Origin of the sequence: Elioraea sp. (genome assembly GCF_022842375.1) — a bacterium.
GTDB lineage: Bacteria > Pseudomonadota > Alphaproteobacteria > Acetobacterales > Acetobacteraceae > Elioraea_A.
Genome location: NZ_JALHPR010000026.1, coordinates 1 through 55,333, shown reverse-complemented (window position 1 = coordinate 55,333; position 55,333 = coordinate 1). Strand labels below are relative to the sequence as shown.

General features: G+C 69.4%; 54 protein-coding genes, 3 tRNA genes and 1 pseudogene. 32 read left to right on the top strand and 26 right to left on the bottom strand.

Annotation, left to right across the window (positions count from 1 at the left end):
* Positions 1-39: 39 nt before the first annotated feature.
* Positions 40-933 (top strand): helix-turn-helix domain-containing protein, encoded by an 894-nt coding sequence (locus Q0C38_RS18455; RefSeq protein ID WP_291298594.1) that lies wholly within the window; start codon positions 40-42, stop codon positions 931-933.
* A gap of 4 nt (positions 934-937) precedes the next feature.
* Here the strand turns inward: Q0C38_RS18455 and Q0C38_RS18450 are convergent, their stop codons facing one another.
* The gene (locus Q0C38_RS18450; protein WP_291298593.1) at positions 938-2,572 is read right to left on the bottom strand and encodes an MFS transporter; all 1,635 of its coding nucleotides are present in this window, start codon (positions 2,570-2,572) and stop codon (positions 938-940) included.
* 54 nt (positions 2,573-2,626) lie between these two features.
* Entirely contained in the window at positions 2,627-3,187 is a 561-nt protein-coding gene (locus Q0C38_RS18445; protein WP_291298592.1) for a YceI family protein, read from the bottom strand.
* Between the two features lie 419 nt (positions 3,188-3,606).
* Here Q0C38_RS18445 and Q0C38_RS18440 point away from each other — a divergent pair, with 419 nt between their 5' ends.
* The 5 genes from Q0C38_RS18440 (at position 3,607) to Q0C38_RS18420 (ending at position 6,923) form a co-directional block, all read left to right on the top strand.
* The gene (locus Q0C38_RS18440; RefSeq protein ID WP_291298591.1) at positions 3,607-3,768 is read left to right on the top strand and encodes a light-harvesting protein; all 162 of its coding nucleotides are present in this window, start codon (positions 3,607-3,609) and stop codon (positions 3,766-3,768) included.
* 10 nt (positions 3,769-3,778) lie between these two features.
* Positions 3,779-4,153: a light-harvesting protein gene (locus Q0C38_RS18435; RefSeq protein WP_291298590.1), complete on the top strand. Its 375-nt coding sequence runs from the start codon at positions 3,779-3,781 to the stop codon at positions 4,151-4,153.
* Between the two features lie 302 nt (positions 4,154-4,455).
* Entirely contained in the window at positions 4,456-5,907 is a 1,452-nt protein-coding gene (locus tag Q0C38_RS18430; protein ID WP_291298589.1) for a PucC family protein, read from the top strand.
* A gap of 8 nt (positions 5,908-5,915) precedes the next feature.
* Positions 5,916-6,542 carry a hypothetical protein gene (locus Q0C38_RS18425; protein ID WP_291298588.1) on the top strand — a complete coding sequence of 209 codons (627 nt, stop codon included), beginning with the start codon at positions 5,916-5,918 and terminating at the stop codon, positions 6,540-6,542.
* 117 nt (positions 6,543-6,659) lie between these two features.
* Positions 6,660-6,923, top strand: coding sequence for a hypothetical protein (locus tag Q0C38_RS18420; RefSeq protein WP_291298587.1), 264 nt, complete (start codon positions 6,660-6,662; stop codon positions 6,921-6,923).
* A gap of 41 nt (positions 6,924-6,964) precedes the next feature.
* Here Q0C38_RS18420 and Q0C38_RS18415 read toward each other — a convergent pair whose 3' ends face one another.
* The 3 genes from Q0C38_RS18415 to Q0C38_RS18405 all read right to left on the bottom strand — a co-directional run bounded on the left by Q0C38_RS18415 (position 6,965) and on the right by Q0C38_RS18405 (position 9,884).
* A complete protein-coding gene (locus tag Q0C38_RS18415) occupies positions 6,965-7,750 on the bottom strand; it encodes an endonuclease/exonuclease/phosphatase family protein (protein WP_291298586.1) in 786 nt (261 codons plus the stop codon).
* 225 nt (positions 7,751-7,975) lie between these two features.
* Positions 7,976-9,394, bottom strand: a complete 1,419-nt coding sequence (gene glnA, locus Q0C38_RS18410) for a type I glutamate--ammonia ligase (RefSeq protein WP_291298585.1) — start codon at positions 9,392-9,394, stop codon at positions 7,976-7,978.
* A gap of 151 nt (positions 9,395-9,545) precedes the next feature.
* Positions 9,546-9,884, bottom strand: coding sequence for a P-II family nitrogen regulator (locus Q0C38_RS18405; protein ID WP_291298584.1), 339 nt, complete (start codon positions 9,882-9,884; stop codon positions 9,546-9,548).
* A gap of 266 nt (positions 9,885-10,150) precedes the next feature.
* Here Q0C38_RS18405 and Q0C38_RS18400 point away from each other — a divergent pair, with 266 nt between their 5' ends.
* The 3 genes from Q0C38_RS18400 (at position 10,151) to Q0C38_RS18390 (ending at position 12,354) form a co-directional block, all read left to right on the top strand.
* Complete coding sequence (locus Q0C38_RS18400; protein WP_291298583.1) at positions 10,151-11,350, top strand: aminotransferase; 1,200 nt, start codon at positions 10,151-10,153, stop codon at positions 11,348-11,350.
* 32 nt (positions 11,351-11,382) lie between these two features.
* Positions 11,383-11,458 (top strand) — tRNA-His (locus tag Q0C38_RS18395).
* A 110-nt stretch (positions 11,459-11,568) separates the two neighbouring features.
* Positions 11,569-12,354 carry an SDR family oxidoreductase gene (locus Q0C38_RS18390; protein WP_291298582.1) on the top strand — a complete coding sequence of 262 codons (786 nt, stop codon included), beginning with the start codon at positions 11,569-11,571 and terminating at the stop codon, positions 12,352-12,354.
* On the opposite strand, the gene Q0C38_RS18385 is transcribed toward Q0C38_RS18390, so the two are convergent.
* The gene (locus tag Q0C38_RS18385) at positions 12,351-12,863 is read right to left on the bottom strand and encodes a hypothetical protein (protein WP_291298581.1); all 513 of its coding nucleotides are present in this window, start codon (positions 12,861-12,863) and stop codon (positions 12,351-12,353) included. The genes Q0C38_RS18390 and Q0C38_RS18385 overlap by 4 nt on opposite strands.
* A gap of 54 nt (positions 12,864-12,917) precedes the next feature.
* Here Q0C38_RS18385 and Q0C38_RS18380 point away from each other — a divergent pair, with 54 nt between their 5' ends.
* A complete protein-coding gene (locus Q0C38_RS18380) occupies positions 12,918-13,721 on the top strand; it encodes an aspartate dehydrogenase (RefSeq protein ID WP_291298580.1) in 804 nt (267 codons plus the stop codon).
* 21 nt (positions 13,722-13,742) lie between these two features.
* Here Q0C38_RS18380 and Q0C38_RS18375 read toward each other — a convergent pair whose 3' ends face one another.
* Positions 13,743-15,449 carry a calcium-binding protein gene (locus Q0C38_RS18375; protein WP_291298579.1) on the bottom strand — a complete coding sequence of 569 codons (1,707 nt, stop codon included), beginning with the start codon at positions 15,447-15,449 and terminating at the stop codon, positions 13,743-13,745.
* 101 nt (positions 15,450-15,550) lie between these two features.
* On the bottom strand, positions 15,551-16,504 hold the full coding sequence (locus Q0C38_RS18370; RefSeq protein ID WP_291298578.1) for a calcium/sodium antiporter: 954 nt from the start codon (positions 16,502-16,504) through the stop codon (positions 15,551-15,553).
* A 150-nt stretch (positions 16,505-16,654) separates the two neighbouring features.
* Here Q0C38_RS18370 and Q0C38_RS18365 point away from each other — a divergent pair, with 150 nt between their 5' ends.
* Complete coding sequence (locus Q0C38_RS18365) at positions 16,655-17,296, top strand: MarC family protein (protein WP_291298577.1); 642 nt, start codon at positions 16,655-16,657, stop codon at positions 17,294-17,296.
* Positions 17,297-17,299: 3 nt separating this feature from the next.
* Here Q0C38_RS18365 and Q0C38_RS18360 read toward each other — a convergent pair whose 3' ends face one another.
* From Q0C38_RS18360 to Q0C38_RS18350, 3 genes are read right to left on the bottom strand one after another with little or no spacing between them, the layout of a single operon-like run.
* Positions 17,300-17,968, bottom strand: coding sequence for a DsbA family oxidoreductase (locus tag Q0C38_RS18360; protein WP_291298576.1), 669 nt, complete (start codon positions 17,966-17,968; stop codon positions 17,300-17,302).
* Between the two features lie 3 nt (positions 17,969-17,971).
* Positions 17,972-19,150 carry a M20 aminoacylase family protein gene (locus Q0C38_RS18355; protein ID WP_291298575.1) on the bottom strand — a complete coding sequence of 393 codons (1,179 nt, stop codon included), beginning with the start codon at positions 19,148-19,150 and terminating at the stop codon, positions 17,972-17,974.
* Positions 19,151-19,193: 43 nt separating this feature from the next.
* Complete coding sequence (locus tag Q0C38_RS18350; RefSeq protein ID WP_291298574.1) at positions 19,194-20,918, bottom strand: dihydroxy-acid dehydratase; 1,725 nt, start codon at positions 20,916-20,918, stop codon at positions 19,194-19,196.
* 259 nt (positions 20,919-21,177) lie between these two features.
* Here Q0C38_RS18350 and Q0C38_RS18345 point away from each other — a divergent pair, with 259 nt between their 5' ends.
* From Q0C38_RS18345 to Q0C38_RS18305, 9 genes are all read left to right on the top strand, one after another.
* The gene (locus Q0C38_RS18345; protein ID WP_291298573.1) at positions 21,178-21,873 is read left to right on the top strand and encodes a YSC84-related protein; all 696 of its coding nucleotides are present in this window, start codon (positions 21,178-21,180) and stop codon (positions 21,871-21,873) included.
* Positions 21,874-22,007: 134 nt separating this feature from the next.
* On the top strand, positions 22,008-22,469 hold the full coding sequence (gene rplM / locus Q0C38_RS18340) for a 50S ribosomal protein L13 (RefSeq protein WP_291298572.1): 462 nt from the start codon (positions 22,008-22,010) through the stop codon (positions 22,467-22,469).
* A gap of 2 nt (positions 22,470-22,471) precedes the next feature.
* Positions 22,472-22,975 (top strand): 30S ribosomal protein S9, encoded by a 504-nt coding sequence (gene rpsI / locus Q0C38_RS18335; protein ID WP_291298571.1) that lies wholly within the window; start codon positions 22,472-22,474, stop codon positions 22,973-22,975.
* 128 nt (positions 22,976-23,103) lie between these two features.
* A complete protein-coding gene (gene argC, locus Q0C38_RS18330; RefSeq protein WP_291298570.1) occupies positions 23,104-24,048 on the top strand; it encodes an N-acetyl-gamma-glutamyl-phosphate reductase in 945 nt (314 codons plus the stop codon).
* A gap of 25 nt (positions 24,049-24,073) precedes the next feature.
* Positions 24,074-24,631, top strand: a complete 558-nt coding sequence (locus Q0C38_RS18325) for a gamma carbonic anhydrase family protein (RefSeq protein ID WP_291298569.1) — start codon at positions 24,074-24,076, stop codon at positions 24,629-24,631.
* Positions 24,628-25,173 carry a hypothetical protein gene (locus tag Q0C38_RS18320; protein ID WP_291298568.1) on the top strand — a complete coding sequence of 182 codons (546 nt, stop codon included), beginning with the start codon at positions 24,628-24,630 and terminating at the stop codon, positions 25,171-25,173. The genes Q0C38_RS18325 and Q0C38_RS18320 overlap by 4 nt, the downstream gene beginning before the upstream one ends.
* A gap of 64 nt (positions 25,174-25,237) precedes the next feature.
* A tRNA-Pro gene (locus Q0C38_RS18315) sits at positions 25,238-25,314 on the top strand.
* Positions 25,315-25,351: 37 nt separating this feature from the next.
* The gene (locus Q0C38_RS18310; protein WP_291298567.1) at positions 25,352-25,660 is read left to right on the top strand and encodes an ETC complex I subunit; all 309 of its coding nucleotides are present in this window, start codon (positions 25,352-25,354) and stop codon (positions 25,658-25,660) included.
* A gap of 22 nt (positions 25,661-25,682) precedes the next feature.
* Positions 25,683-25,758, top strand: a tRNA-Arg gene (locus Q0C38_RS18305).
* A gap of 909 nt (positions 25,759-26,667) precedes the next feature.
* On the opposite strand, the gene Q0C38_RS18300 is transcribed toward Q0C38_RS18305, so the two are convergent.
* The 10 genes from Q0C38_RS18300 to Q0C38_RS18255 all read right to left on the bottom strand — a co-directional run bounded on the left by Q0C38_RS18300 (position 26,668) and on the right by Q0C38_RS18255 (position 38,167).
* Positions 26,668-27,465, bottom strand: a complete 798-nt coding sequence (locus tag Q0C38_RS18300; RefSeq protein ID WP_291298566.1) for a potassium channel family protein — start codon at positions 27,463-27,465, stop codon at positions 26,668-26,670.
* A 10-nt stretch (positions 27,466-27,475) separates the two neighbouring features.
* Complete coding sequence (locus tag Q0C38_RS18295; RefSeq protein ID WP_291298565.1) at positions 27,476-28,651, bottom strand: iron-containing alcohol dehydrogenase; 1,176 nt, start codon at positions 28,649-28,651, stop codon at positions 27,476-27,478.
* A gap of 51 nt (positions 28,652-28,702) precedes the next feature.
* Positions 28,703-29,773: an ABC transporter ATP-binding protein gene (locus tag Q0C38_RS18290; protein ID WP_291298564.1), complete on the bottom strand. Its 1,071-nt coding sequence runs from the start codon at positions 29,771-29,773 to the stop codon at positions 28,703-28,705.
* Entirely contained in the window at positions 29,770-30,753 is a 984-nt protein-coding gene (locus Q0C38_RS18285; RefSeq protein WP_291298563.1) for an ABC transporter ATP-binding protein, read from the bottom strand. Before Q0C38_RS18285 ends, Q0C38_RS18290 begins: the two co-directional genes overlap by 4 nt.
* Before the next feature lie 4 nt (positions 30,754-30,757).
* On the bottom strand, positions 30,758-32,212 hold the full coding sequence (locus tag Q0C38_RS18280; RefSeq protein WP_291298562.1) for an amidohydrolase family protein: 1,455 nt from the start codon (positions 32,210-32,212) through the stop codon (positions 30,758-30,760).
* Between the two features lie 14 nt (positions 32,213-32,226).
* Complete coding sequence (locus tag Q0C38_RS18275) at positions 32,227-33,807, bottom strand: ABC transporter substrate-binding protein (protein WP_291298561.1); 1,581 nt, start codon at positions 33,805-33,807, stop codon at positions 32,227-32,229.
* Between the two features lie 82 nt (positions 33,808-33,889).
* On the bottom strand, positions 33,890-34,765 hold the full coding sequence (locus Q0C38_RS18270) for an ABC transporter permease (protein WP_291298560.1): 876 nt from the start codon (positions 34,763-34,765) through the stop codon (positions 33,890-33,892).
* Positions 34,762-35,703 (bottom strand): ABC transporter permease, encoded by a 942-nt coding sequence (locus Q0C38_RS18265; RefSeq protein ID WP_291298559.1) that lies wholly within the window; start codon positions 35,701-35,703, stop codon positions 34,762-34,764. Before Q0C38_RS18265 ends, Q0C38_RS18270 begins: the two co-directional genes overlap by 4 nt.
* A gap of 6 nt (positions 35,704-35,709) precedes the next feature.
* Positions 35,710-37,374 (bottom strand): amidohydrolase, encoded by a 1,665-nt coding sequence (locus Q0C38_RS18260; RefSeq protein WP_291298558.1) that lies wholly within the window; start codon positions 37,372-37,374, stop codon positions 35,710-35,712.
* Position 37,375: 1 nt separating this feature from the next.
* A complete protein-coding gene (locus Q0C38_RS18255) occupies positions 37,376-38,167 on the bottom strand; it encodes a class II aldolase/adducin family protein (RefSeq protein WP_291298557.1) in 792 nt (263 codons plus the stop codon).
* A 94-nt stretch (positions 38,168-38,261) separates the two neighbouring features.
* On the opposite strand from Q0C38_RS18255, the gene Q0C38_RS18250 reads away from it, so the two are divergent.
* Positions 38,262-39,428 (top strand): YbfB/YjiJ family MFS transporter, encoded by a 1,167-nt coding sequence (locus Q0C38_RS18250; protein WP_291298556.1) that lies wholly within the window; start codon positions 38,262-38,264, stop codon positions 39,426-39,428.
* A gap of 10 nt (positions 39,429-39,438) precedes the next feature.
* Here the strand turns inward: Q0C38_RS18250 and Q0C38_RS18245 are convergent, their stop codons facing one another.
* Genes Q0C38_RS18245 through Q0C38_RS18235 form a run of 3 tightly spaced genes read right to left on the bottom strand, consistent with a single transcriptional unit; the run spans position 39,439 to position 41,793 of the window.
* Entirely contained in the window at positions 39,439-40,374 is a 936-nt protein-coding gene (locus tag Q0C38_RS18245; protein ID WP_291298555.1) for a glyoxylate/hydroxypyruvate reductase A, read from the bottom strand.
* Complete coding sequence (locus Q0C38_RS18240; protein ID WP_291298554.1) at positions 40,371-41,042, bottom strand: DUF1194 domain-containing protein; 672 nt, start codon at positions 41,040-41,042, stop codon at positions 40,371-40,373. The genes Q0C38_RS18245 and Q0C38_RS18240 overlap by 4 nt, the downstream gene beginning before the upstream one ends.
* Before the next feature lie 4 nt (positions 41,043-41,046).
* Complete coding sequence (locus Q0C38_RS18235; RefSeq protein ID WP_291298553.1) at positions 41,047-41,793, bottom strand: SDR family oxidoreductase; 747 nt, start codon at positions 41,791-41,793, stop codon at positions 41,047-41,049.
* A 227-nt stretch (positions 41,794-42,020) separates the two neighbouring features.
* On the opposite strand from Q0C38_RS18235, the gene Q0C38_RS18230 reads away from it, so the two are divergent.
* From Q0C38_RS18230 to Q0C38_RS18220, 3 genes are read left to right on the top strand one after another with little or no spacing between them, the layout of a single operon-like run.
* Entirely contained in the window at positions 42,021-42,866 is an 846-nt protein-coding gene (locus Q0C38_RS18230; protein WP_291298552.1) for a hypothetical protein, read from the top strand.
* Positions 42,863-43,786: a hypothetical protein gene (locus Q0C38_RS18225; protein WP_291298551.1), complete on the top strand. Its 924-nt coding sequence runs from the start codon at positions 42,863-42,865 to the stop codon at positions 43,784-43,786. The genes Q0C38_RS18230 and Q0C38_RS18225 overlap by 4 nt, the downstream gene beginning before the upstream one ends.
* Positions 43,783-45,429 (top strand): hypothetical protein, encoded by a 1,647-nt coding sequence (locus tag Q0C38_RS18220; RefSeq protein ID WP_291298550.1) that lies wholly within the window; start codon positions 43,783-43,785, stop codon positions 45,427-45,429. The genes Q0C38_RS18225 and Q0C38_RS18220 overlap by 4 nt, the downstream gene beginning before the upstream one ends.
* Before the next feature lie 2 nt (positions 45,430-45,431).
* Here Q0C38_RS18220 and trpE read toward each other — a convergent pair whose 3' ends face one another.
* Both trpE and Q0C38_RS18210 read right to left on the bottom strand, forming a co-directional pair.
* The gene (gene trpE / locus Q0C38_RS18215) at positions 45,432-46,940 is read right to left on the bottom strand and encodes an anthranilate synthase component I (RefSeq protein WP_291298549.1); all 1,509 of its coding nucleotides are present in this window, start codon (positions 46,938-46,940) and stop codon (positions 45,432-45,434) included.
* On the bottom strand, positions 46,937-48,829 hold the full coding sequence (locus Q0C38_RS18210; protein WP_291298548.1) for a peptidylprolyl isomerase: 1,893 nt from the start codon (positions 48,827-48,829) through the stop codon (positions 46,937-46,939). Before Q0C38_RS18210 ends, trpE begins: the two co-directional genes overlap by 4 nt.
* A 144-nt stretch (positions 48,830-48,973) precedes the next feature.
* Here Q0C38_RS18210 and tpiA point away from each other — a divergent pair, with 144 nt between their 5' ends.
* The 8 genes and pseudogenes from tpiA to Q0C38_RS18165 form a co-directional block, all read left to right on the top strand.
* A complete protein-coding gene (gene tpiA / locus Q0C38_RS18205; protein WP_291298547.1) occupies positions 48,974-49,726 on the top strand; it encodes a triose-phosphate isomerase in 753 nt (250 codons plus the stop codon).
* An 88-nt stretch (positions 49,727-49,814) separates the two neighbouring features.
* On the top strand, positions 49,815-50,147 hold the full coding sequence (secG, locus tag Q0C38_RS18200; protein WP_291298546.1) for a preprotein translocase subunit SecG: 333 nt from the start codon (positions 49,815-49,817) through the stop codon (positions 50,145-50,147).
* Positions 50,148-50,220: 73 nt separating this feature from the next.
* On the top strand, positions 50,221-51,864 hold the full coding sequence (locus Q0C38_RS18195) for a CTP synthase (RefSeq protein ID WP_291298545.1): 1,644 nt from the start codon (positions 50,221-50,223) through the stop codon (positions 51,862-51,864).
* Positions 51,864-52,328 carry an SAM-dependent methyltransferase gene (locus tag Q0C38_RS18190; protein WP_291298544.1) on the top strand — a complete coding sequence of 155 codons (465 nt, stop codon included), beginning with the start codon at positions 51,864-51,866 and terminating at the stop codon, positions 52,326-52,328. Before Q0C38_RS18195 ends, Q0C38_RS18190 begins: the two co-directional genes overlap by 1 nt.
* Positions 52,325-53,140, top strand: a complete 816-nt coding sequence (kdsA, locus tag Q0C38_RS18185; RefSeq protein WP_291298543.1) for a 3-deoxy-8-phosphooctulonate synthase — start codon at positions 52,325-52,327, stop codon at positions 53,138-53,140. The genes Q0C38_RS18190 and kdsA overlap by 4 nt, the downstream gene beginning before the upstream one ends.
* 1,011 nt (positions 53,141-54,151) lie before the next feature.
* Positions 54,152-54,250, top strand: a pseudogene (locus Q0C38_RS23335) (PEP-CTERM sorting domain-containing protein); the annotation flags it as partial.
* A gap of 163 nt (positions 54,251-54,413) precedes the next feature.
* Positions 54,414-54,647 carry a hypothetical protein gene (locus Q0C38_RS18170; RefSeq protein ID WP_291298541.1) on the top strand — a complete coding sequence of 78 codons (234 nt, stop codon included), beginning with the start codon at positions 54,414-54,416 and terminating at the stop codon, positions 54,645-54,647.
* A gap of 93 nt (positions 54,648-54,740) precedes the next feature.
* On the top strand, positions 54,741-55,333 hold a 593-nt coding region (locus Q0C38_RS18165; protein WP_291298540.1), incomplete at its 3' end, for a PEP-CTERM sorting domain-containing protein.

The following is a 55,333-nucleotide window of genomic DNA, read 5'->3' as shown; positions in this document are numbered from 1 at the left end:
GGGATCAGCCGTCACGTCCCCGTCACATCGGATGAATGCATGCCCGACACCCTTCCGCGTCTCCATGCCGGCCGCGGCGTACCGCTGATCACGCCCGCGCGGCTGATCGCTGCCCTCGACGGCGCCGCGCCGAAGCTGAAGCAGGCGCGCCCCTGGCCGCCGGTGCACCGCTTCCTGGTCGGCCCGACCGAGATCGCGACACCGGCGATGACCGACCACGTGATCGTGCTGCACCTCTCGGGCGACGACGAGATCGAAACCGACATCGGCGGGCGGATGCGCGGCTACCGGCTGACGCCGGGCCAGGTGGGCATCATGCCGGCGATGCAGCCGAGCACGTGGCGGCTCAACGGCCAGGCGGGCTTCCTGCATCTCTACCTGCCGCAGTCGACGCTGGCGGGCTATGCCCAGGAAGCCGGCGTCGCCGACAGGCTCCGGCCAGGCTTCGGCCTCGACGATCCCTTCCTCGCCGCCCTGCTGGCGCGCATCGGCAACGCCTCGCTGCACCGCGTGCCGCTCGACAGGCTGCTTTGCGAAAGCATCGAGCGGGTGACCGCGCTGCACCTGCTCTCGACCTACGGCGAAAGCCGGATCGATGCCGGAACGGCGACGATGCCGCCACGGCGGTTGCGCGCCGTCCGCGCCTGGGTCGAGGAGAAGCTGGCGGAGGAGATGACGCTCGACGATCTCGCCGCCGCGGCGGGGATGAGCCGGTTCCACTTCGCCCGTGCCTTCCGTGCGGCGACCGGCGTATCGCCCTGGCGCTACGTGACGGAGCGGCGCATCGCCCGGGCACGCGACCTGCTGCTTGGCAGTGACATGCCGGTGGGCAGCGTCGCCGCCGCCGTCGGCTTTGCCACCGCGAGCCATTTCGCGCAGGCGTTCCGTGCCCTCACGGGCGAGGCGCCGACCGCGTTTCGCAAGCGGCGGTGACGCCTCAGCGCATCGCCGTGGGGCCGAGATAGAGATGCGTCTCGGGCGGCGCATCGCCGTGGTGGAGGCCCGCCACGCGGTCGAACAGCGCAGCCTCGGCGGCAGTGATGCGGGCTGCGTGGCGGGGATAGTCGCCCCAGCGCTCGAGCGCGAACATCTCGACCCAGATCCCTTCCGCCTGCATGTCCTCGAGCACCTGCCACGCGAAGGCGCCGTCGCGGCGGCGGCAGCGGCCGACTTCCTCCATCAGCCGGAGGAAACTCCGCGTCTTCTCCTTCGGCACGGCGTAGCGGATCGTCACCACCACCGGCCCACGCTCGGCGCTCGCTGTGGTGGCGGCACGCGGCAGCGGCACGGCAAGCCCGGGGCCGGGTAGCGCCGATGCGGCATCGGCCGTCGGAAGCCTGATCCTGAGCCCGACCAGTGCGGCGACGGCACCGCCCGCCGCCGCTGCCGACATCGAGGGCGCGATGCCCCAGACCTCGCCGGCCCATCCCCAGATCAGCGTGCCGCCCGCGAGCGCGCCGAAGAACGCCACCTGGTAGAGCGAGAGCGCCCGCGCCCTCACCCAGGAGGGCAGCGAGAGTTGCGCCGCCACCTGCAGCGTGGCGATCGAGGTGATCCAGACGATGCCATAGGCGAACATTCCGCCGGCGGCGACCAGCGGGTGCCGGCCGAGCCCGAGTGCCAGGATGCCGGCCGATGCCAGCAGCCCGCCGGAGGCGACCACCCAGTCAGGCCGCATCAATGCGCGGATGCGCGGCATGACGAGGCCGCCCAGCACGGCGCCGACGCCCATGGCGCCGAGCAGGAGGCCGTACGTCTCCGGTCCGCTCGCCAGCCGCTCGCGCACGATCAGGGGCAGCAGTGCCCAGGGGGCGGAGGCGAAGGTGAACAGCAGGGCGGCGCGGATCATCAGCCGCTGGAACGGCGGCGTTGCCCCGACATAGCGGATGCCCGCGCGCACGGCGGAGAGGAAGCGCTCGCGCGAGGGAACCGAGGCAGGGTCGCGCTTCCAGGTGGCGAAGGCGCCGATCAGCGGCAGGTAGCTCACGGCATTGACCGCGAAACAGGCCCAGGCGCCGACTGTCGCCAGCACCACGCCGCCGATCGCGGGCCCGATGGCACGCGCGCCGTTGAAGGCCATGCCATGCAGGGCCACGGCCTGGGGCAGCTCCTCGCGGCTGACGAGTTCCGATGTCGTTGCCGCCCAGGCCGGCATGCTCATCGCGTTGCCCACCCCGATCAGGAAGGTGAAGGCGAGCAGCGTCCACGGCCCCGTCAGCCCGGCGACGGTGAGGCCGGCGAGGATCACGGCAGCGACGGCCTGGACCGCGATGGAGGCGATGAGGAACAGGCGGCGGTCGATGATGTCGGCGAGCGCTCCCGCCGGCAGCGCGAACAGGAACACGGGCAGCAGCATCGCCGCCTGCACGGCGGCGACCATCGCCGGCTCGGGTGCGAGGTCGGTCATCAGCCAGCCGGCACCCGTGTTCTGCAGCCAGGTGCCGAGGCCAGCGCAGAGATTGCCGATCCACACCGCACGGAACACGGGCCTGCGCAGCGGCGCGAAGGCCGAGGGCGCAGGGGGTTTGGCTGTGGTTGCTTTGGGAGGGGTGGTGGAAGGTGCGTCGGTCACGGCGAACGATCATGCGCGAGCGACGGGGCAGGCGCCACCGTCGCGTTGGCGGGTTCAGCGTGGCAGGGGGGCGTTGACGGTGATCGTGATCGTGTCGCCGGCGAGAACGGGGCGCGCGGTGATGCCGAAGGCGCGGCGGCTGATCATGGCCTCTGCCGTGACGCGTCCGTCGCGCTCGGTGATGGTCAGCGTCACGGGGCGCGTGACGCCCTTGATGGTGAGCATGCCCTGCAGCATCGCGCCGTCCTCGCCCGGGATTGCGGCGGCGGCGAACAGGATCAGCGGGAAATGGTCGACATCGAGAAAATGCTGCGCCTTCACATCAGCCTCGATCGGGCCTGCATCGAGGTTGAGGCTGTCAGCGCTGATGCGCGCCTCGGCATGGGCCGCGGCCCTGTCGCCCGGGTCGTAGACGAGCCTGCCCTCGAACCTGCCGAAGCTGCCAGCGATGGGGAACACGCCGAAGGCATAGGCGGTGAAGGTTATGGCGCAGCAGGTGGGCGTGACGTCGAGCGCAAGCGGGCGCGGCGCGGGGGCAGCGCGCGGGGGGGCCGCGTTCGGCACTGCGCCCGCGGCAAGGGGAACGAGGAGGAGGAGGGCGAGAAGGCGTCGCATCGGAAGCCTCGTTGTTGCCCGGGAACACAGGTTCGCACGGATGAGCCTGCCATGGCGACGCACCCTTGCGTGACCTGATCGGTGGCGCCGCATCACTTCCATAGGGGCCACCCTGGCTGGGCGGTGCGCCGAACTCTCGATCATCCGCCTGCCGTCGGGCTGGGACGGCGGTGCCGTCCTGCCCGAAATCATTACGAAAACGGATAGAGCGACATGGCGGATCGATTGACTCGTTACTGTAAAGACCGTATGACACTTGAACTGTCAGAGCTTTGTGACAGTCTGCCAGTGCGCCCTTCCGATCGCTCCGGGCGCAACGCTTGGCTGGAGCCGACGCGCCGATCCCGCCTGACCAGTCTGACCCAAAAACTCACGCGGGATCCCGCAGTTAAACTTTGTAAGAGGAAGGAGGAAGAACAGTGAGTGACCTCGATGATCCCAACAGGGTTTGGCCGACAGGCCTTACGATCAAAGAGTCTGAAGCGCTGCATAAACATGTGATCGATGGCTCGCGCGTTTTCTTCGTTATCGCGCTCTTCGCCCACATGCTCGCCTACATCTATTCTCCCTGGCTGAAGTAGGGGGCACGTCATGAACAACGGACGTATCTGGTGCGTGGTGAAGCCGACCGTCGGCCTGCCGCTGTTTCTTGGCGGGGTGGCGGTGATCTCACTCACCGTGCACGGCTCGGTAATGACCAATACCACGTGGATGGCCGATTTCTTCCAGGGCAGCAAGGCGCGCCGCGCCGACGCCGCTCCGGTCCCGGCACACCTGGCCGCTGCCCATGTCAACGACTCGAACGTCACGGTCAGCGTGATGCCGGTCGCCGGCCTGCCGGGTGATACCACTGCCTTCGTCGTGACGATCACGCCGAAGGCGGGTGGATCAGCCCAGACGGTGATGCTGCACCGGCCTGAGGTGACGGATGACGGCACGGGCAGCAGCGCGGCACCGCCACGCTGAGGCTTGGCTGCGGTGGCGTCTGCGGCCTCGGGAACGCGCCTCGCCTGCGGGGCGTGTGAACGGCCGGGGCCACCGGATCCTGCGACACGATCAGGGATCGCGCATCCGCACGATACCCTGGTTGTGGAGCAGTGTCGGATGCGCCTGGTGTGCCGTGCTTGCCGGGACGTGAACGCGGGACGTGAACGCGGGGCGCGCGAGGCGGGGAAGTCTGCTCGACATCCCCGTTCGCGTGGCACGCCCCCAGGATCAGCGATGTCGCATCGTGACGTGCCTTCGGGACATGCCTTCGGGACCGGCCCATGGCCATGAATCGCCTCAGCCAGAAAGCGATGCGCGCCTGGGTCACGGCAGGGCCGCGCTTCCTGCCGTTCGCCGATGCCGCCTCGGCCGACCTGCCGCTGTCGCGGCTGCTGCGCCTTTCCCTCATCCAGGTCTCGGTCGGCACGTCGCTGGTGCTGCTGGTCGGCACGCTCAACCGCGTCATGATCGTCGAGCTCGGGCTCTCCGCGACCATCGTCGCCGCGATGATCGCGTTGCCTGTGCTGTTCGCACCCTTCCGCGCGCTCATCGGCTATCGCTCCGACACCCACACCTGCGTGCTCGGATGGCGGCGCGTGCCCTTCCTGTTCCGCGGCGCGATGCTGCAGTTCGGCGGGCTCGCCATCATGCCGTTCGCGCTGCTCGTGCTGGCAGGCGAAGGTCACTCGGACCGTGCGCCGGCGTGGATCGGCCAGGCCTCGGCGGCACTCGCCTTCCTGCTCGTCGGCGCGGGGCTGCACACGACGCAGACCGTCGGCCTCGCACTTGCGACCGATCTCGCGAGGCCGGAGCAGCGGCCGAACGTGGTCGGGCTGATGTACGTGATGCTGCTCGTCGGCATGATCGGCGCCGCTCTCGTATTCGGGTTCGCGCTCGAACCCTTCTCCCCCGGGCGGCTGATCCAGGTGATCCAGGGAACCGCCGTCGTCACCCTCGTGCTCAACGCCATCGCGCTCTGGAAGCAGGAGGCGCGACGGTCGCGCACGGTGGCAGCGGCGACCGAGGGCGACCCAGGTTTCCGTGCGGCGATCGGCCTCTACATGCAGGGCCCGCATGCGCTGGCGCGCCTCGCCGCGGTCGGCCTCGGCACGATGGCGTTCGGCATGCAGGACGTGCTGCTCGAGCCCTATGGCGGCGAGGTGCTGGGCATGACCGTCAGCGAGACCACCAGGCTGACGGCGAGCCTTGCCGGCGGCAGCCTCGCCGGCTTCGCGCTCGCCTCGCGGATGCTCAGCCGGGGTGCCGAGCCGTTCCGCATGGCGATGGCGGGTGCGATCATCGGCGCGGTGGCCTTCTGCGGTGTGCTCGCCGCGGCACCGGCGGGCTCGACGCTGCTGTTCGTCGGCGGGGTGATGGCGGTTGGCTTCGGCGCCGGGCTGTTCGGCCACGGCACGCTGACGGCGACGATGAACCATGCGCCGAAGGAACAGGCGGGGCTTGCCCTTGGCGCCTGGGGGGCGGTGCAGGCCTCCGCCGCCGGGCTCGGGGTGGCGATCGGCGCGCCGATCCGTGACATCGGCGGCGCGCTGCCCTCGCTTGCCGCCTCGCTTGGCCCGGCTGCGGGCTACACGCTCGTATTCATCCTCGAGATCACGCTTCTGCTTGCGGCGATCGCAACGATGGTGCCATTGCTTTCGCGCAGCCGCGCACGCATGCCGGGAGCGGACGGTTCCGGCTACGAACAAGACGGTTTCGATCTCAAGACGAGGTAGGAGGTGCCATGACCCAGACGATCTGCCGTGTCTACGCAACGCGCCGGAAGGCCGAGGCGGCCGCCGACAAGCTCAGGCTGAACGGCTATGGCACCGTCGATGTGTTCGGCGATGCCGAGGGCGCGCCGATCGGTGCCGATGGCCACGTCACCGCCATGATGCGCGCTGGCGTGCCGCGGCACCTCGCCGGCGAGTACGCTAGGCTGATCGGCTCCGGCAACACCGTGGTCGGGGTCTATGCCCCGTTCGGCCGTGGGTACCTGGCCGAGCAGCTCCTGAAGGAGCACGGTCCGCTCGACCTCGATCCGCCCCGGCGCGAGACGATGTTCGACGATGCGACCCCGATGTCGAACATCCTTGGCATCAAGCCGCTCTCGGAGGGCAAGCTGCCGTTCGAGGAGCTGACGGGGGTGCGGTCGCTCGCCAGCGGCTGGACGCTCTCGGGCATGTTCGGCCTGGGCTTCGGCCGCGCGAAGCCGGCGCCGTTCTCCTCGATGTTCGGCCTCCCGACACTGACGAAGGGGGCGACGCCCCTCACCTCGATGACGGGGATGAAGACGCTGGTGGACAACCCGACGCCGCTGTCCTCGGCCGTTGGCATGCCGGTTCTCAGGCAGGGCACGTTCCTGACCTGATCGGGACCGGTCGGGCCGGAAACCTTTGGGGAAGGGGGGCGATCCCCCTTCCCGGAAGGGCTTGGAGTGCTGGCGCCGCCCGCCTTATGATTGCGCTTCCATGGCAGGGAGTGTGCGATGAGTGGCGAGACATTCGTTCTGCTCAATCTCCTTCTGGTGAAGGGGCCGATCCTCGGGCTTGCGCTGTGGGAGCTCTGGAAGCTCCGCCACTACCCGAAGCCGCCGGAGCGGCAGGAGAGCGTTCCGTCCCCGCTCGCGCCGATGGGCGGCGACCGCAAGGACCTGCCGTCCAAGCCGCTGCCCGACTGCCTCGTGCCACGGCCCCTGGCGCTGCCCGCGCGGCGGCGCGAGGAGCGGGTGCGGGAACTCGAGCCGGTCTGATCACGCGGGCGGGCGCCGTGACCCGGCGCCGCCGCGCGGCCTCACTGTTCCTTGGTCGAGAAGATCTGGAACAGGACGGGGAAGTGATCCGACGACAGGATGTTTGCCGGCATCCGTTTGCCGATATGGTTGGAAAACCGCCTTTCCTCGACGCCTGAGCGATTCGCCTGGACCACGTAGTCGTAGTGGTTGTTCGCGATCTCCTGCCCCGTCCCGGTGACACGGCGCGTCGTGGAAACGGACTTGTCGTAGCGCACGGTCCAGTCGCTGCGGATCATCTTGTCGGGTGTGCAGTTGAAGTCCCCGACAAGCATCCACTGCTCGCCCTTGTGGAGCGTCGTGTTCAGGAAGTCGGCCATGTCCTTGCCGGGCGTGGCCGCACCCCCGTGCGCGTCATTGTGGAACGAGTAGATGTAGGCATCGGCGTAGTTGATGCCGATGGCCGGCCGGGCAGCATTCTCAAGCGCGATGTAGCAATCGGTGGTGAGGTTGGCCGCGCCGACGCGGATGACAGCCAGGCTGCAGCGCAGGTTGTCGGGCGCATTGCCTGGATGATGCGTCCTCGCCCAGCGCGTCCAGAAGATGTGCATCCCTCCGGTCCGGTTCGTGAAGGGCAGGTATTTGTAGGAATGGTCGTGGTTTTCCGTGGCCGGGTAGAGCAGCGGGGAGTTGCCGAACTCCTGGCAGCAGACGACGTTGACCTTGGTGGCGATGCCGTTCGTGACATCGAGCCACGAGCGAAGCGTGGTGAGCTTGTCGCCGAACGAGTTCCAGGTCAGCACGTACTTCGTGTTGTCCTTTTCGACGAACGTATCCGCGTTGGCCACCCTCTTCCTCCCTCGCGCTCCGGTAGAAAACACTCGGCGCGAAGGTGCCATGGTGCGGCTGATCGGTGCGTGACACGCGTCATACGCCGCGACACGCGCGGGCGCTCACGAGCACCGGAAATGCAGAAGGCCCGCACGGTGGCGGGCCTTCGCATTTCGGACGAGGCCGGGGGAGGCGCCGGTCCGCCAACGAGCGGACCGGCCCTCGACCCTGCCGCGGCGCGGCTAGACGGAGTAGTACATCTCGAACTCGACCGGGTGCGGGGTGTGCTCGAACTTGTACACCTCGGTCCACTTCAGATCGATGTAGGACGCGATCTGGTCCTTGTTGAACACATCGCCCTTCAGCAGGAAGTCGTGGTCGGCCTCGAGCGCGCCGAGCGCCTCGCGGAGCGATCCGCAGACGGTCGGGATGCCCTTCAGCTCCTCGGGCGGCAGGTCGTAGAGGTCCTTGTCCATCGCCTCACCCGGGTGGATGCGGTTCTGGATGCCGTCGAGGCCCGCCATGAGCATGGCGGCGAAGGCGAGGTAGGGGTTCGCCGTCGGGTCGGGGAAGCGGACCTCGACGCGCTTGGCCTTCGGGTTCGTCGCATACGGGATGCGGCATGAGGCCGAGCGGTTGCGCGCCGAGTAGGCGAGCAGCACGGGAGCCTCGAACCCGGGGATCAGGCGCTTGTAGCTGTTGGTCGAGGGGTTGGTGAACGCGTTCAGCGCCTTGGCGTGCTTGATGATGCCGCCGATGTAGTAGAGCGCGCTCTCCGAGAGGTCGGCGTAGCCGTTGCCGGCGAAGAGCGGCTTGCCCTTCTTCCAGATCGACTGGTGCACGTGCATGCCGGAGCCGTTGTCGCCATAGACGGGCTTGGGCATGAACGTCGCGGACTTGCCGTAGCTGTGCGCGACGTTGTGGATCACGTACTTGTAGATCTGCATGTGGTCGGCCTGCCGCACGAGCGGGCCGAACTTGGTGCCGAGCTCATGCTGGCTCTGCGCCACCTCGTGGTGATGCTTCTCGATCGCCAGGCCCATCTCGCCCATGGTCGAGAGCATCTCGGCGCGGAGGTCGCTCTCGCTGTCGACGGGCGGGACGGGGAAGTAGCCGCCCTTCACGCCGGGGCGGTGGCCCATGTTGCCCTCTGGGTAGTCCTTCAGGCTGGCCTGCGGCCCCTCGATGCTGTCGAGCTGGTAGATGCCGTAGGTGCCGCCCGTGCCGAACTTCACGTTGTCGAAGATGAAGAACTCGGCTTCCGGGCCGAAGAACGCCGTGTCGCCGATGCCGGTGGAGGCGAGGTAGGCCTCCGCCTTCTTGGCGGTCGAGCGCGGGTCACGCACATAGGCCTGGCCGGTCGAGGGCTCGACGATGTCGCAGAACAGGATCATCGACGGCTTTGCCGCGAACGGGTCCATCACCGCGGTGGTGGGGTCGGGCATCAGGATCATGTCGCTCTCGTTGATCGCCTTCCAGCCGGCGATGGAGGAGCCGTCGAACATGATGCCGTCGGTGAACACGTCCTCGTCGATCGTGGAGACGTGCTGGGCGGTGTGCTGCCACTTCCCGCGCGGGTCGGTGAAGCGGAGATCGACATACTCGACCGAATGCTCCTTGAGCATGTCGAGCACCTTCTTCACGTCGGGCTTCGGAGCCATGGTTCCCCTTCCTGTCCTGTCAGGTTCGTTTCGGTTGCGGTGGTCTGCCCCTCCCGGTGGGGCTGGGCGAAGGCGTGGCCGTGGTGATCGCCGCTGGCCTTGCGGGCCCGCCCGGCGTGGAGCGGCGGGCGGAGAAGTGGTGATGCGCGCGCTAGATCGCATCCTCCCCACGCTCGCCGGTGCGGATGCGGATCGCTTCCTCGACAGTCGAGATGAAGATCTTGCCGTCACCGATGCGGCCGGTGCGGGCGGCGGTCATGATCGCCTCCACGGCCCGGTCGACCAGCGCGTCGTCGCATACCACCTCGATCTTCACCTTCGGCAGGAAGTCGACGACGTATTCGGCGCCGCGGTACAGCTCGGTGTGGCCCTTCTGGCGGCCGAAGCCCTTGGCCTCGACGACGGTGATGCCCTGCAGCCCCACTTCGTGGAGCGCTTCCTTCACCTCGTCGAGCTTGAACGGCTTGATGATGGCTTCGATCTTCTTCATTTGCGCGTCACGTCCGGGATGTTCCTCACCTGCCGCAGTGCCATTGACGCCGCCATGCGGCCCCCGGTCCTTACGGCGCGCGGACCTTGCACGGGTTGTGCCATGGCTTCAAGCCCGCGACGGCGGTTCGCCAGGCATGGGATCAGGGGGTGCCGCCGCGCCCCGGGCGGCGCGAACGCAGGCATCTGCACGAATTTGCGGCAGCGTTGCGCGATCGCGCTGCGCTGGCCATAGTCGTGGCCGCAGATGGGGAAACAGGGTTGGTCATGAAGGCGCCGAACACGCTGCTCGCCAACACGGGCACGACGATCTTCACGGTGATGAGCGCGCTTGCCACCCAGCACGGCGCGGTCAATCTCGGCCAGGGGTTCCCCGACCAGGACGGGCCTGGCGACGTGCTGAAGGCGGCCGCCGACGCGCTGCTCGACGGGCGGAACCAGTACCCGCCGCTGACCGGCGTGCCAGAGCTCCGCGCGGCCGTTGCTGCCGCCAACCGCCGCTTCTGGGGCATCGATGCCGAGCCTGCGGAGGTCGTCGTCACCTCCGGGGCGACGGAGGCGATCACCGCCTCGCTGATGGCCATCCTCGACCCGGGCGACGAGGTGGTGCTGATCGAGCCGCTGTACGACACGTATCTTCCCGTCGTGAAAATGCTGGGCGCGGTGCCGAAGCTGGTGCGCCTCGAGCCGCCGAAATGGGAGCTGCCGCGCGCGGCCCTGGCTGCCGCCTTCGGGCCGCGCACCAAGGCGATCCTGCTGAACACGCCGCAGAACCCCTGCTCGAAGGTGTTCACCGCCGCAGAGCTCGCCTTCATCGCCGACCTCGTCCAGAAGCACGACGCCTATGCCGTGTGCGACGAGGTGTACGAGCACCTGACCTTCGACGGCTGGCGCCACATCCCGCTGATGAGCCTGCCGGACATGCGCGAGCGGTGCATGCGCATCGGCTCGGCCGGCAAGACGTTCAGCCTGACGGGCTGGAAGGTGGGCTACGTCACCGCTGCCGCGCCGCTGGCGCAGCTCGTCGCCAAGGCGCACCAGCTTCTCACATTCACCACCCCGCCCAACCTGCAGCGCGGGGTGGCGGTGGGGCTCGCCAAGCCGGATGCGTACTTCGCCGGGCTGGCCGAGGGGCTCCAGGCCAAGCGCGACAGGCTCTCGGCCGGCCTCTCGCGGCTCGGCTTCGGGGTGCTGGAGGCGCGGGGGAGCTACTTCGTGTCCGCCGATTTCCGCCCGCTCGGGTTCCTGGGCGATGACGTCGCCTTCTGCCGCTGGCTGACCGAGACGGCGAAGGTGACGGCGATCCCCGTCAGCGCCTTCTATGCGGATGCGGCGACGGCACCCCGGCACTATGCGCGGTTCGCCTTCTGCAAGAACGACGCGACGCTCGACCTCGCACTTGGCCGGATGGAGGCCGCGTTCGCGTCACGCGGGGCCGAGGCGCAGGGGAGGGCGTTGACGGCCTGAGGCTCGGCGGCGTAATCAGCCCCCCTTCGGTGGCGGCCTTAGCTCAGTTGGTAGAGCGCCAGGTTGTGGTCTTGGATGTCGCGGGTTCGAGTCCCGTAGGTCGCCCCACCTTTCCCTCCGGTCGCTGATTGATGCTGCCCTGGCTGGGACGGCCCCGTTTGCAGGGCAGGCCGTGACGTGTCCAAATCGGGCGGCAGACCGGGAGGGACAGGACACGCATGCACATCTCACTGAATGGCCGCCGTGCTCTGATCACGGGCGCGTCCGACGGTCTCGGCCTTGCCATGGCGCGCCGCTTCGCCGGCTCGGGCGCCGCCGTCGCCATGCTCGCGCGCACGGCAGCGAAGCTGGAGGACGCCGCCGCCCTGGTGCGCGCGGAGGCACCCGGCGTGACTATCGCCGCCATCCCGTGCGACGTGTCGAAGGCCGATGACGTAGCAGCGGGCTTCGCCGCCGCCGAAGCGGCGCTGGGGGGCATCGACATCCTCGTCAACAACGCCGGCACCTCGGTGCGTGGCCGGTTCGAAACGGTCACGGACCAGATGTGGCAGGACGATCTCGACCTGAAGCTGTTCGCCGCCATCCGCCTCTGTCGCCTGGCCTTTCCCGGCATGCGCGCGCGGCGCTGGGGGCGGGTGATCAACGTGCTGAACATCGGCGCCAAGGCACCGCCGGCGGAGGGCTCTCCCACCGCCGTCTCGCGGGCCGCCGGCATGGCGCTGACCAAGGTGCTCGCCAACGAGGGAGCGGCCGACAACATCCTCGTCAATGCGCTGCTCGTCGGCATGATCGAGAGCGGGCAGTGGACGCGGCGGCACGCGGCCGACCAGCGGAATGTCACGTGGGAGGAGTGGAAGGCCGAGCAGGGTGCGCGCATCCCCTTGGGGCGCATCGGGCGGGCGGAGGAGTTCGCCGCGACCGCCTGCTTCCTCTGCTCGGAGGAGGGCGGCTACGTGACCGGCACGGCCATCAATGTCGATGGCGGGCGCAGCCCGGTCGTCTAGCCCTTCAGCAGGCTCACGGTCAGGCTGATGATGTAGGTCTGCACGCGCTTGCCATGGTCGGTCATCACCGCGTTCTGGGCGCACGCCGCACCACGCTCCGGCTCGTTGCGCGCCTCGACGATGCCGAGATGCGCGAGCCTGCGCATGCCGACGCGATACTCCGCGTCCAGCGCGCCACAGTAGATCGCCGTCTGGTCCATGTCGAGGAACACGCGGAGAAGCTCGCCGTCGAGCTCGCGTAGCGTCTGCACCACCTCGTCGGTCGCGGCCGGCAGCGAGGCGGGGTCAGCCTTCAGCGGCAGCGCGCCCGCCATCACCACGCGTGGGGCGTTTGCCTGCGCGGGCATGCCCGGCACCAGCTCCCACACCGAGCGCACGGGGCCGTGGGCGAGCATCAGGACGAAGATCGCCACCACCGGCCAGCGCAGGGACTTGACGAGATCGATGAACGCGACCACGCGGTCGGGCGGGTGGATGGTGGCCAGCTGTGCTTGCACGTGGGGTGACATGGTTCGCCTCAGGCTGCTGACTGGCCATGCTGCATACGGGAAAAGGGTTAAGGGATGTTGACGGTCGGGATCGCGGGGCTGGGTGCCATCGGGCTGAAGCTCGCGCAGGAGCTGGACAAGGGCGTCGAGGGCCTCAGGCTGGTTGCCGTCGCCTCGCGCGATGCGGAGAAGGCGCGGGGCGCCGTCGCAGGCTTCCGCACGCCGCCCAAGGTGGTGGACCTCGCCGGCCTCGCGGCCGAGGCTGACGTGGTGGTCGAAGCCGCGCCGGCCGCCGTGTTCGAGGCGATCGTCGGCCCAGCGGTCGCGGCCGGCAGGATCGCGATCGTCTCATCCGTCGGTGCGCTGCTGCCGCGCATGCACCTGGTCGATGCCGCGCGCGCATCCGGCGGGCGCATCATCGTGCCGACGGGAGCGCTGCTCGGCCTCGATGCCGTCCGCGCCGCCGCCGAGGGGAATGTCGAGAGCGTCACCCTCGTCACGCGCAAGCCGCCGCGCGGGCTGGCCGGGGCTCCCTATCTCGACCAGCACCACATCGACGTCACCACCATCACGACGCCGACGAAGATCTTCGACGGCACCGCGCGCGAGGGCGCGGCCGGGTTCCCCGCCAACGTGAACGTCGCGGCAGCACTCGCACTTGCCGGCATCGGCCCCGATCGCACGCGGCTCGAGATCTGGGCCGACCCGACGGTGACGCGCAACACCCACACCGTGAAGGTGGAAGCCGATACGGTGCGGCTGACGATGACGATCGAGAACGTTCCGTCAGCGGAAAATCCGCGCACGGGCAGGATCACGCCGCTGTCGCTGCTCGCCTGCCTGCGCGGGCTGACGGCAACCTTGAAGGTGGGGAGCTAGGCGCTCCCCACACGTCCGGCCTCAGCAGAACAGGTAGTTTGCCGGGTCGGTCATCTCGGCATCGTTGAGGTCGTCGAACTGGGCGACCTCCTCGAAGCCGAAGCGCGTGCCGGCCCCGTCGCGATCGACCTCGAGGAAACGCGTCAGGAAGGTGGGCCCTGGCGAGGTGATGCGGATGAACTCAGCGAGCGTCTCCTCGCCGAAGCGCCCGTTCACGAGCGCGCGGATGTCGATCAGGTCGATGCCGGCCTCGAAGTCGGTCACCCGGTCCGTCTCGCCGTCGAAGGCCGCGAAGACGAACACGTCGCGGCCAGCACCGCCGGTGAGCGTATTGGTGCCCGTGCCGCCGGCGAGAACATCGTCACCCTCGCCACCGTCGAGGAAATCGTCCCCGGCATCGGCGTGCAGCACATCGTTGCCCTCGGCGCCGAACAGCACGTCATCGCCGGCGCCGCCGCGCAGCACATCCTTGCCTGCCCCACCGTCGAGCACATCATCGCCGCCATCGCCGGTGAGCCAGTCGCGGCCGCTGCCGCCGAGAAGCACGTCGTCACCGGCACCGCCGAGCAGCACCAGGCCGCCATTGCCGCCGACCACGGTATCGTCGCCGCGCCCGGCCACCAGCAGGTCGGCGCGCCCCGAGGCCAGCACGTCGTCGCCACGCGTTGCGTCGGGCGAACGGATGAAGCTCTGCGCCTTCAGTGCGGCGGGAGAGCCGAGGTCGGACAGGATCAGGCTGCGCTGCCCGAAGCTCACCAGCACATCGTCGCCGTCAACCAGTTTCGCCCGCGCGAGGGCTGTGGCGAGCTCGCGCGCAGAGAGGGCGAGGTCGGACACGTCGATGCGGTCGCCGGCGCGAAGGTCCTCGATCCGGTCGACACCGCGTCCGGCGGAGATTACGAACACGTCCGCCCCCGCGCCGCCGAGATAGGTGTTGTCGCCGCCACGGCCGACCAGCACGTCGCGCCCCGCACCGCCCAGGAGCATGTCGTTCCCGGCACCGCCGTCGAGCACGTCATCACCCATGCCGCCATCGAGCAGGTCATTGCCGCCGCGGCCGAGCAGCACGTCGCGGCCTGCCCCGCCGAGGAAGGTCTCGGCGGCATCCGTTCCGGCGAGGCGGTCGTCGCCGCCGCCGAGCGTCACGGTGGTGAAGGCGAAGCGGTCCACCTCCTGCGCATAGGCGATCACGCCGCGCTCGCCCGCCACGCCAGTGATGGCGGCGTTGGGGCGGCCCATCGCGATGGTCGTGTCGAAGGAGGAGAGGTCGAGCGTGGTGAAGGCGCTGGTGCCGCCAAAGGGCGCGAAGAACACCGAGATCAGGTCATCGGTGTAGTTGTCGGGGTCGGTCAGCACGCCGAAGAACACTGCGAGGTCCAGCGTCGGACCCGGGATGGGCGTGTCGCGGAAGCCGATCACCGGTGCACCGTCCGACAGCCGCGTCACCTCGGCACTCTCGAGGCTGATGTTCAGGCCGAAGCCGGGCACGCCGCCGAGCGCGAGGAAGAAGGCGGGAATGGGCCCTGGCGCACCAGGCAGTTGCACCGGCTGCGCCAGCGCCGCTGACGCCGCGGCGAAGTCACCGCCGAAGGCGAAGCGGTAGCCATCGAGGACGAAGGTGAGCGACGTCGCGTCGGCCGAGAAGCCGAGCGTGAAGGGGTTCACCGTCGACGGATCGGGGAAGGCGGGGAACGCGGCAAGCCCTGGTCCAATGAACAACGTCGCCATGCGTCTCTCCTGGAATCGCGATGCGGGAGGCTAGCAGCACCTCGACGGCGCGTTCCAGCAATCGGCCCGTGAATCATGTGCTGCGGTGCGCGCAGCAGCGATCAGGCCAGCATCACCAGCCGCCCGACATAGGCACCGTAGCCTGCCAGCATCGCGATCCCGAGGCCGCGGCCGACGCGGCCTGTGATCATTGCCGGCACCAGGAGCAGCGTCGCGGCCGCCATCACCCACATCTCGGTCGCCGCGATCTCGGACGGGATCGCGGTCGGCGCGATCAGGCTCGACACGCCCAGGATGCCGAGGATGTTGTAGATGTTCGAGCCGAGGATGTTGCCGAGCGCGATATCCGAGTGGCGGCGGATGGCCGCGACCACGCTCGTCACCAGTTCCGGCAGCGACGTGCCGATGGCGACCAGCGTGAGCCCGATCACCACCTCGGAAATGCCGAAGCCGCGGGCGATGTTCACCGCAGCACCAATCATCAGGTTGCCGCCGACCACGAGGAGCCCAATGCCGCCCGCCACCATCGCCGCGCCGAGGATGGGGTTGAGCGGAACGGCCTGCACTTCCTCGGCCTCGGCTGCGTGTAATTCACCCGAGGCGGTGCCGCCACCGCGCTCCTGCCGGTAGGTGATCACCGCGGTCGCGACGAGAAGTGCCAGGCAGACCACGCCGTGCCACCAGACGAGCCTGTCGGTGGTGAGCGCGATGGCGATGAAGACGACGGCGGCGCCAAGTGCGAAGCCGGCGTCGCGGCGGATCGCCTCCGGCTTCACCACGATCGGCGATATCACCGCGGCGACGGCGAGGATGAGCAGGATGTTGGCGATGTTCGAGCCGACGATGTTGCCGACCGCGATGCCGTCGAGCCCGGCCAGCGCCGCCTCGACCGAGACGACGAGCTCAGGCGTCGAGGTGCCCCAGGCAACGACGGTAACGCCGACGAGCAGCGGCGACACGCCGAGCCGCCGCGCGAGGCCGACGCCGCCGCGCACCAGGCCCTCCGCGCCAAGAACCAGCAGGGCGAGGCCTGCCGCAAGCCAGACGAGATCCATGCCGAACCCTTTGAAAAAGGCCAGCAAGGGTCCGACATCGCGGGAGGGGTCCCGCCAGAGGGGCCCGAACCCCGGGCCGGACGGAGGTGGCCCGCCGCCTGCGACAATTCAAGGCGTCACCGATTCGAGGCTGCGCCCGGGCCTGCCGCCGTGCCACGCTCGGCCATGCTCGATGCCTTCCTCTACGCGCTCGTCGCCCTGCTCGTGATCTTCGACCCGCCAGGCACGGCGGCGATCTTCATCGCCATCACCCCGCGCGACACCGACGCCGAGCGGCGCGAGCAGGCGGTGCGCGCGGTGGGCATCTCGTTCGTGGTGCTGGCCGGCTTCGCGATCGGCGGGGAATGGCTGATGCGGGCGATGGGGGTGACGCTGCCGGCCTTCCAGGTAGCGGGTGGCATCCTGCTGTTCCTGCTGGCCACCGACATGGTGATGGTGCGCGACAGCGGCCTCCGCCGCACGACCGAGCGCGAAACGGCCGAAGCCGAGGCACAGGAGAGCGACATCACGGTTTTCCCGCTCGCCATCCCGCTGATCGCGGGGCCGGGGGCCATGACGACGATGGTGCTGTTGCGCGGCCAGGCGGGGGACGATTGGGGGCTGCTCGCAGCGCTGGCCGCAGCGCTCGGGGTGGCGCTCGCCGTCACGCTCGTCTCGCTGCTCGCGGCCAAACAGCTGGTGAGGATGCTGGGCGAGACGGGAACGAACGTGATCGGCCGCGTGCTCGGCGTCGTCGTCGCAGCACTCGCCGCGCAGATCACGCTCGACGGCGTGCGCGCGATCCTGGCCTGAACGCTACTCCGCCGCCTCGAGGATGGCCGGGTGGCGCGCGGCGGTGCGCAGCGCCTCGGCGATGGTCTCGGGCGCCTGCGCGCCGCTGAAGATGACGTGGCGGTTCAGCACGAAGGTCGGTACGCCAGAGATGCCCGACCGGCTCGCGGCGGCCGCTTCGGCGCGCACGGCATCGACCGCCTCGTCGGAGGCAAGCCGTGCGGCCACGGCCTCGCGGTCCATCCCCTCGGCGGCGGCGATGTCCGCCAGCACGACGATGTCGCCGATGTCGCGGCCCTGTTGGAAATAGGCGCGGAACACGCCCTCCATCACCGGATACTGAAGCCCGGCTTCCGCCGCGAAGCGTGATAGCCGGTGCGCGTTCGTGGTGTTCGGCGTGCGGGCGATGGCATCGAGGTGGAAGGTGAGGCCCGACGAGGCCGCCGCCTCCGTCACCTGCGCGTCGAGCTGGCGCGAGCGTTCGATGCTGCCGAATTTCGCGGTGCGGTACGCCGTGCGCTCGACCCCCTCGTCGGGCATGTCGGGGTTCAGCATGAAGGGGAAGAAGGTTAGCGTGAAGGCGAGGTCAGGATCGCTCTCCCGCAGCATCGCCAGCGCCTGGTCGAGCCTGGTCTTGCCGATCCAGCACCAGGGGCAGATCGCGTCGGAGACGACGGTGAGGGCCAGCGTCATTGTTCACCCCTTCCGTGGCAGGAGCTGTTCGGCGAGCGTTGCAAACCAGCTGGCGCCGATCGGCAGGATCTCGTCATTGAAATCGTACTTGGGATGATGCACGGCGGCATCGTCCTCGCCGCGCCCGCCGCCCAGCATCAGGTAGGCACCGGGCTTCTTCTGCAGCATGAAGGCGAAATCCTCGCCGCCCATCGTCGGGCGCGGCATCTCGGCCACCCGCGCGTCGCCCTGGACGGCGATGGCCGCAGCCCGGGCTAGCGCCGTGCTCTCCGGCTCGTTCACCGTGGCCGGGTAGGCGCGGCGAAACTCCACCTTCGCGGTGGCACCAAAGGCGCGGGCGATGCCCTCCGCCGTGTCGATCGTCCGCCGCTCGAGCAGGTCGCCGGCCTCCTTCGTGAACCACCGCGCCGTGCCGCGCAGCCGCACCGTCTCGGGGATCACGTTGTAGGCGAAGCCGCCCTCGATCCAGGTGATGGAGATGACGCCGCTGTCCACCGGATCGAGGTTGCGCGCGACGATGCCCTGAAGTGCTGTGATGATGTGCGCGCCGACGAGAACCGCATCGATGCCAAGGTTGGGCATCGCGCCATGCGCGCCGATGCCGGTGATGGTGATGTCGATGCCGCCCACCGCCGCCATCACCGGGCCGTTGCGCCAGATGAACGTTCCGGCAGGCGCCTTCGGCCAGTTGTGGATGCCGAACACGCGATCGGCCGGGAAGCGCTCGAACAGGCCTTCCTTGATCATCACCTCCGCCCCGCCGCCGAACTCCTCGGCCGGCTGGAAGAAGAGATAGACGGTGCCGGCGAAGTTGCGCGTCTCGGCGAGGTAGCGTGCCGCACCGAGCAGCATCGTGGTGTGCCCGTCATGCCCGCAGGCATGCATCACGCCGGGGGTTTGCGAGGCCCAGGGCTTGCCCGTCTCTTCATGGATCGGCAGTGCATCCATGTCGGCGCGCAAGCCGATCGCGCCGGCCCCCGGCTGGGTGCCGCGGATGACGCCGACGACGCCGGTGGTGGCGATGCCGGTATGGATCTCATCGACGCCGAACGCCTTCAGCTTCTCGGCTACCAGCGCTGCCGTGCGGCTTTCCTGGAAGGCGAGCTCGGGGTGGCGGTGGATGTCCTGCCGCCACTCCGTCATGTCTGGGTGGAACTCGGCGATGCGGTTGTGCACGGGCATCTGGGGGAAGGCCTTTCTCGTCTGTCGTTGATCGAGCCGACGCTCACTGTCCCTCAGGACGGAGGAAAGCGAAATCCACGCCTTCGGGAGCCTGCAGCACCTCGCGCTGCCAGAGCTTGTCCCAGCCCCTCAGCGCGGGCGCGGGCGGCACCCAGGCAGCGCGGCGGCGGGCGAGCTCGTCCTCGGCCACCAGCAGGTCGATCCGTCGCTCCTTCACCGAAAGCCGGATGCGGTCACCGGTGCGGACCAGCGCCAGCGGCCCGCCCTCGGCGCTTTCTGGCGCGACATGCAGAACGATCGTGCCGAAGGCGGTGCCCGACATCCGGGCATCGGAGATCCGCACCATGTCCTTGAGCCCGGCGCGGGCGAGCTTCTTCGGGATGGGGAGATATCCCGCCTCGGGCATGCCGTAGCCGCCCTTCGGACCGGCGTTCTGCAGCACCAGCATGTCATCGGCGGTCACGTCGAGGTCGCCGCTGTCGATGCGCTCGGCCATGTCGGGGAGGGAGGAGAACACCACCGCGCGCGCCTCCTTCTCGAACAGCGTCGCATCGGCGGCCGAGCGCTTCAGGATCGCCCCGTTGGGCGCCAGCGAGCCGAACAGCGCCACGAGCCCGCCGACGGGCGAGATGGGGTCGGACGCCGGGCGGATCACGCTGTGGTCGACGAACGCGTCCTCCTCGCGGTCCAGCCGCTCGCGGAGCGTCTCGCCGGTCACGGTCGGCACGTCGAGGTGCAGCAGGGGGCGAAGCTGGCGCAGCACCGCGCCCATCGCCCCGGCTGCGTGGAAATCCTCCATGTAGCCCTGGCCGGTGGGCTTCAGGTCGACCAGCACGGGGGTCTCGTCCGACAACACGTTGAGGCGGTGGAGGTCGAGCGTGATGCCAGCCCTGCCGGCAATGGCGGCGAGGTGGACAATGGCGTTGGTCGAGCCCCCGAGGGCCAGTAGAACGCGAAGCGCGTTCTCGACGCTCTCGGGTGTGACGAGCTCCCGCGGGCGGACGATGCTCTTCTCGGTCGCGAGCCTGACGGCGAGAGCACCCGAGGCTTCCGCCGCGCGCATGCGATCGGCGTGCACGGCCGGGATCGCGGCGGTGCCGGGCAGCGTGAAGCCGAGCACCTCGGCGATGCAGGCCATGGTCGACGCCGTTCCCATCACCCCGCACGAGCCCGCCGTGGTGGCAAGGTTGCCCTCGACGCGCTCGATCCGAGCGGCATCGACGTCACCGGCCCGGAAGCGCGCCCAGAAGCGGCGGCAATCGGTGCAGGCCGACAGGCGCTCGCCCTCGAAGCGCATCGCCATCATCGGCCCGCCGACGACGAGCACGCAGGGCACGTTGGCCGAGACCGCCGCCATGAGCTGCGCCGGCACCGTCTTGTCGCAGCCGCCGAGCAGCACGACCGCGTCCAAAGGCTGGGCGCGCATCATCTCCTCGGTGTCGATGGCCGCGAGGTTGCGGTAGTACATCGAGCAGGGGCTGAGCGAGGGTTCGCAGACGCTGACGGTCGGGAACTGCAGCGGCAGCCCGCCCGAGGCGAGGATGCCGCGCTCCGCCGACCGGACGAGGTCGGGGAAATGCCGGTGGCAGTTGTTCAGCCCCGAGCCCGTGTCGCAGATGCCCACGGTGGGGCGGGTGAGCGCCTCGCGCGACCAGCCCATCGACAGCATGAAGGTGCGGCGGAGATAGAGGGCGAAGTCACGGTCGCCGTAGTTCGATGTGTTGCGGGCCAAGCCTTTCGGATCGTGGCCTTTCGGATCGTCTGTCATGCGTTTCCCCCTCGGTCGGCGACAAGCTATGCGGCATCGGCGCGGCTGTCTCTAGAGCCGTTTCACCGTGGCCGTGCCGCCGCTCTTCCGGCGCTGCTGCCCGACTCTTGACGCATGCGTGTGGCCGCGGCCGAGGGCGATCCGCGCGAGCCGCTGGCGCCCTTGCCATGGGGGCGGGAACGTGTGCCCTGGTTGCTCACTGTCCGGCTCCATGTCCAACTCAACGTCCGGCTCCCTGTCCGGCAACGCGAGGTTTCCCATGCTCTCCCGCCGTCTCATGCTGATCGTGCCGTTCTCGGCCCTGCTGCCTGCGTCCGCGTCGGCCGACGATGCGCGATCGGTGATTGCGGGGGCCGAGGCACTGGCGACGCGGTTCCGGGGCAATCCGCAATGGGGCGGCATCTGGAACCTCATCGGCGCGTGCCAGGCGGTGCTGCTAGCGCCGCGCATCCGCGGCGGCGGCCTGATCGTCGCGGGGCAGAGCGGCGACGGCCTCGTTCTGGCCAGGCACGGCGCGGTCTGGAGCGATCCCGTCGGCGTCGCGATGTCGGAACTGTCCGTCGGCTTCCAGGCGGGCGCGCGGGAGGTGGGCATTGCGGTGTGCATCCTGTCGAAACCGGCACTCGCGCGCCTCGTCCAGGGCGGGATCTCCGGCGGCGGCAGCGGCGGCTTCTCGCTCGGCAGCCTCGGTGTCGGGGCGCAGGCGGGCGGCAGCAGCGGGCAGGGCATCGAGACGCTGGCCGTGTCGGTGAGCGAGGGCGGGCTCTACGCCGGCAGCGGACTTGGCGGGATGAAGGTCTCCGCCTCGGCCGCGCTCAACGCCGCCCTGCACGGCGCGACGCAGCGGCCGGAGGCAGCACTCGATGTCCCGGGCGGGAGGGTTGCCGGTGCGGCCTCGTTGCGCGAGGTGCTCGCCGGGGCGACGCGGGCGAGCTTCGGCTTCACCCCCCGATAGACGCCGCCCCGAGTATACGGTATCGGGATACCACCACGCGCAAACCTGCGTTTTCGCTTGACCCAGCGGGGGTGCCGCCGTATCCGTGCGCCCTCGCGGCCGGGGCAGTCCCGGCGCATCTGGATCGGAATACGATGAAGACCGTCTCGATCAAGCCTGCTGAGGTGCAGAAGAACTGGTGGGTCATCGACGCGAACGGCCTCGTGCTTGGCCGCCTCGCCTCGCTGGTCGCCAACCGCCTCCGCGGCAAGCACAAGCCCACCTTCACGCCCCATGTCGATTGCGGCGACCATGTCGTGATCGTCAACGCTGAGAAGGTGAAGGTCACCGGCAACAAGGCCGACCAGTCGGTGTTCTACTGGCACACCGGCTACCCGGGCGGCATCAAGGGCCGGACGCAGGGGCAGATCCTCACCGGCAAGCACCCGGAGCGGGTGATCGAGAAGGCGGTCGAGCGCATGATCACGCGCGGGCCCCTCGGCCGGCAGCAGATGCGCAACCTGCATGTCTATGCCGGCCCCGCCCACCCGCATGACGGCCAGGCCCCCAAGGCGCTCGACGTCGCCTCCATGAACCGCAAGAACAGGGTGGCCTGAGCATGGCAACCGAGCCAACTCGTACTGACAGCGTCAAGTCGCTCGCCGACCTGAAGGACCTCGCCGGCGTTCCAGGTGCCGCCGAGGACGCAGCGAAGCGCGAGCCGAAGCGTGATGCGCTGGGCCGCTCCTACGCCACCGGACGGCGCAAGGACGCGGTCGCCCGCGTGTGGGTGAAGCCCGGCAAGGGCAAGATCGAGGTGAACGGCAAGACGGCGGAGGAGTATTTCGCCCGTCCCGTTCTGCGCATGCTGATCGCCCAGCCCTTCCTGGTGACCGACCGCTACAACCAGTTCGACGTGTTCTGCACCGTCGTCGGCGGCGGGCTCTCGGGCCAGGCCGGCGCGCTGCGCCATGGCCTGTCGCGGGCCCTGGTGAACTATGAGCCTGATCTCCGCCGCATCCTGAAGGCGGCAGGGTTCCTCACGCGCGACCCGCGCGTGGTCGAGCGCAAGAAGTACGGCCGCGCCAAGGCGCGTCGCAGCTTCCAGTTCTCGAAGCGCTGATCGGTCTCCCCCTGGGCCGATCCACGGCGCAGGGCAGGATTGTTTCGGGGGGCGGGGCCGCAAGGTCCCGCCCTCTTGCTTTTCCAGGGCGCCCGCACGGAAAGTGGGCAGGAAGCGAGGAGGTTCGCATGGTCCAGCAGAAGGTGTTCATCGACGGCGAGGCCGGCACGACGGGGCTCCTGATCCGCGAGCGCCTGGAGAACCGCGCCGACATCACGCTGATCCAGATCGCACCCGACCGCCGCAAGGACCCCACCGCGCGCGGCGAGGCCCTGGCGGCAGCCGATGTCGCCGTCCTCTGCCTGCCCGACGATGCCGCGAGGGAAGCCGTGGCACTGGCTGACCAGCTGCCGGGCGGCGGCCCGCGCATCCTCGATGCCTCGACCGCGTATCGCACCGCAAGTGGCTGGACATACGGCTTTCCAGAGCTTTCAGCCGAGCAGGCGAATGCCGTGCGCGGCGCGCGACGCGTCTCCAACCCCGGCTGCTATCCGACCGGTGCGATCGCGCTGCTGCGCCCACTGGTCGATGCGGGCATCATCCCGGCCGACCACCCGATCACCATCAACGCCGTCTCGGGCTTCTCCGGCGGCGGCAAGAGCATGATCGCAGCCTACGAGGCCGGCACGGCACCCGCGTTCGAGCTGTACGCGCTGGGGCTCGAGCACAAGCACCTGCCCGAGCTCGTCGCCCATGCCGGTCTGACGCGGCAGCCGATCTTCATCCCCTCGGTCGGCAACTTCCGGCAGGGCATGCTCGTCAGCATCCCGCTGCATCTCGACACGCTGCCAGGCACCCCCACGGTGGCCGATATCGAGGCAGCACTCGCCGCGCGCTACGAGGGCAGTGGCTGGGTGAAGGTGGTTCCGACCGCGGGACAGACCAAGCTCGAACCCGAGGCGCTGAACGGCTCGAACATGCTCGAGCTCCGCGTGTTCGGCCATCCGGCCAAGCGCCAGGCGCTCCTCGTCGCCCGCCTCGACAATCTCGGCAAGGGCGCGTCAGGGGCCGCGGTGCAGAACCTCGCGCTGATGCTCGGCCTCGACCAGGGCCAGGCAGCCCGCGCCGCCTGATCAACGAAATTCCCGGAGAGACACGATGCAGGGCCCCCTCTACCCCTTCCAGGGGAAGATGCCGAAGGTTCACCCCACCGCCTTCATCGCGCCGACGGCCGCAATCATCGGCGACGTGGAGATCGGCGAGGGGGCAAATATCTGGTTCCACTGCGTCATCCGCGGCGACGTGAACCATGTGCGCATCGGCGCGCGCACCAACATCCAGGACGGTTCGATCCTGCACGTGAACCGCGCGACGCATGCCTGCATCATCGGCGATGACGTCACGGTCGGGCACATGGCGATCATCCATGCCTGCACGCTGAAGGACCGCGCCTTCGTCGGCATGGGGGCCATCGTGCTCGACGGGGCGACGATCGAGGAAACCGGCATGCTGGCCGCCGGTGCGGTTCTCACCCCGAACAAGGTGATCAAGGCGGGTGAGCTCTGGGCCGGCGCGCCGGCGACGTTCATGCGCCAGCTCGGCGAGAAGGACGCGTTCTTCCAGAAGACCGCGCCGCACTACGCAGAACTCGGCGCCGAGTACCGCACCGAGTATGCCGCGCTGCGCGGTGCCGCGATGCGCGGGGCGGCGGAGTGAGGCGACGGCTCCTGCTGGTCGGCGCGCTCGGGCTCGCTGCGTGTGACGGAGGGATGCCGGTGGAGAACGTGACGCTGCCGCTGGGCGCGCTGCGCGGGGCGGGCGATGCGCTGTGGCAGGCGACCGAGCTTGCCTCTCACGCGCTGGCGATCCGCCCCGCGGCACTTGCCGGCAACCCGGCCGAGGCGGCGCTCGCGGTGCTCTACTACGAGTACGCGGCAGCGGAATCGGGCAATGGCAGGCTGTCGGACCAGAACCCGGCACGGCTGATGCGCGAGGGCCGGCCCCATCTCCGCGCCGCGGCAGGCATCATCGGCGAGGCGACGCCGCAGGCGGTGATCGATGCGCTCTGGGCGGTGTCGGAGGCGCTCAGGCGCGGCGACGACGCGGCGGCGCGGGCCGCCTTCGCGGGCCCTGTCTTCCGCCAGCCGCCCGAGGTGCCGCGCGACGCGTTGTCGCGCCTTGCCGTGCCGCAGCAGGCGGTGCGGGGCCTGCGCGAGCTTCGCGCGCTTCTGGAGCGCGAGCGCGGGCCCATGCGGTAGGCTGAGCCACCGCTTGCCTCACGCGGGGCCCGCCCCTAGGGTGCGGCGCACTCAGCTTGTGCGGCGGGGCGTAGCGCAGCCTGGTAGCGCGACTGGTTTGGGACCAGTAGGTCGTCGGTTCGAATCCGGCCGCCCCGACCATGCCGATCCCGTCATCGAGGCGTTCGGAGCAATGATCATGCGCGCACGGATCCTGAGGCCTTCGAAATCGGCGATGCAGTCCGGCCGCGCACGGACGCGGGACTGGATCCTGGTGTTCGCCCAGACGGAGGCGCGCACGGCTGACAGCCTGATGGGCTGGATCGGCTCCGGCGACACGGTGGCGAACCAGGTGCGGCTGCGTTTCCCGACCCTCGAGGCGGCGGAGGCCTATGCGAAGGCCAACGGCATCGACTATGAGGTCGAGCCGGCGCAGGCGACGGCACTGAAGCCGAAGGCCTATGCCGACAATTTCCGCTACGGCCGCGGCGACAACTGGACGCATTGACGCCTGGGCAGGCTTTCTCCGGGCGCCCTTAGCTCAGCGGATAGAGCAGCCGCCTTCTAAGCGGCAGGTCGGTGGTTCAAGTCCACCAGGGCGCGCCACCATAGAACGGAAGACCGACTAACTTGTATCTATAGTTGGCAGCAGTTATTTCATTCTAATTATAGTTCATGATCATGGGGAGGGTATCGTATATGATACAGTCGATTTACAAAGATTCAAGAGAACTTTCTTATCGCCGAGGTTATTCTACAGATTGAAATATTCGAAAATGCATTCATCAACTTCTCGAATCTGTTTAAGAAAATTCCCGAAGACGAACACTGGATCACAGTCGCCCCCCAAATCTGGGCTCAGATAGACCCGATGATCTCAGCAAGTGCGCGAGTCAGTAAATTAATCTCGCCTGTCTTCTCGGATACAAAAAAGTCATCGAGAAGGAGAAGGGAGTTCTTCGAAAAACTCTGCAGTGATTTGAATTCAATGAAAAAGATTAAAATTCGAGACGTACTCGAGCACCAATACGAACGAATGGATAGATTAATTCATGATATTGAGTATGATAAAGTATTCGAATTTCCCTCAATTCTTGGTGAGGTTACATTTTCGGGCTGCAATATGATAGCTAATGTCATCATTAGCTCCAGAGAGATTTTCGGCTCTACTTGGCTGAGTATGAGAAAGATTCGTGTTCTTGAGTATAACGATTTGATCGTTTCGCACTTCGAAGCCGAATTCAGACTCCGCGACATTCGAGCAAATCTTCATAAGTTGCATAACAGAATTCGAGACGAATTCGGTACAGAGCGAGTAAGTAACGCTATGCAAGGTTTTTATCTTCCTATTCGTGACAAAGTAAATGTCGAATCACGAGAAACAGGCATCGATATAGTTATGAAGTTTGATCGCCCTACAAAGATGATCAAGTTTCCTCGGAACGTAAACTGAATTGACTTTCAAGTTATCGGTCTTCGTTACGTTCGAAGCTTTCTGGTCAGGAGCCCCATGCCTCAGTCCCGCCCCTCGTCGGGGATGGCGAGCACCGTGCCGCAGGCCTTGCAGTGCACCGCATCGGGGTCATGCCGCAAAAGGCCGCAGGTGGGGCAGGGGAAGCGCACCTTGCTCGGCCGGAACAGCGCGCGGGCGAGCCTCAGGAACAGCGTCACCCCCGCAATCATGATCACGACGGAGATCAGCCGCCCCGATGTGCCAGGCAGCGTGATGTCGCCGAACCCCGTCGTCGTCAGCGCCGTGACGGTGAAGTAGAGCGCATCCGCGTAGTTGGCGATCTCGGTGTTCGTCGCGTGCTGCGTCTCGTAGACCAGCGCCGTCATGATGAAGACGAACACCGACAGATGGATGGCGGCAAGGAACGCCTCCTCGTTCCGCCTAAAGAACGGGAAGTCCTCGCGCAGCATCCGCGCCATACGGTAGGTGTGCAGCAGCCTCAGCGTCCGCACGACGCGCAGGAAACCGAAGCCCTCGCCGGCGAGCGGGGCGAGGAAGGAGGCGATGGCCACGATGTCGGCGAGCGATGTCAGCCGCACCGCCTCGCCGAGTGGCCTGCGGCTCGCCGCGACCCTCGCCGCGAACTCGACCAGAAGCACGACGCCGATCACCACGTCCACCCACTCGATCCAGGCATGGCGCTGGACAAAGGATGTCGCGATGACGAACAGCACGGTCGCGAGATCGAGGCTGAGGATCGCGTAGCGGAAGCGCCGCGCCTCCTCGGTGCGGCCGTCATAGAGGTAGCGCAGCCGGAGGCGGAACGACGCCGGCCCGGCTTCTGCCCCGTGCCCGACCATCCTTCGCACCTCAGCCCCAGGCGTCGCGGTAGATGGCGATGATCTCGTCGCGCGATGGGACACGCGGGTTGTTGCCGGGGCTGCCGCTGGCCAGCGCCTGGTCAGCCATCAGGGCCAGAAGCTCGTTCCACTTCCGCTCATCGAGTCCGTAGGCGCGGGGGCTCGGCACGGCGAGGTCGCGGTTCATCGCCTCGAGCTCCGCCACCAGCTTCGCCGCCGCTGCCTGGTCACCCTCATCCGCTGTCGCGACCCCGATCGCGCGCGCCGCATCGGCGTAGCGCGGCAGCGCGGCAGACAGCGAGAAGCGCGTGACGGCCGGAAGCAGCATCGCGTTCGAGAGCCCGTGCGCGACGTGGAAATGCGCGCCGATCGGCCGGCTCATCCCATGCACCAGCGCGACCGAGGCGTTGGAGAAGGCAAGCCCGGCAAGCGTCGCGCCCAGCATCATGGCCTCGCGCGCCGCCTCGTTCCCGGGCTCGGCATAGGCGGTGCGCACGTTGGGGCCGATCAGTGCCATGGCGCGCAGCGCCATCGTGTCGGAATAGGTGTTCGCGCGCTTCGAGACATAGGCCTCGAGCGCATGCGTCAGGCTGTCCACGCCCGTATCCGCCGTGGTGCGCGGCGGCACGGAGTGCGTCAGCGTATGGTCGACGATCGCCGCCGCCGGCAGGGCGGCGAGGCCCGCAATCAGCATCTTCTCGCTGCGTTCCGTATCCGTCACGACCGTGAAGCGCGTCACCTCCGACCCCGTGCCGGCCGTGGTCGGGATCGCGATGATCGGCAGCGCTGCCATGTCGGCTGCCGCCGGCGCCTTCCAGTCGCGCATCTTCGCCTGCCCATCCATTCCCCGCGCGGCGGCGAGGATCGCCATCGCCTTGGCCGTGTCCATGGGCGAGCCGCCGCCGAACCCGATCAGGCAATCGACCTCGAGCCCACCGAGAAGTGCCACGCCTGCCTCGATCACCGTGTCGGTCGGGTCGGGCACCGTCTCGCTGAACACGGGTGCGGTGATTCCCTTGGCGGCGAGCGGCGCGAGCACGCGCGCGACCATGCCGGACGAGACCATGAACGGATCGGTCACGACCAGCGGGCGCGAAAGTCCAAGTTTCGCCAGCACGTCCGCGACCTGCGCGACAGCGCCGCCGCCGACAAGCAGCAGCCGCGGCGAGACGATGCTCGTGACCATGGAACCCCTCCCTCTCCAGAACCGTCGGGGGAAGCTACTCGCCCCCGTTCCTCAAGGCGAGACGCGGCGTGCGGCGGCAAGGGCCAGGCGCCGCGACACCGCCTCGCTGGGTGGGTGCGGGGCGAGGCTAGGGATCATGGGCACGGGCAGGTCTTCGGCGCGGTGGCAGGCGACGAGATGATCATCGCCGAGCGGCCGGAGCACAGGCCGCTCCTCGCGGCAGCGGGCGATGACATGCGCGCAGCGGGTGGAGAAGCGGCAGCCCGGCGGCGGGTTCATCGGGCTCGGCACGTCGCCGGCAAGCGCGCCCTGGGCGCGCCTGCGCCCTGGGTCCGGGACCGGGATCGCGGCGAGCAGCGCCTGCGTGTAGGGATGCAGCGGGGCTGCATAGAGGCGCGTCTTCGGCGCCGTCTCGACGATCTCGCCGAGATACATCACCGCGATGCGATCGGACACGTGCCGCACCACGGCCAGGTCATGCGCGATGAACAGGTAGGAGAGGCCGAGGCGGTTCTGCAGGTCCTTCAGCAGGTTCACCACCTGCGCCTGGATCGAGACGTCGAGCGCCGAGACGGGTTCGTCGCACACCACGAGCCGCGGGTTGACGGCGAGCGCGCGCGCGATGCCGATGCGCTGGCGCTGCCCGCCCGAGAACTCGTGCGGGAAGCGCTGCGCATGGTAGGGCGCGAGCCCGACGAGGCGAAGCAGCTCCTCGACGCGCGCGCGGCGCGAGGCATCGTCGCCGATGCCGTGCACCTCCATCGGCTCGGCAATGATGCGCCCGACCGCCATGCGCGGGTTGAGCGAGGCGTAGGGGTCCTGGAATACGGGCTGCATCGCCCGCCGCACGGCGGCGAGCTCGCGCGCCGGCTTCGTCGTGATGTCCTCGCCTGCGAAACGGATGCTGCCGCCGGTGGGCGTGAGAAGGCGAAGCACGAGGCGTGCGGTGGTGCTCTTGCCGCAGCCGCTCTCGCCCACGAGCGCGAGCGTCTCTCCCTCGGCCAGGTCGAAGCTCACGCCATCGACGGCGCGCACATGCCCGACCACCTTGTTGAAGATCACCCCACGCTCGACCGGGAAGTGCTTCTCGAGGTTCCGGACCGACAGCAGTGGCTCGCTCACGCGAGCACCGTCTCGAGCGGGGCGTGCCAGCAGGCCGCCTGGTGAGCGGGGCCAAGGTCACGCAGCATCGGCATCTCGCTTCGGCACCGATCACTTGCAAAACCGCAGCGCGGGTTGAAGCGGCAGCCCGGGGGCAGCGCGAAGGGTGGCGGCACCGTGCCCTCGATCGCGAGCAGTGACTGGTTCTCGCCATCGAGCCGCGGGACGGAGCCGAACAGGCCGAGCGTATAGGGGTGCTGCGCATCGCCGAACACGGCCCCCACCGGCCCGGTCTCGACCACGCGGCCGGCATACATCACCGCCACCTCGTCGGCCATTTCCGCCACCACGCCGAGGTCATGCGTGATGAGGATGATCGCCATCCCCGTCTCCTGCTGCAGCGCCTTCAGCAGGTCGAGGATCTGCGCCTGGATGGTGACGTCGAGCGCCGTCGTCGGCTCGTCGGCGATGAGCAGCTTCGGCTCGCAGGCCAGCGCCATCGCGATCATCACGCGCTGCCGCATGCCGCCCGAGAGCAGGTGGGGATACTCGTCGAACCGCTTCTCGGGTGCGGGGATGCGCACGCGCCGGAGCGCCTCGACCGCGACGTCCTTCGCGGCGGAAGGCGAGAGGTCACGATGCGCGCGCACGGCCTCGGTGATCTGCCGGCCGATCGTGTGGACCGGGTTCAGGCTCGTCATCGGCTCCTGGAAGATCATGCCGATCGACCCGCCGCGCAGCTGGCGCATCTCGTCCGCGGGAAGGCCGATCAGGTCACGTCCCTCGAAGCGGATCGACCCGGAGGCGATCCGTCCCGGCCGCGGAACGAGTCGCATGATCGAGAGCGACAGCACGCTTTTGCCGCAGCCGCTCTCGCCGACGATGCCGAGGGTGCGCCCGGGGGCGACCGACACCGTGACGCCGTCCACCGCCGGCAGGTCGCCGGCGGAGGAGCGGAACACGGTGCGGAGGTTGTCGATCGCGAGAAGCGGCTGGGTCATGCCATCAGAGCGTCAGGAAGGTCGGCGGGCTGATCGCCTCGAGCGGGCGGTGCGCCCAGTCACGATCCGGCACGCCCGCGATCATGCGCGCCTGCGCCTCGTGCAGCTCCTCCGCGGCGGCGGCATAGTCGATCGTCAGGCACTTGCCGTCACGCACCACCTCGTGGCCGTCGACCACGACGGAGCGGATGGCACGGTCTGCCGCGGCGTAGATCAGGCTGCGCACCGGGTCGCGCGCCGGCCGCATTCCAGGGTGGGTGACATCGACCAGCACCAGGTCGGCACGGCAGCCGGGGGCGAGGCGGCCGATGTCGTCGCGGCCGAGTGCCTTCGCCCCGTTCACCGTTGCCGCCTCGAACAGGTCGCCCGAGTTCAGCGTGCGCGGGTTCTCGGCCATCATGCGCGCGGCGTAGGCGGCGAGCCGCATCTCGTCGAGCATGTTGTGCGGGAACGTATCGGTGCCGAGGCCGATGTTCACGCCGCGGCGGCGATACCGCCCGATGTCGCGCAGCATTATGCCCCGCCGTGCGAACACGGTCGGGCAATGGGCGACGGTCGTTCCGCTGTCGGCGAGCAGGCCGAGATCGGTGTCGGTCGACCACCGCGTGCGCGGGTGGTCATCGAGGAAGATGCCGTGGCCGATGATCGTGCTGTCACCCAGCGTGCCCAGGCTGTCGAGCCACTGGATCGGCGTGAGGCCGTGGCGTCGCGTGATCTCGTGGAACTCCACCACGCTCTGTGCGGCATGGATCTGCCAGGCGATGCCGCGCTTCTTCGCCTCCGTGTGGCTGTCGCGCAGCAGTTCCGGCGTGCAGGTATCGATCTGCGCCGGAACGGCCATGCCGGAGAGGCGGCCCGAGGGGTGCTGCTCCGCCCGTTCGATCAGCGAGAAGGCCTCCTCCATCGCCTTCACGCCGGCCTTCTCGTCCCACTCGTACTCCACGACGTGGCCCGACTTCGTGTACCAGCGCGCCGAGCGGAACATCGGCGCGATGACAACCCGCATGCCGCTCTCGCCGAGCAGGTCGAGCCAGCCCGGATGCGCCATCGAGAGATCGGCGACGGTGGTGACACCCGAGAGCAGGAGTTCGGCGAGTGCCACGCGCACGCACGCCTTCACGCCCGACCCGTCGCCGCGGAAGATCGGCAGGTACTCGTAGAGCGACGAGTTGTAGAGGCCGGGAGAGCCGACCTCATCGGTCAGCCCCTTGTTCATCGGCTCCGACGAGGGGTGGCAGTGGATGTTGACGAGGCCGGGCATGACCATCAGCCCGGCCCCGTCGATCACATGCTCTGCCGGCCCGTCATAGCCACGGCCGACGAATGAGAGCACACCGTCACGCCAGGCAACGTCGGCGTTCGGCATGTAGGCGTGCTTCTTCGACGACGCGTCCCACGCGACGACGAAGGCGGCATTGCGGACGAGCGTGGTCGGCGATGCCGTCATGGGTGCGTTCATGGTTGCTGCCATCCCTACTGGCGAAGCGTGATGTCGAGGCCCTTGTAGAGCGCGGCCGAGTAGACGCCATGCGGGCGGGCGCCCGCCACGCGCCGGCCGGACGCCAGCCAAAGCTGCGAATGGGCGATCGGGAACCAGACATTCGCCTCCGTCAGCTGCCGCTGGGCCAGTGCCGCGGCCTCCTGGCGCGCGCGCTCGTCGAGCGCGGCACTTGCGGTCGCGATCCACGCGTCGGTCTGTGCATCGCGCCAGTTCATGCGGTTCGGAGTCGGTGCAGCAGCGGAACGGAAGTACAGGGCAAGCGCGTCGCGCGCCGAGGTGTAGGGGTAGGACATCATGAACGCGTCGAACTCCTGCGTTGCGAGCCGGCCCCAGGCGACGGTGGCGTCGAACAGCTGGATGCGCATCTCGATGCCGACGCGGCGAAGGTCTGCCTGCATCGCCTCCGTCATCTGGCGGTTCGCCTGGGTCGTGATGCCGTAGACGAGGAAGGAGGCGCGCTGCCCGTCCTTCACGCGGATGCCGTCGGAGCCGGGCCGCCAGCCGGCAGCATCGAGGATGCGGATGGCTTCCGCGCGGTCGAATCCGACCTGCTTCGCCTTCGCCTCAGGGTCGAAGCCCGGTGCGCTGGGGTGGATGAGAGAGCGCATCGGGTCTGCCGCGCCGAAGAACGTGGCCTGCACCATCGCGTCACGGTCGATCGCGAGGTTGGCGGCGCGGCGGATCACGGGGTCGCTCACCACGGGCTTGTCGACCTTGAAGCCCATGAAATAGTCGACGAAGTAGCTCTCCTGCTGCGTCATCGTGATCCCCGGCGCGCGCCGGAGCCCTTCGACCGCGAAGAACGGGATGTGCTGGGTGATGTCGCCCTGGCCTGTCTGCAGGGCCGCGATCCGCGTGTTCGGATCGGGGATGACGCGCCAGACCACACGGTCGATCTGCGGGCGGGGGTTCTGGTAGATCGGCGGGCCCCAGGCGTAGGTCGGGTGCTTCTGGAGCACGAGGTCCTGCCGCGGCGTCCAGCTCACCCAGCAATAGGGGCCGGTGCCGTTGAAGCCCTGCGTGCCGAAATTGTCGCCGAGCCGCTCGACCGTGTTCTTGTCGATGATCCCGGCGAAGTAGAGGGTGAGCTGGAGCAGGAGCTCGCCGAACGGCTCCTCGAGCTCGTACTCCACCGTGGTCGCGTCGACGGCGCGGATGTCCTTCACGTTGCCGGCGCGGGCGCGCACGGGGCTGCGCGTCGCAGGGTCGATCCAGCGCTTGATGGAGTAGACGACGTCCTCCGCCGTCATCTTCCGCCCGTCGCAGAACGTCACGTCGTCGCGCAGCTTGAAGGTGTAGAGCTTGCCGTCATCGCTCACGGTCCAGCTCGTGGCCAGGCCGGGGCGGATTGTCTTCTGGTCCCAGTCGAGCGAGACGAGCGTGTCGGTCATCATGTAGATGACCTCGCCTGCGGCGAAGGCCGTCACCTTGTGCGGGTCATACCGGTCGGCGTCGATCTCGCGCAGCACCACGAGGGTGTTGCGCGGTGCCGCCTGCGCCCACGCCGCATTTGCGGTGAACAGGCCCACCGCGCCGGCGGCAGCCATCAGCATGCCCCTGATTGTTCCATGGATCGTCCGTTGCATCGTCGTCTCCCGTTCCAGATGCGTCATTGTCTCAGTCAGATCCGCAGCGTCATATTCTCAGGCGGGGGTCGAGCGCGTCGCGCAGCGCATCGCCCAGCACGTTGAAGGCCAGCACCACCATGAAGATCAGCACGCTCGGCACCACGGCGATGTGGGGCGCAAAGAAGAGGAAGTTTCGCCCTTCCGCCGCCATCGCGCCAAGTTCCGCCGAGGGTGGCTGCGCGCCCAGGCCCAGGAAGGAGAGGGCGGAGCCGAGCAGGATCACCTGCCCGAAGCGCAGCGTCGCGAACACGAAGATCGGCGAGAGGCAGTTCGGCGCGAGGTGCCGCCAGATCAGCCGCCCGTCATTCATGCCCACCGCGCGCGCCGCCTCGATATAGTCGAGCCGCATGACAACGAGCGCTGCCCCGCGCACGATGCGCGCCATGAGCGGGACGGTCGCGACCGACATGGCGATCACGACCGCCACGAGCCCTGGCCCGAAGATCGCCGCGATCGCAAGCCCGAACAGGATCGCGGGGAAGGAGAGCAGCACGTCCATCAGCCGCATCAGGAGCCCGTCGATGCGCCTGTAGAACGCCGCGGCGAAGCCGATGGCGATGCCGATGCCGCCGCCGATGACGAGCGAGATCACGCCCATCAGCAGCGTCGCGCGAAGCCCGTAGAGGCAGCGCACCACGAGGTCGCGCCCCTGCGCATCGGTGCCGAGCAGATACTCGCCACCAGGGGGCCGCATGGTCGCGCGCAGGTTGGTCTCGTATGGGTCGACGCCGGCGAGCCAGGGGGCGAACACGGCGGCGAAGATCGTCAACAGCACGAAGGCAAGCGCGATCGCCGCGCCCGGTTCCGTCGCGAGGCGGCGCAGGATCCCCGCGCGCTTCGGCGCGGCGGGAACGGAAGCGGCGGTTGTTGCGACCGCGCTCATGACACCCTCACGCGCGGGTCGAGCACAGCGTAAAGCACATCGACAACGAGGTTGATCACGATGAAGCCGAGCGAAAGGACGATGATCGTTCCCTGCGCCATCGGCATGTCGGAGGAGAGGATCGCGCCGACGGCGAGCCGCCCGACGCCCGGCCAGGAGAAGATCGTCTCCGTCACCACCGCGCCGCCGAGCAGGAAGCCGATCTGCAGCCCGATGAGCGTCACGACGGGGATGAGCGCGTTCCTCAGCGCGTGGTGAAGGACGACGACACGCTCGACCAGGCCCTTGGCGCGGGCGGTGCGCACATGATCGGCGCCGAGGACGTCGAGCACCGCCGTGCGCGTCATCCGCGCGACAGGCCCGACGAAGACGCCGCCGAGCGTCAGCGCGGGGAGCGCCAGCGCCTTCAATCCTTCCACCGTCCAGATCGGGCCGGCGCGTCCGGTGAAGGGCAGGAGCTGCCACTTGAAGCCGACGAACCAGATCAGCACGAGGCCGACGAAGAACACCGGCACCGAGACGCCGGCGACGGCAAACGCCATCACCGCGCGATCGAACAGCGAGCCGCGCCAGTACGCAGCGACGGTGCCGAGCAGGATGCCGAGCGGGATCGACCAGAAAAGCGCGCCCAGCATGAGCTCGAGCGTCGGCCCGATCGTGGCACCCAGTTCCTGCGAGACCGGAACGTTGTTGATGATCGAGACGCCAAGGTCGCCCTGTGCGAGCCGCCCGAGATAGAGGAAGAACTGCGTCCATAGCGGCTTGTCGAGGCCAAGGTCGGCGCGGATCGCCTCGATCACGTCGGGCGTCGCCATCGGCCCGGCGCGCACCACGGCGGGATCGGTCGGCACGACCTGGAGCAGGATGAAGCCGATCAGCAGCACTCCGAACATCACGGGGATGGCCGTCAGCAGCCGGCGCGCGATGTGGGCGAGCATCCCGCCTCAGCCGGACACGGCGAGCGCGCCGTGGCGATCATGCGTCACCGCGCCGCCGACGAGCGTGAGGTCGCACGCGATGCCGCGCACACGCTCCGCCAGCGCGTCGGCATCGAGGGCGAACAGGTCATCCGACAGCACCGCGATGTCGGCATCCATGCCGGGGGCAAGCGTGCCGCGGCGGGCCTCGGCGAATTGGCTGTAGGCGCCCGCCCAGGTGTAGCAGTGCAGCGCGTCCTCGAGCGTGAGTGCCTGGTCAGGCCCGAGAATGGTTCCCTTGTTCGTCCGTCGCGTCAGCATCGTGTACAGGTTGATGAAGGGATTGACCGTCGAGACGGGGCAATCCGACGAGGCCGAGGGATTCGCCCCTTCGTCGAGCCAGGTGCGCATCGGGTAGGCGGCCTCCGAGCGCGGCAGCCCGAGATTGGTGACGTAGAGGTCGCCGAACTCGTACATGAACACGGGCTGCGGCACGGGCAGGATGCCGTGGGCCAGCATGCGTTTCCGTTGGTTCGGCGTGACGAAGCCGCAATGCTCGATGCGATGCCGCCGCCCGGCGAGGGGATGATCGTCGCTTCCCGCCGCCTCCATGGCCGACAGCACCTGCTCGATCGCCGCATCGCCGATGGCGTGGATGTCGAGCTGCCAGCCCTCGCGGTGGTAGTGGGCGAGGAGGCGATGCATCGTCTCGTCAGGGAAACAGAACACGCCGGTGCCGCCGCCGGCACTCGCGAGATAGGGGTCGAAGAACGCTGCCGTCAGCCCGCCGGCGGAGCCGTCGGCGAATACCTTCACTGCACCCCAGCGGAGCATCTCGTCGCCCGCATGCGGCCTCAGCCCTGCCTTGCACGCCGCCTCGGCGATGCCCTCGGGGTTGGCGGCCAGCACCTGCCACATGCGCTGCAGCAGCCGGCCCTCCGCCCTGGCGCGCTCATAGGCGCCGATCTCGGCCATCCCCGCCGTCATGCCGACATTCATGTCGGTGGCCGACGCGAAGCCGAGCGACGCGAGCTCGCGGCCCGCAGCCTCGATCGCGCCAACCATGCGCGCTTCGTCAGGCACCGGCACATCGTTGAGCACGAGGCGCATCGCGCGTTCCTGGAACAGCCCGGTCAACGCGCCACCCTTGCGCTCGATCACCCCGCCCTCCGGGTCGGGCGTGTTGTGGCCGACGCCTGCTGCGCGCATCGCGGCGGAATTCGCGACACCCATGTGGCCGCAGGTGCGGCGGATGAACACGGGATTGTCCGGTGACACGCGGTCGAGCTCAGCCGCCGTCGGGTGGCGGCCGACATCGAGGGCGGCGTGGTCGTAGCCGCGGCCCATCACCCACGCACCCTTCGGTGCCTGTTGCGAAGCCGCACCGATCCGCCGGAGCACCTCGTCGAGCGTCGTCACCTCCTCGGCGCGCAGGTTCACCTGCGACAGGCCGAGCCCGTAGGGCAGGAGATGCATGTGCGCTTCGTTGAGGGCGGGAATCGCGAGGCGGCCTGCGAGATCGACATGCCGCGTCGCTGGGCCGGCCAGCGCACCGATCGTCGCATCATCGCCAGTGGCGAGAACCGTGCCGCCGCGGATTGCGAGCGCGGTTGACATCGGCAGGCCACGGCCGCACCAGACCGTTCCGCCGGTGAGGATGATGTCGGCCGCGCCGCCCGTCACGCCGTCCATGTCAGACGCGCCAGTCAGGCGTGCCGGCGATCAGGCGCGACGCCGCCTCCCACGCCATGTCGCAATGCTCGAGGCTCGCCCCTCCGTTGAACTGCGCGGCGGTCCTGAGCCTCACCTCCTCCGGCGGCAGCACGAGCTTCGCCCCGCCGGCGAGCGCGCTGATCTGCGCCTGGCAGGCACGCTCGAGGTAGTAGATCAGGTTGAACGCCTCGGCGATGCTGCGGCCGGCGACGAGCAGCCCGTGGTTGCGCAGGATCATCGCCTTGTGCTGTCCGAGGTCGCGCACGAGGCGATCACGCTCATCGAGGTCGAGCGCGATGCCCTCGTAGTCGTGGTAGGCGAGGTGGCCGTAGAATTTCAGCGCGTGCTGGCTGATCGGCAGCAGGCCGTGTTCCTGCGCGCTGACGGCGATGCCCGCCTCTGTGTGGGTGTGGATCACGCAGGCCGCATCGTGCCGCGCCATGTGGATTGCGGAATGGATGGTGAAGCCGGCGGCGTTCACGCGGCTCGACGTGCCGGGTGACACGACGTTGCCCTCGAGATCGACCTTCACCAGCGACGACGCCGTGATCTCGTGGAACAGCACGCCATAGGGGTTGATCAGGAAGTGATGCTCTGGCCCCCCGTCGTTCTCACTGGGCACGCGCGCACTGATGTGGGTGTAGATCAGGTCGGTCATGCGATGATGCGCGACGAGGCGGTAGAGGGCCGCGAGGTCGCAGCGCACCTGCCATTCAGCCTCCGAATACGCATCGCCTGGCGCGCGCTGCGCCAGCGGAACGGTGACGTTCACCTGATGATCTCCCAGCGACACTTCGGTCGTTCTTGAATGTTCGGGCCAGGATCAGGGGGCGTCAAGCGCTGCACTGCACGCTAGTCTCACACCCATGACATCACGCGAGAGCCTTGGGCGCCCGGCACCGTCCCTCGATGCCCCGAAGGCGGCACTGGCCGGACTTGCCGCGCTGTTCTCGGGCATCGGCATCGGCAGGTTCGCCTACACCCCGCTACTGCCGGCGCTCGTCACCGCCGGCTGGTTCGGGCCGGGGGAGGCGGCGGCATTCGGTGCGGCGAACCTCGTCGGCTATCTCGCGGGCGCAGCGCTGGCGTTGCCTTCCGCGCGGCTGGCGCCGCTGCCGCTGCTGATGCGGGGGATGATGCTGCTGATCGCGGCATCGATGGCCATCTGCGCGGCGCGGCCGGATGCGATCACCTTCGGCGCGGCGCGCTTTGCCGCCGGTGCGGCGGGCGGGGTGTTGATGGTGCTGGGCCCCCCGGCACTGCTGGGCGCGGTGTCGCCCGCCGTGCGCGGGCGCGTCGGCGGTGTCGTGTTCGGGGGCGTCGGCTGCGGCATCGTCACGGCCTCGGTCGCGCTGCCCTTGCTGCTCGCGCATGGCGTCTCGGCCGCCTGGCTTGGGCTGGCGGCAGGCGCGGTGGCCTGTGCCGCGATCGCCTGGCCGTTCTGGCCGCCGCATGCACCGCCGGCACCGCCGCCCGCCTCGCCGCCGCCGGGGCTCTCGCGCCTCATCTGGGCCTATGCCGTGAATGCCTTCGCGATCGTGCCGCACCTGCTGCTGCTGTCGGACTATGTCGCGCGCTGGCTCGGCCATGGCGTCGGCGTGGGCGCCATCGCGTTTGCGGTCTATGGTGTGGGTGCAGCACTCGGCCCGCTCGTCGGCGGCTATTTCGGCGATCGCATCGGCTTCGCGCGGACGCTCACCATCGCACTCTCGATCCAGGCCGCGGCCATCGTGCTGCCGGCGATGGTGCGCACGCTGCCTGCCGCGTTCGTCTCGGCGCTGCTGGTCGGCGCGCTCACGCCAGGGGTTCCGCCACTGGTGCTCGGGCGCGCGGGGGAGTTGGCCGGCATCGCCGCCGCCGCGCGGTCATGGCGCGCGGCGACGATCGCCTATGCGCTGACGCAGGCGCTCGGCGCATTCGCGGTGGCGGCGGTATTCGCGCGCATCCGCGCCCACCCGCCGCTGTTCGTCGCCGGTGCCGTGTGCGCGCTCGCCTCGCTCGCCATGCTGCCGCGGGCACGGCGCACGGCGTGATGGCGGCGGCTCAGTAGCCCCGCGACGCGTCGAACCGGTTCAGCACCGTTCGATCCGCCTCGAAGGCCGTGATCGCCTCCGCCACGAACCTGGCCCGCGCCGCGCGGTTCGGGAACGAGGCGACGTGGGGCGTCACGAGGATGCGCGGATGCGTCCACACGGGGCTGTCCGCCGGCAGCGGCTCGGTCTCGAACACGTCGAGCGTGGCGCCAGCGATGTGCCCCCCGTCGAGCGCGGCGACCAGGTCGGGGATCACGACATGCGACCCGCGCGCGGCGTTGATGACGCACGCGCCCCGGGGGAGTTTCGCCAGCGTCGCTGCATTCACGATCCCGGCCGTCTCCGGCGTGGCGGCGAGAAGGCAGAGCACGATCTCGGTGCCCGCGAGGAACGCATCGAAACCCGCAGCACCCGCGTGGCTCTCGATGCCCGGGATCGCGCGCGCGCTCCTGCTCCACGCCTTCACGCGGAAGCTGGCATCGCGCAGCGCGAGCGCGGAGGGAAGCCCCAGCGTGCCGAGGCCCATGACGCCGACGGTGCGGTTCGCGGCCTCTGTCGTCTCGTCATCCTCCCACCGCTTCAGGCGCTGGTTGGCGACGAAGCTGTGGAAGCGACGGTGGTGGAAAAACACCGTCGCGAGCGCGAACTCGCGCATCCGCGCGACGGCCTCCGCCGCGCCCATCTTGGCGATCGGGACATGCGCCGGGAGATGCGGATCGGCGGTGAGATGATCGACGCCCGCACCCGACGAAATGATCAGCCTGAGGTTCGGATAGGTGGCCAGCCGCCCGGGCTCCGGCGCCCACAGGAAGGTGTAGGCGACATCCTCCGCCGCTACCGTCGGGTCGTCCCACCAGCGCACGTCGAGTTCGGGCAGCAGAGCGGCGAACAGCGAACGCCATTCCGGCAGCGATGCCTCGCCGCCGGTCTTGACCAGCATGATCATGCGATTTCCCGGATCAGCTTTCGTCTGAGGGCTGCGGTGAATTCGGCACGCGTCGGCGCCGTCTCGACGAATGCGCCGGGGCCGCCGATCACGGTCGTCTCGTAGGAGAGGACAAGGGTCTCGCGGCCCTCGACGATGGCGAGTGCGTTGATCTGGATTCCCCTGGCGACCGCAGCGTCACGCGCCTCCGGGGCTGGCCGGTTGCTCCGCATGTCGCCGGCATCGCCCGAGATGTCGATCACCTTCCGCGTCGGCTCGAGCGGGGCATCGAGGATCAGCGCGGCGCAATGGTCGATCGCATCGCCGATCGCGTTCCAGGACTGCACTGACCGGGGTGCGGCCATGACCGAACGGCCGAAGGCTGCCGCACTCTCCGCGCCCGAAACGATCATCCAGCGCACCATCGTTGCCGCCCCACCCGGCGCGCCCCATTCCACGTAGGCGAGCGCCACGCGCCCGAGCGGGCCGGCGCGGATGCCAGCGAGCACGCGCGCATCGGCCACCGCCTCGGCGATGCCCTCCTTCTGCAGCCGATACTCATCGGCATCGATGCTGCCCGACGCATCCGCCGCGAGCACGAGGGCGACGTCGACCGGCTCCGCCGCGCGGGCGTGCGTGGCGATCAGCAGCGCGGGGGCTGCAAGCAGGGCGCTGCGTCGTGGCGTCATCCGCTCATCCTCGGCCAACAAAGGGCATCTTCGTCGCCATCACGGTCAGGAACGGGATGTTCGCCTCGAGCGGCAGCGAGGCCATGTGCGCGACGGCGCGGCCGACATGCGCGACATCCATCCGCGGCTCCTCCGCGATGCGGCCATCGGCCTGCTTCACGCCCGACGCCATGCGCGTCGTCATCTCCGTGGCCGCATTGCCGATGTCGATCTGGCAGACGGCAATGTCGTACTTCCGGCCGTCAAGGGAGGCGGTCTTGGTCAGGCCCATCACGCCATGCTTGGTGGCGGTGTAGGGCGCGCTGTCGGGGCGCGGCGCGTGCGCGCTGATCGAGCCGTTGTTGATGATGCGCCCGCCCATCGGCGTCTGCGCCTTCATTACGCGGAAGGCCTCCTGCGTGCAGAGGAACACGCCGGTGAGGTTCACATCCACCACCGCCTGCCACTGCTCGAACGGCAGGTCCTCGAGCGGCACGCCGGGCGCGTTCATGCCGGCATTGTTGAATACGAGGTCGACGCGCCCGTAGGCGGCGACGGCGGCGGCGAACAGCGCCTTCACCTCCGCGGGCTTGCTGACGTCCGACGGCACGGCGAGCAGCTTCGCATCGGGTGCCATCGCGATGGTGGCATCAAGCCCGTCCTTGCGGCGGCCGGCGAGCACGACGGCCCAGCCATCGGCCGCGAGCGCGAGCGCCGCCGCCCTGCCAACGCCCGTTCCCGCGCCCGTCACGATTGCCACGCGCATGCTCATGCCCCGGTCCCCTTGCAGTGTGTTGGTTTTTCCTGCCGCAATGTTGGCGGCGCCACCATCTGACCCTGCTCCGCGGCGGCTGGCAACGCCGCGCGGGCGCGTTGGGCAAATGCGATTGCGTTCACCGCCGCTTAACGCCTCGGCTGCTACAGGCGCGCATGGCGTCCTGCCCGATCGCTCCCGGATCAGGATGGTCCCCGTGGCCAGAAGGGCCAGGGGGGTAAGGCATGACGGAAGGCAAGCGCATGCGCCAGAAGGCCGATGACAGCGCCCCGGAGCGGACCCCGGAACGGCAACCCGCCGTCGCCACCGCCGACGCTGCGACCATCGTGACGGATGCGATCGAGGCGGTTCTCGCCCGCGCCGCCGGCTACCTCGATGCGTTCCGCGCCGTCCATCTCCGTGGCCCCTCCGGCACGGGCAAGACGACGCTCTCCCGCCTGCTCGCCCAACGGCTCGGCCGGCCCGTCGTGCTGGCCGAGGGCGACGGGATGCGGGCGCTGATGCTCGCCTGCGCCGAGGGAAGCACGCTCGTGATCGACGGCCCGGCGCCGCCGCCCAGCCTCGCCGGCGTGCTGGGCGAGGGAACGCTTACGCTCGGCGATGGTGCGCTCACGGTGCATCAAGGCTTCCGCGCCATCATCGTCACATCACCCGCCACCCCGCTTCACGATGCGCTGGCGGACCGCGTGATGACGATCGACTGCGACGGGTTCGACCGCGAGACGGAGATCGCCATCGCTGCCGCCGGAAGCGGCCTCAGCGGGACGGAGGTCGCGCGCATCGTCGACATGGTGCGCGACTTCCGCCGGTCCCGCGAATACACGGACCGGCCGAGCCTGCGCTGCTCGATCATGCTCGCCCGGATGGTCGCACTGCTCGGCTGTGCGGTCTCGGCCGAGGACGGCGCCTTCATCGCCCTGGTGCTCGACAGGCTTGGTGCGCGGCTGCGCACGGGGCCGGACGGGCTGCCCGACCCGCGGCACCGGCAGATGCTGATCAAGCTCATCGGCCATTTCTGCGGCACGCACGGCGCAGCGGTGGGGCAGCGCATGCAGGGGATCGCGGCGTGAGCGCGGCGAAGCGGCGCGGCGCGGTGCTCACGGTGCTCGGCGCCGGGCCCGTGGCGCAGGCCGCGCGGATCTCCGCTGCACTGGCGGCAGGGGGCGACATCATCACCGTGCGCAGAGCAGGCGACATTGCTGCCTTCGCCGTGCATGGGCTCTCCTGGCGGCGTGACCGCGGCGCCCTCCGCGCCATGCTCGCGCGCGCTGCCGCGCGCTCGCCATTCCTGCCGGCCGATCCGCGTACCGCTGGCTGCGATGCCGGCGAATGGGCCGGGCTGATCGATGCCTCTGCACCGGTGCTCGCCGCGGCGCTTTCGCGCGAGGGGCAGTTCCAGCAATGGGACATCGCGACGCCACCAGGGGCGGCAGGGGGGCCGGCCAGGATCGCCACGCTGCGCGCCGCACTGTCCACCGACGGCCTCGGCTTCCGCGTCCAGGCGCGCGATGGCAGGCTCGTTCTCTCGGTGCTGCTCCCTGCGGGAAGCGGGCCTCTCGTCGCCGTTTCCGTTGCCGCTTCTGGTTCCGTTGGCATTTCTGGTTCCGTTGGCACTGCTGGCACGCCGCTCACGATCGAGGGGCCGCTGCCGCCGTTGGCCTTCGCCGCGTTCCGGATCGAGGCGGCCGAGCATGCCGCAGTCAGCCGCGCCTGGGCGATGCTCGCGCTGAAGGCGGATGCTGACCGGGGCGAACTCGCGCGGCGCTGGCGCACGCTGGCCTTTGCGCTCGACCCCTCAGGCGAAGGCCGACCGGCCGCGCGTCGCCCGCTGGCCGAGGCGGGGCGCGCCGTCGCGCTGCTGCACGGGCTTGCCGCCGGCCGATCCCGTTTCGCCCGTGAGGACCTGATCGCCTGCTGCGGCACGCGGCTCGCGCTGCCCGCGCCGCGCGATGCGGGTGCGGTCGCTGCCCGGCTGCTGGTGCGCGCATGATCCGTGCCCTCGGTCCTGCCTGGGTCATCGCCGGCGTGCTGGGCCTCGTCTCACTCGGCGCCGCCGCGGCCGCGGTGGTGCTGGGCGAGGGGGCCTCCATCGACCGGCTGGTCGCACTCGGCGCCGTTGCGCTGGCCCTTCTCGCCACCGTCATGGCGCTTGCCGCGGGCCCGCTTGCGCTCGCACCGGGCGAGGCGCTGAAGGCCTCTCTCGCGGGTTCGGCGCGCCAGCCCTGGGGCGCCGAGCGCGAGGATCTCTGGGGCGAGCTGTCCCGTGCCGTCGCTGCCGCGATCGCCCCGGCGCCGCCGCCGCCCGATACGGGGCTGGAGGCGCGCAGGCTTGCCGCCAATCTGGAGCTTACCCTGCGCGAAACCGGCGCCGAGCTTGCCGCGACCCGCGCGGCGATGGCCGATGCTGCCGGGACGTTGAGCGACGCCGCTGCCTCCGGCGGCCGCCTCTCCGCCGTCGCTGCCGAGGCGACGCGCCAGCTGACCGAAGCCGTGCGGCGGACCGATGATGCCACCGGGGCGCTCTCCGTCCTGCCAGCCCTCGCCGCAGAGCAGGCGCGGGTGCTCGAGGCAGCCGCGTCGCGCAGCACCGAGGCCGCCAGCGCGCTCGCCGCCGCCGCAGAGGAGGCGCGGGCGGCCCGCGAGCCGGAAGGCCCGTCGCCGGCGATGCTCGCCTTCGAGGAGGTGCTCGCCCGCGGCGCCGACCAGGCGCGGCGTCTCGACCAGACCATGCCGCTGCTGCTCGAGGCGATCGGGCGCCTGCCGGTCGCGGCGACAAGCCAGGCGCGGCTCGATGCCGCGGCCAGTGAATTCAGCCGCCTTGTTGGCAGCTTCGAGCTCGGGCTCGACCGGCTCTGTGCGACGACGCGTGATATCGCTGCCGCAGGCGAGGGCATGGCACCGCCCGACTTCGCCGCCATCCTTTCGCCGTCGATCGCGCGGCTCGAGGGGCTTGCCGGGCAGGTCGAGGGAACGGCGCGCGAGGCGGCCGATGCCGCGGTCACGCGCGTCTGCGACATCGCCGAGGTGATGGCGATCGAGGCTTCGTGGCGGGCCGGCGAGGCGGCGGCGGAAGCCGCGCGCCGGATCGATGCGGCAGCCACGGCATTGAAGGACGACGCCGGCGCGGTGGCCGGCAGGATCGGGGCCGAGCTCGACCCGCTGATCGCTGCCCTCGGCATGGCGCAGGAGGAGGGCGAGCGTGCGGCCGCCGCAGCGCTCGCGCGGATCGAGGCGCCGCTGGCCGGCCACCTTGCGGCTGTCATGCCGGTGGCCGAGCGGCTGGATGCCGCGACCGAGCGCCTCTCCCAGGGCCTCGCCGCTTCGGCCGAGGCGGCCGAGGCTGGGCGGGCGGCAGCCGATGCGATGTCGGAACGGACGGAGGCGACGATCGCGGCGCTGTCCGCCGTGACGGCCACGCTCGAGAACACGGTCGCCGCACTCACGGCACCACCGCCGGAGCTGCCCGTGAGCGGCGACGAGCCGCTCGACAGCGTGGCGGAGCGGCTGCTCGCGGAACTCGGCGGCGATGACGACGCGCCAGCACCCGTGTTTCGCGAAAGCCTCGACGAGACGATCAGGCGGCTCCAGGCAGCGGTCGGCGCGATGGCACCCCAGATCGCGTCCAGGCGGTAGCGTCAGCGGCCGCCGCGCTGGAATCGCACGGCTTCTTCCGCCGCGCGGATGAGCGCGCGGGCCTTCTGCCGCGTCTCCTCGTATTCGGCCTTGGGATCGCTGTCGGCCACCACGCCCGCTCCGGCCTGGACGTAGAGCGTGCCGTCCTTCACCACGGCGGTGCGAAGCCCGATGCAGGTGTCCATGTTCCCCTTCGCATCGAAATAGCCGATGCAGCCGGCATAGATGCCGCGACGCTCGGGCTCCAGTTCCTCGATGATCTCCATTGCGCGCACCTTGGGCGCACCCGAGAGCGTGCCGGCGGGGAAGCCTGCGGTGAGCGCATCGATCGCATCGAGCCCGTCGCGCAGCTTGCCCTCGACCGTCGAGGAGATGTGCATGACGTGGCTGTAGCGCTCGACGACGAACTGCTCCGTCACCTTCACGCTGCCGATCGCGGCAACGCGGCCGACATCGTTCCGCCCGAGGTCGAGCAGCATCAGGTGCTCGGCCCTCTCCTTCGGATCGGCCAGCAGGTCCTGCTCGAGCTGCTCGTCCTCCTCGCGCGTGGCACCCCGCCTGCGGGTGCCGGCGAGCGGGCGGATCGTGACGATGCCGTCGCGCAGCCGCACCATGATCTCGGGGGATGAGCCGACGATGGCGAAGCCGCCGAAATCGAGGAAGAACAGGAACGGCGAGGGGTTCAGCCGCCGCAGCGAGCGGTAGAGCGCGAAGGGGGGCAGCGCGAAGGGAACGCGGAACCGCTGCGACGGCACGACCTGGAACACGTCTCCCGCCCGGATGTACTCCTTCGCCCGCTCGACCGCCGCGATGTAGCCCTCCTCCGACATGTTGCTCTCGACCGTACCGAGGTCGGGGCTCGGCCCAGGCACCGAGGGCGGCGGTGGCAGGGGGCGGGCGAGGGCGGCCGACGCCGCCGTGAGGCGGGCTTCGGCGGCGGCGATGGCGGTCTCGGCATCGATGCCCGGCTCGGGGCGGATGGTGGTGGCGAAGGTGAGGGTATCGGCCACCGTATCGAATACCGCGACGATGGTCGGCCGCATCATGATGCCGTCGGGAACGCCCAAGGGATCGGGGTTCGTCTCGGGGATGCGCTCGATGCGGCGGACGAAATCGTAGGCGAGGTAGCCGACGATGCCGGCTGCCATCGGCGGCAGGTGCGGCGGCACCTCGACGCGGGCGGAGTGGCTGAGCGCGCGCAGGCTTTCGAGGGCGCCGACAGGCTCTGGCCGCCAGCCATTCGGGTCGGTCAGCGCGAAGCGGTTGATCTCGGCCACATCGCCGCGGCAGCGCCAGATCAGGTCAGGGTCGAGCGCGATGATGGAGTAGCGGCCGCGCTTGGCCCCGCCCTCGACGCTCTCCAGCAGCACCGCGTTGGGGCGGCCGCCCGCGAGCTTGATGAAGGCCGAGACGGGCGTCTCGAGGTCGCTGACCGTCGTGGTCCAGAGAAGCTGCGGCCGCCCCTCGGCATAGGCCACGCGGACGGCGGCCGGGTCGTGACGCTCGGTCACGGATCGGTGCCGATCATGAGGTCGAGCGCGCGGGCATTGATGGTCGGCCGGGATGCCGCCTGGATCGCCTGGGCGAACTGCGCCTCGAGGTCATCCGCCATGCCGGCGGCGATGGCAGCGCGCACGGGGGCGAGCCTGTCGGCTGCCGTCACGTCGGGCTTGGTGATGCTGCCGACCGCGACGACGATGAAGGACTGGTTTGCCTCGATCATCGTGGCCTCTCCCTCGGCCATGCCGAAGATGGCCTGCAGAAGCTGGGGCGGCGGCGTGCCCGCGCCGCGTGAATTGCGCAGGAACGGCCCGATGCGCCGCGGCGTCCAGCCCTGCGCGGTGGCTGCCGCCTCGAACGGCGTGCCGCCCTGCACGGCGGCGAGAAGCTGCGCTGCCTGGCCTTCCATCGCGCGGCGACGCTCGGCGTTCTCCCAGGCCGTCTTCACCTCGGCCGCGATGCTCTCGAACGGGCGCAGTGCCGGCTGGGTGATGTCCTCCACGCGGGTGGCGAAGAAATTCGACCCCTCCGCCTCGACCAGCCGACTCGTCGTGCCGACCTGGGTGCCGAATACCGAATCGACGATCGGCCGCGCCATCGCGCCGAGGTCGAGCGGCGCGCCATCGGGGCCACGGCCGTCACCGTCCATCGCGGCGATCTCGGTGAAGCCAAGCGCGTGGCGGCGCGCCACCTCGGCGAGCGGGATGCCCTCGGCGATGCTGTCCTCGACGCGGTTGGCGACGGTGTAGATGCGCTCGGCCGCGAGCTCGCGCGCGACCTCCCCGGCGAGTTCCTCGCGCACGCTGGCGAACGCGCGCGTCTGGCCCGCCGCGATCGCGGTGACGCGCAGCACGTGCCAGCCGAAATCGCTTCGCACTGGATCGGTCACGGCCCCTTCGGCGGCGTCGAAGGCGGCGGCGGCGATCGCCGCATCCGGCAGGTCCTCGCGCGAGACGGTGCCCAGCGCAGCGGCTGACCCGCCCGCGCTGCCGGCCTGCGCCTCGATGGCGGCGAAGTCGAGCCCGCCGCGCCAGGCCTGGGCAAGGCTGCGCGCGAGGATCTCGTCATTGACCAGCGCCTGCTCGATCGTGCGCCGCTCGGGCAGCACGTATTCCGCCCGGCGTGCGTCATAGGCGGCACGGAGCTGGTCCTCGGTCGGGGTGATCTCGCGCGCGACCTGCTCGACCGTCAGCGTCAGCAGCTGGAAGCGGCGGTATTCCGGGGCGGTGAAGCGGGCTGCCTCGTTGGCGTGGAAGCGACGAAGCTGCTCCTCGGAGGGCTCCGGCGGGGCGGCGGCGGCGATGAAGCGCATCTCCACCACCCGCGCGTCGCGCTGCTCGCCCTGGAAGGCGAGGATGGGAACGGCCATTGCCGACGGCCCCGCGGCGCCGGCGCGCACGGCCATCAATACCTGCTGGCGCGCGATGTCGCCGCGCAGGAGGAGCAGGAAGCGCGCCTCGGAGAGGCCGGCATTGCGCAGGAAGCTGTCGAACGCAACGCGATTGAAGCTGCCGTCGAGGCCGCGGAACGGCTCGGCGGTGAAGATGAACTGCCTGAGCGCCTCATCGGTGACGGCGACGCCGCGCGCAGCGGCTTCCTCGGCGATGGCGGTCAGCGTGATCAGCCGGTTCACCGCATCCTCGGCGATACGCCGGCGGAGCGGGGCGACGGGCTCGAAATTGCCGCCGAAGCTGCGCTGCAGTTGGGTGAGGTCGCGCCGGTAGGCTTCCGTCGCCTCCTCGACCGAGATGCTGCGGCCGCCGACGGTCGCGACCGACGAGGGCGCGCCGCCGCCGCCGACGAAGTCGCCAACGCCCCAGACGGCGAAGGACAGGATCAGCAGGACGAACAGCCCCTTGGCGACCCAGGAGTTCAGCCATCCGCGCAGTGCGCCAAGCATCGAGGGATGTCCTTGTCGAAACCCTTGCCGAGGCGGCGGACCATAGGGGAGGGGCGGGCGAGGGGCAACGCGCGCGGTTCTCACGCCGGTTCCCAAGCCGCACGAGGAGCGCTAGGAACCGTCACGCACGCCAGGGAGGGCCGCATGGGCAAGGCAGTGATCGCCGGCAACTGGAAGATGAACGGGGTGGGCGCCGCCGCCGAGCAGCTGGCCTGCGACGTGCGCGACGGCGCCTGGTCGCTCAGGGATCGCGCCGAGATCATCATCTGCCCGCCGGCGACGGTTCTCACCCGCATCGCCAAGGCCATGGAGGGCGGGCCGGTGATGGTGGGCGGCCAGGACTGCCATGCCAAGGTCGAGGGCGCGCATACCGGCGACATCTCGGCCGAGATGCTGAAGGACGCCGGTGCGACCCACGTCATCGTCGGCCATTCCGAGCGCCGCACCGACCATGGCGAGACCAACGCGATCGTGGAGGCCAAGGCGCGGATGGCGATGAACTGGGGGCTCAGGCCCATCCTCTGCATCGGCGAGACGCTGGCCCAGCGCGAGAAGGGCAGGGCCCGCGAGATCGTGCAGGACCAGGTGTTCAACTCCATCCCGCACGAATTCGAGGAGGCGGGGGGGATCGTCGCCTACGAGCCGGTCTGGGCCATCGGCACGGGAAAGACAGCCTCGGTGGAGGAGATCGCCGAGATGCACCATTACATCCGGTGGCTGCTCGGCAACCGGCAGATGGGGGCGGTGCCCATCCTCTACGGCGGCAGCGTGAAGCCGGCCATTGCCGCGTCGATCCTGGCCATTCCCGAGGTCGGCGGCGCGCTGGTGGGCGGGGCGAGCCTGGTGGCGTCGGATTTCCTCGCCATCGCCGCCGCCGCCCCGGTCCCGGCCGCGTGACGAACCCCTTCTCCTCCGCTCGGGGGTGGCGCCCGGCCCGCGATGCCTGTATGACCCCCCCTTTCCACGACACTGATGGCCGAGGCCCATGACCACCGTTCTCCTGGTGATCCACCTGCTCGTGACGATCGCACTGATCATCGTCGTGCTGCTCCAGCGCAGCGAGGGCGGGGGGTTGGGCATTGGCTCGTCCAGCGGCGGCATGGGCAGCTTCATGTCCGGCCGCGGCACCGCCAACCTGCTGACGCGCGCGACCGCCATCCTCGGGACGATCTTCTTCGCCCTGTCGCTGGCCCTCGCCCTGCTGAACCAGGGCACCCGGCAGCCGCGCTCGCTGCTCGATTCGCCGCCTGCCGCGACGGCCCCTGCCGTTCCGGCCACCCCCGCGGCACCCGCCGCGCCGGCCGTTCCGACCAACTAGATCAAGGCGTAGCCGTGTTGTGCCGTGAGAGGCGGTTGAGCCGCATGACCATGCACGCGTATGGTGTCCGCCCATGACGCGATACGTGTTCATCACGGGCGGCGTGGTCTCCTCCCTCGGCAAGGGAATTGCCTCCGCGGCCCTCGGCGCGCTCCTCCAGGCCCGCGGCTTCCGCGTCCGGTTGCGCAAGCTCGACCCCTACCTCAACGTCGACCCGGGGACGATGAGCCCCTACCAGCATGGCGAGGTCTACGTCACCGATGACGGGGCGGAGACTGACCTCGACCTCGGCCATTACGAGCGGTTCACCGGCGTTGGCGCGACCAAGGCCGACAACGCGACGACGGGGCGCATCTACGCCAACGTGATCGCCAAGGAGCGGCGGGGCGACTACCTCGGCGCCACCGTTCAGGTGATTCCGCACGTGACCGACGCGATCAAGGCCGCGATCACGGCGCCGACCGCGGAAGAGGGCGGCGAGGCGGCCGATTTCGTGCTTGCCGAGATCGGCGGCACGGTCGGTGACATCGAGAGCCTGCCCTTCCTCGAGGCGATCCGCCAGCTCGGCAACGAGCTTGGGTCGGAGCATGTGCTGTTCGTGCATCTGACGCTCGTGCCGTGGATTCCCTCGGCCGGCGAGCTCAAGACCAAGCCGACGCAGCACTCGGTGAAGGAGCTGCTGAACGTCGGCATCCAGCCGCAGATCCTCCTCTGCCGCTGCGACCGCCCGATCCCGGACGGGGAGCGGCGGAAGATCGCGCTGTTCTGCAACGTGCGGCAGGAGGCGGTGATCCCCGCGCTCGACGTCGACACGATCTATGCCGTTCCCGGCAGCTACCACCGCGAGGGGCTCGACCGCGAGGTGCTGCGCCATTTCGGCCTGCCCTACGAGACAGAGCCCGAGATCGAGCCGTGGGAGAAGATCGTCGACATCATCCGCGCCCCTGAGGGCGAGGTGACGATCGCGGTGGTGGGCAAGTACACGAACCTGCTCGACAGCTACAAGTCGCTCGCCGAGGCGCTGGCCCATGGCGGCATCGCCAACCAGGTGCGCGTGAAGCTCGACTGGGTGGACAGCCAGATCTTCGAGAGCCCCGGCGCGATCCACCGCCTCGAGGGCGTGCACGGTATCCTCGTGCCGGGCGGGTTCGGCGAGCGTGGCACCGAGGGCAAGATCGAGGCGGTGCGGTTCGCGCGCGAGCGCAAGCTGCCCTTCTTCGGCATCTGCTTCGGCATGCAGATGGCGGTGATCGAGGCGGCGCGGAACCTCGCTGGCCTCGCGGGGGCGTCCTCGACCGAGTTCGGGGCGTGCAGCCACCCCGTCGTCGGCCTGCTCACCGAGTGGACGAAGGGCAACGCGATCGAGCGTCGCGACGAGAACGGCGACCTGGGCGGCACGATGCGGCTCGGCGCCTTCCCGTGCGTGCTGCAGCCTGGCTCGCTGGTCCGCCGGATCTACGAATCGGCACGGATCAGCGAGCGTCATCGCCACCGCTACGAGGTGAACATCCGCTACAAACCCATGCTTGAAGAGCGCGGCCTGCTGTTCTCCGGCATGAGCCCCGATGCGACCCTGCCCGAGATCGTGGAGTTGCCCGACCATCCGTGGTTCGTCGGGGTGCAGTTCCACCCGGAGCTGAAATCCCGCCCGCTCGAGCCGCACCCGCTGTTCGCCAGCTTCGTGCGCGCCGCCCTCGAGCAGAGCAGGCTGGTGTGATGGAGGTCGTTCTCACCCCGATCGGGTACGTCCGCTCGACCCGCAAGGAGGCGACGGACGATGGCTGGGATGCGGAGCTCGTCTCCATCGCCCTCGACGCCGCGCGGTTCGGGCCGGATGCGCTGGCGGGTGTCGACAGCTTCTCGCATGTCGAGGTGATCTTTCTTTGCCATCTCGTGGACGCGGCGAAGGTGGAAACGGGCGCGCGCCACCCGCGCGGCAACCCCGACTGGCCGCGCGTCGGCATCTTCGCGCAGCGGGGCAAGGACAGGCCGAACCGCCTCGCCTCGACCGTCTGCCGCGTGCTGCGCGTCGAAGGGACGGTGCTGCACGTCGCCGGGCTGGACGCGATCGACGGCACGCCCGTTCTCGACATCAAGCCGTGGATGGACGGGTTCTCGCCCCGCGGCATGCGCCGCCAGCCGGCCTGGGCGGATGCGATCATGCAGGATTACTGGTCGTGAGCGTTGCCGTCGGCGATCTCGCCATCGGCAATGACCGCCCGCTCGTCCTGATCACCGGCCCCTGCCAGATCGAGAGCCGCGACCATGCGGTGATGATGGCATCCGCGCTGAAGGAGATGGCGGGCAAGGCGGGCATCGGGCTGATCTTCAAGGCGTCGTTCGACAAGGCCAACCGCACGAGCCTTTCCGGCGCGCGCGGCATCGGCATGGAGAAGGGGCTGGCGATCCTGGCCGGCATCCGCGAAAGCCTCGGCCTGCCGGTGTTGACCGACGTGCACGACATCGACCAGTGCAAGCCGGCCGCCGAGGCGGTGGACGTTCTGCAGATCCCTGCCTTCCTCTGCCGGCAGACCGACCTGCTGATCGCGGCCGGCGAGACCGGGGCTGCGGTGAACATCAAGAAGGGCCAGTTCCTGGCGCCATGGGATATGGCCAACGTGGCGGCCAAGGTGGCGAGCACGGGCAACACCCGCATCCTGCTGACCGAGCGTGGTGCGAGCTTCGGCTACAACACGCTGGTCGCCGACATGCGCTCACTCCCCATCATGGCGGGAACGGGCTACCCGGTGGTGATGGATGCCACGCACGCCGTGCAGGCACCCGGTGGCCTTGGCGGGGCGTCAGGCGGTCAGCGCGAGATGGCGCCCGTGCTCGCCCGCGCGGCGGTGGCGGTGGGCATCGCCGCCGTGTTCATCGAGTGCCACGAGGACCCTGACCGCGCACCCTCCGACGGGCCGGTGATGCAGCGGCTGGACGCGATGCCTGCCCTGCTCGACCGCCTGGTGGCGCTGGATCGTCTGGCGAAGGCGTAGGCTCGCGCACCTGCTTCGCAACGCCGTGTTCGAGCGCGGCGATGGCCACCACCGCATCCAGCCCGTCGAGCTTTCCGCGCGTGATCGCGTGTCCTTCGGCGGCCAGCAGCACGGCCTGCCGCGACCCGCGCGGGCCTGAGAGCAGCGCGCCATCGGCCGCGACCGCGCGGTGCCAGGGGAACGCCTCGTCCTCGCCGCCCGCGTGCGTGGCGAGGATGTAGGCCGCGTGGCGCGGGGCGATGTCGAGATGCGAACCGATCGCCGCGAAGGTCACCACAGCGCACTCAGGCACCGCGCGGATGATCGCGAGGATGTCGGCCTTGATGCGGGCGAAGGCGTCGGAGCGCGGCATGGGCGGCAGGGTAGCCCGACCGATCGAGGCGGATCGAGGGCGAAGCGCGCCGCGCAACGCGCCGGTCGCCCGCGCCCATTGACCGATTGACCGCCTCCTTCATGACGGATATCAAATTCTCGCTTGGGGCGCTTCAATCCGGGGGAAATACAGTGACATCTCGATTCCTGGCGGTCGCCATGACGGCGGCTGTCGTGGCGTGCCTCGCTCCCGGAAAAGCCGAGGCCAGCCTCATCGGTCAGCAATTCTCGGCAAAGTATGTGTTTCCCAGTTTTGAACGGGAATTCGACACTCCCACGTTCACCGTCGGCGCAGGGACGGAAACCTCCATGGAGGCCTGGCCCGGTTTCATACGGATTGATGTGGACGTGTCCGCGGACGCGCTGCTCATGACCGCCGTCCCGCTGCGGACCAGCCCCATGACTCGGACGTTCTTTCAAAGTCTGTTCGTGTTCGAGGCAACGTCGCCGCACGGCATCACGGGCTTTGCGCTGGCCGGTGCGTCCAGGGCTGGGTTCGATCTGTCCGATATCGAGATCACTGCCACGCAGATCCGGATCACGATGACGGACTTGTTCCTCAACTTCGATCCCCCGATCAACGAGAACGAAAGGCTGCCCTTCGGCGTCAGCTTTACCTTTGCCGCGCCGCCGCCGCCCGGCACCCCCGTGCCCGAGCCCGCCTCGCTCGCGCTGCTCGGCGCCGGCCTGTTCGGGCTTGCCGCCGTGCGCAGGCGCCGGCGCACGACGCTCGCCTGATCAGATACGCCTGATCACCCCCGCCTGATCGCCGATCAGGCGGGTCTCCGCCCCGCGCAACCGGCAGTGGCGCGAACGGGCAGGACGCGCGATCCCCCTGACCGTCCCGCCGGAGGCGCCACCGCCCTCCGGGGCTGGGCTGATCGCGTTCTACTGGCATTTCGTGCGCCAGGCGCGCGGACCCTTCGCGGCGCTGTTCGCGGCGGCCTTCACGGTCGCGCTGCTCGACACGCTGATCCCGCTGTTCATGGGCCGCGTCGTCACCCTGCTCGCCCGCCACACCACCGAAACGTTGTTCGCCGCCGTGTGGCCGGAGCTTCTCGGGATGGCGGCGGTGCTGATGCTGCTGCGCCCCGCGGCACTCGTGACGCAGGGGGGCTGCTCGCCAACCAGGTGATCGCGCCCATTGACCGATTGACCGCCTCCTTCACGACGGAGATCGATTCCTCGCTGGGGCTCTTTGATCTGGGGGAATACCATGGGATCTCGATTGCTAGCGGTCGCCATAACGGCGGCTGTCGTGGCCTGCTTCACTCCCGGAAAAGCCGAGGCCAGCCTCATCGGCCAGGGTTTCTCCGCAAAGCGTGTGTTTCCCTCCGGCGAGGTGCCATTCAACCCTGGCACGTTCACCGTCGGCGCAGGGACGGAAACGGGCCTCGACGCACTCCCGGGTGTGATTCGGTTCGACGTGGACATGTCGGCCGATTCGCTCCTCATGACCCCCGTCCCGGTGTCGACCGCTGAATTCAGCGTCACGTTCGACCCCCCGTCGTTCAACGGTTTCGTGTTCGAGGCAACGGCGCCGCACGGGATCACTGGCGTTGCGCTGGCCGGTGCGTCGAAGGCTGGGTTCGACCTGTCTGATGTCGCGATCACTGCCACGCAGATCCGGATCGACATGTCCGGCTTATCCTTCAACTTCACGCAACCCGTGGACGAGAACGAAAGGCTGCCCTTCGGCGTCAGCTTCACCTTTGCCGCGCCGCCGCCGCCCGGCACCCCCGTGCCCGAGCCCGCCTCGCTCGCGCTGCTCGGCGCCGGCCTGTTCGGGCTTGCCGCCGTGCGCAGGCGCCGGCGCGCGAC

What these genes read in the sequence shown, in the direction of transcription:
- Q0C38_RS18425 (WP_291298588.1), top strand. Translation starts at nt 5,916, where the DNA reads ATGACCCAGACGATCTGCCGTGTCTACGCAACGCGCCGGAAGGCCGAG.
- Q0C38_RS18245 (WP_291298555.1), bottom strand. Translation starts at nt 40,374, where the DNA reads ATGATCATGCTGGTCAAGACCGGCGGCGAGGCATCGCTGCCGGAATGG.
- Q0C38_RS18445 (WP_291298592.1), bottom strand. Translation starts at nt 3,187, where the DNA reads ATGCGACGCCTTCTCGCCCTCCTCCTCCTCGTTCCCCTTGCCGCGGGC.
- Q0C38_RS18230 (WP_291298552.1), top strand. Translation starts at nt 42,021, where the DNA reads ATGACGGAAGGCAAGCGCATGCGCCAGAAGGCCGATGACAGCGCCCCG.
- Q0C38_RS18285 (WP_291298563.1), bottom strand. Translation starts at nt 30,753, where the DNA reads ATGACCCAGCCGCTTCTCGCGATCGACAACCTCCGCACCGTGTTCCGC.
- Q0C38_RS18250 (WP_291298556.1), top strand. Translation starts at nt 38,262, where the DNA reads ATGACATCACGCGAGAGCCTTGGGCGCCCGGCACCGTCCCTCGATGCC.
- Q0C38_RS18360 (WP_291298576.1), bottom strand. Translation starts at nt 17,968, where the DNA reads ATGACGCTGGCCCTCACCGTCGTCTCCGACGCGATCTGCCCCTGGTGC.
- secG (WP_291298546.1), top strand. Translation starts at nt 49,815, where the DNA reads ATGACCACCGTTCTCCTGGTGATCCACCTGCTCGTGACGATCGCACTG.
- Q0C38_RS18195 (WP_291298545.1), top strand. Translation starts at nt 50,221, where the DNA reads ATGACGCGATACGTGTTCATCACGGGCGGCGTGGTCTCCTCCCTCGGC.
- Q0C38_RS18370 (WP_291298578.1), bottom strand. Translation starts at nt 16,504, where the DNA reads ATGGATCTCGTCTGGCTTGCGGCAGGCCTCGCCCTGCTGGTTCTTGGC.
- Q0C38_RS18300 (WP_291298566.1), bottom strand. Translation starts at nt 27,465, where the DNA reads ATGGTCGGGCACGGGGCAGAAGCCGGGCCGGCGTCGTTCCGCCTCCGG.
- Q0C38_RS18270 (WP_291298560.1), bottom strand. Translation starts at nt 34,765, where the DNA reads ATGAGCGCGGTCGCAACAACCGCCGCTTCCGTTCCCGCCGCGCCGAAG.
- Q0C38_RS18345 (WP_291298573.1), top strand. Translation starts at nt 21,178, where the DNA reads ATGCTCTCCCGCCGTCTCATGCTGATCGTGCCGTTCTCGGCCCTGCTG.
- Q0C38_RS18265 (WP_291298559.1), bottom strand. Translation starts at nt 35,703, where the DNA reads ATGCTCGCCCACATCGCGCGCCGGCTGCTGACGGCCATCCCCGTGATG.
- Q0C38_RS18430 (WP_291298589.1), top strand. Translation starts at nt 4,456, where the DNA reads ATGGCCATGAATCGCCTCAGCCAGAAAGCGATGCGCGCCTGGGTCACG.
- Q0C38_RS18190 (WP_291298544.1), top strand. Translation starts at nt 51,864, where the DNA reads ATGGAGGTCGTTCTCACCCCGATCGGGTACGTCCGCTCGACCCGCAAG.
- Q0C38_RS18385 (WP_291298581.1), bottom strand. Translation starts at nt 12,863, where the DNA reads ATGTCACCCCACGTGCAAGCACAGCTGGCCACCATCCACCCGCCCGAC.
- glnA (WP_291298585.1), bottom strand. Translation starts at nt 9,394, where the DNA reads ATGGCTCCGAAGCCCGACGTGAAGAAGGTGCTCGACATGCTCAAGGAG.
- Q0C38_RS18400 (WP_291298583.1), top strand. Translation starts at nt 10,151, where the DNA reads ATGAAGGCGCCGAACACGCTGCTCGCCAACACGGGCACGACGATCTTC.
- Q0C38_RS18405 (WP_291298584.1), bottom strand. Translation starts at nt 9,884, where the DNA reads ATGAAGAAGATCGAAGCCATCATCAAGCCGTTCAAGCTCGACGAGGTG.
- Q0C38_RS18435 (WP_291298590.1), top strand. Translation starts at nt 3,779, where the DNA reads ATGAACAACGGACGTATCTGGTGCGTGGTGAAGCCGACCGTCGGCCTG.
- Q0C38_RS18325 (WP_291298569.1), top strand. Translation starts at nt 24,074, where the DNA reads ATGCAGGGCCCCCTCTACCCCTTCCAGGGGAAGATGCCGAAGGTTCAC.
- Q0C38_RS18350 (WP_291298574.1), bottom strand. Translation starts at nt 20,918, where the DNA reads ATGACAGACGATCCGAAAGGCCACGATCCGAAAGGCTTGGCCCGCAAC.
- Q0C38_RS18455 (WP_291298594.1), top strand. Translation starts at nt 40, where the DNA reads ATGCCCGACACCCTTCCGCGTCTCCATGCCGGCCGCGGCGTACCGCTG.
- rpsI (WP_291298571.1), top strand. Translation starts at nt 22,472, where the DNA reads ATGGCAACCGAGCCAACTCGTACTGACAGCGTCAAGTCGCTCGCCGAC.
- Q0C38_RS18275 (WP_291298561.1), bottom strand. Translation starts at nt 33,807, where the DNA reads ATGCTGATGGCTGCCGCCGGCGCGGTGGGCCTGTTCACCGCAAATGCG.
- Q0C38_RS18380 (WP_291298580.1), top strand. Translation starts at nt 12,918, where the DNA reads ATGTTGACGGTCGGGATCGCGGGGCTGGGTGCCATCGGGCTGAAGCTC.
- Q0C38_RS18310 (WP_291298567.1), top strand. Translation starts at nt 25,352, where the DNA reads ATGCGCGCACGGATCCTGAGGCCTTCGAAATCGGCGATGCAGTCCGGC.
- Q0C38_RS18220 (WP_291298550.1), top strand. Translation starts at nt 43,783, where the DNA reads ATGATCCGTGCCCTCGGTCCTGCCTGGGTCATCGCCGGCGTGCTGGGC.
- Q0C38_RS18420 (WP_291298587.1), top strand. Translation starts at nt 6,660, where the DNA reads ATGAGTGGCGAGACATTCGTTCTGCTCAATCTCCTTCTGGTGAAGGGG.
- rplM (WP_291298572.1), top strand. Translation starts at nt 22,008, where the DNA reads ATGAAGACCGTCTCGATCAAGCCTGCTGAGGTGCAGAAGAACTGGTGG.
- Q0C38_RS18235 (WP_291298553.1), bottom strand. Translation starts at nt 41,793, where the DNA reads ATGAGCATGCGCGTGGCAATCGTGACGGGCGCGGGAACGGGCGTTGGC.
- Q0C38_RS18210 (WP_291298548.1), bottom strand. Translation starts at nt 48,829, where the DNA reads ATGCTTGGCGCACTGCGCGGATGGCTGAACTCCTGGGTCGCCAAGGGG.
- Q0C38_RS18375 (WP_291298579.1), bottom strand. Translation starts at nt 15,449, where the DNA reads ATGGCGACGTTGTTCATTGGACCAGGGCTTGCCGCGTTCCCCGCCTTC.
- argC (WP_291298570.1), top strand. Translation starts at nt 23,104, where the DNA reads ATGGTCCAGCAGAAGGTGTTCATCGACGGCGAGGCCGGCACGACGGGG.
- Q0C38_RS18260 (WP_291298558.1), bottom strand. Translation starts at nt 37,374, where the DNA reads ATGGACGGCGTGACGGGCGGCGCGGCCGACATCATCCTCACCGGCGGA.
- Q0C38_RS18390 (WP_291298582.1), top strand. Translation starts at nt 11,569, where the DNA reads ATGCACATCTCACTGAATGGCCGCCGTGCTCTGATCACGGGCGCGTCC.
- Q0C38_RS18240 (WP_291298554.1), bottom strand. Translation starts at nt 41,042, where the DNA reads ATGACGCCACGACGCAGCGCCCTGCTTGCAGCCCCCGCGCTGCTGATC.
- Q0C38_RS18295 (WP_291298565.1), bottom strand. Translation starts at nt 28,651, where the DNA reads ATGGTCACGAGCATCGTCTCGCCGCGGCTGCTGCTTGTCGGCGGCGGC.
- Q0C38_RS18280 (WP_291298562.1), bottom strand. Translation starts at nt 32,212, where the DNA reads ATGAACGCACCCATGACGGCATCGCCGACCACGCTCGTCCGCAATGCC.
- tpiA (WP_291298547.1), top strand. Translation starts at nt 48,974, where the DNA reads ATGGGCAAGGCAGTGATCGCCGGCAACTGGAAGATGAACGGGGTGGGC.
- Q0C38_RS18355 (WP_291298575.1), bottom strand. Translation starts at nt 19,150, where the DNA reads ATGCCCGTGCACAACCGCATCGCCGAGTTCCACCCAGACATGACGGAG.